Below are 57671 nucleotides of genomic sequence, written 5' to 3'. Positions count from 1 at the left end.
TGGGTGCTTCAATAATACCAATTCCTTTATTTCTAGGAGTTCCTTTTCTTACTAGGTCTGTTCCCATAATTTCATCATCAAATAATAATTCTTTTATAAGTTCGGCACAGTGTAGCATTTCAATTAAACGAGCCCAATGTGTATGCATGGTCATATTGTTTGGTTTGTTTTGCGTGTAGGCTTTAAAAATTTGTCGTTCAATTTCGGCTAAAGGAGTACTAATATGTGAACAAGTATTTATGCGCGCTAATGGACCAACTCTGTTCCATCCATTTTCTCTACCATATTTTGTCATATAAGGAAATTTGAGATATGACCAAGGTTCTACAGCTTCTTTAAAATGATAACGATATTCAATATCTTCAATATTCAGCAACTCTTTCCCTTCAAAATCTACTGAGCGTAATCTACCATCATATAATTCCAAAGCACCAGTTTCTTTATGAACTAAGCCTAAGTGATTGGATGGATATGCAGCAAAATTATCAATCCATTTGGCATTTTCTAGATGATAATTTTTCATGAAGTCGATTATTTCTTTCGACCATTCAATCATAGTATCAATGTTAGGAATTTGAATTCCATCTAAAAAATATTGACGTTCTTGGTTGGTAAATGTTTTATGAACTCCACCTGGAACGGCTAAAATTCCGTGAATTTTTTTACCTGCCAATGCTTTAATAATTTCCTGACCAAATTTTCGCATTAAAATTCCTTTTTTTGCCAATTCTCTATTTTCAGCAGCAACAGCAACAATGTTTCTATTTTCAGCAGGTGCGTTAATTCCAAATAAAATATCTGGTGATGCTAAATAGAAAAAATGTAAAGAATGTGATTGAAAAACTTGTCCGTAATGTAATAGTTTACGCAATTTTGTTGCTGTAGGCGATAGGTTTTCCGGATCAACACCAACCAATTGATCAATGGCTTTGGCTGCAGCAATATGATGACTTACAGGGCAAATTCCACAAAGGCGTTGTACTAAAACCGGTGCTTCCCAATATGGATGACCTTGAATAAATTTTTCGAAACCTCTAAACTCTACAATATGTAAAAAAGCATCTTCAACTTTACCATTTTCATCCATTTTAATGGTTACTTTTCCGTGACCTTCAACTCTGGTTACTGGCTCTATAACTATTTTCTTTTTGTTCATTTTTTTGATGTTTTAGGTTTAGTCGTATTTAAATTCTGGATATGCAATAGAGTATTCTTCTTCAAAAAGGATATGTTTTACAACATTCCAAATATGATTGGCATTTGGTGGACAGCCCGGAATGTGATAATCTATTTTTACAACTTCGTGGTTAGAATATACTTTGTTTAAAATCTTTGGAATATCTTCGTGGTTAGGTATGATTGTTGCGCCTTCTTCGCTTGTCATAGATTCTAAATAAGCTTCTCTTAAACATTCTTCTAATGGAACGGTATTTCTAATTGCAGGTAAACCTCCCCAAATTGCACATTCGCCAACCGATACTAAAATGTCACAATGTTTACGAAATTCTCTTAAAACCTCAATATTATGAGTGTTGCAGCAACCACCTTCAATTAAACCAATATCACAATGTTCTGTAAAGTTTTTAATATCGGTTATTGGTGATTTATTGAACTCTACAACTTCTAATAAATCTAACAAACCTAAATCTATATCTAACATAGACATATGACAGCCAAAACAACCAGCTAATGATGTGGTTGCAATTCTTTTTTTCTTATTTGTAGTTTTGTGCTTTTTAATTTTATCTAAAGAGAATTGTTTTCCTTCAGGACCTAAATCAAATTGTCGATTACCAAAAGGTTTGCTAAATGTTTTTCCTTTTACTAAAATAGAACCTGTTGGGCAAATTTGCATTGCGCGCTCGGCTTCTATTTCAGATAATTTTGCTTCTTGTTCATAGTCAACTGAAACTTTGGTGCTATTTCCTCTTTGTGTAAAGCTAAAAACGCTAAAACCATCGTTTGTTTTTACTTCTTCAATACAACGTTTGCATTTAATGCATCTGTTTTGGTTTACTACTATTCGTTCTGGTCGTGCATCAACTAATCTATCAACAAATAAGTGTGGATATCGGGTAAATCTTATACCTGTTTCGTATCCTAAATTTTGCATTTGACAATCACCACTTTTTTCACAAGAAGGACAAAAATGATTTCCTTCAACAAACATCATTTCTAATATAGCTTTTCTTGTATCGAGTAATTCTGTAGTATTTACTTCAATATCCATACCTTCTTGTAAACTTATTGTACAGCCTGCAACTGGACGTCCGTTTAAATTTACTGTGCAAACTCTACAACTTCCTAAAGGATTTAGGTGTTTAAAATGGCATAAAGTTGGTATAAAAATTCCGTTTTGTTTTGCCGCTTCAATTAGGTTAGTACCTTTTTCTGCTGTGCAAGTTCTTCCATCTAATTTAAAGGATATATTTTCCATTTTTAAGATTTTTTGCTAAAGTTGTGTGTCTTTTATTAAGCTATCAAATTCGTGAATGGCATCTTCCATATCAAATTCAACATTTTGACTTCCATCATTTGGGGCTATTTTTACATTAAAATATTCTTTAAACTTTTCGGTTGCCATTATTAATGCATTTGGAGATGCTTTTCCTAAGCCACATCTACTTGAAAGTTTAATAATTTTTCCCCATTGCTTAATTTCATCTAAATCTTCTTGAGTGCATAAACCTCGTTGTATTTTTTTTATTTTTTCAGTTAAAATAAAATTACCAGCTCTGCAAGGTGTGCAAACGCCACATGATTCTTCTTTAAAAAATTCTATAAAATTTCTTAATATTTGAAGTATATCTCTATTTCTGTTAAAAACCATTAAAGCGCCACCGCATAAAATATCTTCTTTGCAAATTTTTCTATTAAATTCAGTGTTGTTTATGCAATCTCCCGAAGGTCCGCTTACTTGAACAAAATAGGGTGAAGTTGCTTGACTCATTTCAATACCTAATAGCTCTTTAAAAGTTGTTCCATATTCAATTTCATAAATGCCAGGTTTTGCTACATCACCAGAAATGCTAATTAATTTAGTGCCAGGAGATTCTGGTGTTCCAATATTTAAAAAATAGTCTTCGCCAAATTCAATAATTCTGGCTGCGTAACATAAAGTTTCAACATTGTTAACAACTGTTGGTTTTTGAAGGTAGCCATATTTTGTTGCTGAATGAGAACGTACAGGAGGTTCACCTCGTCTTCCTTCCAGTGATTCTATTAATGCAGAAGCAGCACCACAAACATAAGAGCCGGCACCAATTTGGTATCGTAGTTCAAAGTCAAAACCGTCAATTCCTAAAATGTTTTTTCCTAATAAGTTTTTAGTATAAAATTCTTCTAATAATTTTTCTAAAGCTGGTAGTAGATACAAATACTCGGCTCTTAAATATATAATTCCTTCTTTTGCACCAGTTGCATATCCTGCTAAAATCATTCCTTCATAAAGTAATCCGGGTAAATATTGGAATAGTGCTTTGTCTTTAAAAGTTCCAGGTTCGCCTTCATCAGCATTACAAATAATATATTTCGTATCTGCTTCATTGTTTTTACATGACTGCCATTTGTAGCCTGCCGGGAAAAATGCTCCTCCACAACCTAATAATTTAGATTTGGTTATTTTGTCAATAATTTGTTGAGGTGAGTTTTTTAAAATAGGTTGAAGACTTTTACCCATTTCATAAGGTTTAAAAATAACTGTTTTATGAAATGGTGGAGTGTAATGAATGTTGCTTTTTGTTTTACTTGCAAAGTCTTTAACATTTTCTCCATTTTTTATTTTTTGTACAATTAATTTTACTTTTTTTGGAGTTAAATCTGTAAATGGATAAAAATTTATTAATGCAGCGGGTTCTTGATCATTTAATCCGATGCAAGAAGTTTCAAATAAAGAAAATTCTTCATTGCCATTGTCATTAAATGTACAGCCAGTTTCTTTTTCAAATGCTGTTTTTACTTCTTCAAAACCTTTTAACTCAGAAATAATGCTATTATTTAAATATATTGTGTGTTTTCCTGTTGGAGTTTTATGAAAAAAATGATAAAAAGAAACAACACTTTCAATTTCAATGGCAGAAACATTAAGAAGTTTAGAAATTTCAGAAATTGCTTCGTTTGAAATATAACCAAATTTATGTTGGTATTCCCAAAGCTTATTTAATAGGTGAGTTCTGTTCATATGAAATATAATTGTAGTTTGTGGTAACTAAAGTTACGAATTATTCATATTTAAAGTGTTGATTTTTAAGGCTGAAAGTTCTTTTTACCATTAATGAAATGGTTTGTAGTATACTTTTAAAAATAATATAATAAAACAGTGCTTTTGTTCTTTTGTATGTATATTTTAATAATTATTGTTGTATAATAAATTGTTAAAAATATAATTAAATAGGTGTTTAATTTTATTTATAATAAAAATTACATTTAAAAACCGCTTCATATTGCATTAATAATAAATTATTGTAAATTATTTGCTTGAGTGTTAATAATTAAATCGTAATCATAAACTGCATTTTGCATGTCAAATTCTACATTGCAATTATCAGTGCATGTTTCAACTTTTAAATTAAAGTAATCGTTAAACTTATCAACGGCCATCATTAACGTGTTTGCAGCATATTGCCCTAAACCACAACGGCTAGAATATTGCATAATTTTTCCCCATTGTTTAATTTCTTCTAAATCTTTTGAAGTACAAATACCACGTTTAATTTTCAATATTTTTTCGTGTAAAATTTGATTTCCGGCTCTGCAAGGCGTACAAGCTCCACAAGATTCTATTTTAAAGAATTTAGTAAAGTTTTCTAATATTTGAATAATGCTTCTAAATTTATTGAAAACCATTATTGATCCACCACAAATTAAATCTTCTTCACATATTTTTCTATGAAATTCAGAATTGTTAATGCATTCACCAGATGGACCACTTATTTGAATATAATGTGGCGCGGTGGCTTGGCTTAAATGGAGTAGTTGTTGAATAGATGTTCCCCATTCAATTTCATAAATTCCTGGTTTTGCAACATCACCAGCAATGCTAATAATTTTAGTTCCTTTGCTTTGTTTAGTTCCTATTGTATTTATAAAATTTGGACCTAATTCAATAATTCTCGATGCCATTGCAAATGTTTCAACATTATTTACAACTGTAGAATGACCTAAATATCCGTTCTCGGTTGGGAAATATTTTCTAATCCTAGGTTCGCCTCTAAATCCTTCTAAAGATTCTATTAATGCCGTTTCTGCTCCGCAAACATACGCGCCAGCACCTAATTCAATTTTTATTTTAAAATTAAATGCATCAATACCAAGTATGTTTTTCCCTAAAAAACCTTTTTCAGTAAATTCATTTATGGTGTTTTCTAATTTTTTAAGCAAGTATTTATATTCGGCTCTTAAATAAATAAATCCGTTTTTTGAACCAGTAATAAATGCAGCTATAATCATACCTTCAATAACTAAACCAGGATAATTATTTAAAAGCGCTTTGTCTTTAAAAGTGCCAGGTTCGCCTTCGTCAGCATTACAAATAATGTATTTTTTTGTGTTTTTGGATGCTTTACAAGCATTCCATTTAGCAGCTGTTGAAAAAAAGGCACCACCTCTTCCTTCTAATTTTGCTTTTTCAATATTTGCTAACAGTTTGTTTTGATTGTTAGGTTTTATTTTTTTTAATGAATTACCAATGGTATAATTTCTAAAAAAAATGGTTTTTTCTTCAGTTGGCGTGTACTGAATTTTACAAGTAGGGTTATTTGCGATGCTTTCTATAGCTTCGTAATTTCTTAACTTTTCAATAATTGATTTTACTTTTTCAGGAGTTAAATGTGTAAATGGATAAAAATTAATAAGTGCTGCAGGTTCTTGATCACTTAATCCTATACAAGATGTTTCGAATAAAGAAAATAGTGGATTGTTGTCATAACTATTAAAAGTGCAACCCGTTTCTTTTTCAAACGCAGCTTTTATATCTGCAAATCCATTAAATTCTGAAATAATACTGTTGTTTAGGTAAATAATATATTTACCAGTTGGTTTTCTGTGAAAGAAATGATAAAATGAGATGACTCCTTCAATTTCAATTTTTGATACTCTTAATTTTTGAGCAATTTCTGAAATAGCATTGTTTGGGATGTAACCATACTTGTTCTGAAACTCCCAAAGGCGAGATAATAGCCTTGTACGTTTCATAATTAAATAATTTAGTTACTTTAAATTTACAACATAAGTATTTGTTAATCAACTTAATTGACTTTTTTTATTCAAATAATTTAAAAGAAAAAGTATAAATTACTATCATTACAGTTTACTTTTTATACTAATAGCCCAATTTGTATTAATTAAAATTAAGGTTTTAACAGTTCTGTTATTTATTTTCATTTTAAATAGTTAATTACGTGTTAATAATTGAAAAAATCTAATAGGACTATATAGTATTTATTGTGTTATTTTTGTGGCTTAATTTTTTTATAACAATTAACAAACAAACACAATGAAAAAACTAATCACCCTTTTTACAATTTTAGTAACTGCTTCAATTACAGCGCAAAACTTTCAATTACATAGAGATTTTGAAAGAGGACATTTCACAAGTACTTTAGAACTTTTTAAAATGGATAAATATGGTAACACCTTTACCTTTATTGATTTTGATTATAATTCTGCAACGGGTGTAAGTGGCGCATATTATGAAATTGCAAGAGTATTAAAAACAGAAACAATGCCAGTTGGTTTACATGTTGAATACAATGCAGGTGTAGGAACTTTTAAAGCAGGAAATGCTACAGGAGGTTATACAATTGATGAAGCTTGGATTTTTGGAGTAAATTATGAAAAAGCAAATGCTAAATGGGGATTCTCAACCTATGCAGGTTATAAAGCATTTACCGGAGCTGAAAAAGCAAACTTCCAAGTTACGGGAACATGGTATTATAATATAATTGAAGACAAATTAACATTTGCGGGTTTTGCTGATTTGTGGACTCAAAATTATAAGGGTGCTGAAGATTTAACCGTGTTTTTGTCTGAACCGCAATTATGGTACCATTTAAATAAAACCTTTTCAGTGGGTGGTGAGTTAGAAATTTCATCAAATTTTGCAGGTGGAAGTAATGCTATTAAAGGAAGACCAACATTAGCAATTAAGTGGAATATTTAAAAAATAAATTATGTTAGACAAGTTTTTTAAAATTACAGAAAATAAATCGACCTTAAGAACTGAAATAATTGCTGGAATTACCACTTTTATGACAATGGTATATATTTTAGCAGTTAATCCAAGTATTTTAAGTGCTGCAGGAATGGATAAAGATGCTGTGTTTACAGCAACAGCATTATCTGCTGTAGTAGCTACATTAATTATGGCACTATATGCTAAATTACCTTTTGCTTTAGCGCCTGGAATGGGTTTAAATGCTTTTTTTGCATTTACAGTTGTATTAGGTATGGGATACTCTTGGGAATTTGCTTTAACAGCGGTTTTTTTAGAAGGTATAATATTTATTATTTTAACTGCATTTAATATACGTGAGTTAATAGTAAATTCTATTCCATTAAATTTAAAACATGCAGTTTCCGTAGGTATTGGTTTATTTATTGCTTTTATAGGATTAAAAGGTACTGGTTTAATTGTAGATAATCCAGCAACATTAGTATCGTTAGGAAACATGAAAAACCCTGAAGTGTTAGTTGGGATGGCTGGGGTTTTAATAATTGGAGTTTTACTAACAAAAAAAATTAAAGGAGCAATTTTAATTGGAATTTTAGTTTCAACCATTATAGGATTGGTAGTTGGTGTGACAGTTATTCCAGAGAATTTTACATTTGTAAGTTTACCACCTTCTGTAGAGCCTATATTCTTTAAATTTGATTTTTCTCAAGTATTCAGTTTGGATATGCTAATTGTGTTATTTACATTTTTATTTGTCGATATGTTTGATACAGTTGGAACATTAGTTGGTGTTTCATCAAAATCAGGAATGTTAGATAAAGATGGAAATGTACCAAGAGTAAAACAAGCTTTATTTGCAGATGCAATAGGAACTTTTTTTGGCGCAATTTTAGGAACATCAACAGTTACAACTTATGTAGAAAGTGCTGCGGGTGTTGCTGAAGGAGGTAAAACAGGAATGACAGCTTTAACAGTTGCTGGTATGTTTGCATTGGCATTATTTTTTGCCCCAATTTTTATGATTATTCCTGCGGCTGCTACAGCTCCAGCATTAATAATTGTTGGATTATTTATGATATCTCCAATAATGAATATTGATTTAACTGATTTTACCGAAGCTATCCCTGCATTTTTTACTATTATTATGATGCCTTTAACTTATAGTATAGCAGAGGGAATTGTATTTGGTATGTTGTCATTTGTATTGTTAAAACTATTAACAGGTAGGTATAAAGAAATTAAACCAATAATGGTTATTATAGCAATTCTATTCATTATAAAATTTTACGTATAAATAATTAGTGTTCTTTAAATAGAAAAGCCTTTTTGAAGTGTTTTCAAAAAGGCTTTTTAATGTTTTTAAAATTAATTCTAATTAGTTTTTATCTGATTTTGTAGGATTTGGTAAAACTAAATTTAAAATTACCCCAACAACAGAAGCTAATCCAATACCAGCTAAAGAGAAGTTTCCGTAGCCTAATTGTGCGCCACCAATACCAATGGTTAAAATAATAGAAACAATTACTTGATTTCTGGTTATTGAAAAATCTGTTTTATTTTCTATTAAAGTTTTAATACCAATACTAGCAATCATTCCAAAAAGTAATAACATAATGCCGCCTAAAACTGCTTGAGGAATTGTTTTTAAAATGGCACTAATTTTACCAACTAAAGAAAATACAATAGCTGTAACAGCTGCAATTCGCAAAACTCTTGGATCAGTAATTTTTGTTAATGCTACAGCTCCAGTTACTTCAGAATAAGTTGTGTTTGGAGGTCCACCTAAAAATCCAGCAAAAGCTGTCGCAATTCCATCACCTAGTAGAGTTCTATGTAATCCAGGATCTTTTACAAATTGTTTTTCTGCAACTCCACCAATAGCATACATATCTCCAATATGTTCAATAATAGGCGCTATTGCTACAGGAATCATGTATAAAATGGCTCCCCAATTAAATTCAGGTATTGTAAATTTTGGCAATGCAAACCAAGCAGCTTCATTTACAGTTGTAAAATCAACTAATCCAGTAATAATTGAAATAATGTAACCAACAATAATTCCAATAAAAATTGGAATTAATTTAATTAATCCTTTTGTAAATGTCACAATTATTATGGCTGTAGCTAAAACGGCTAAAGCAATTGGCCAGTTTGTTTTTGCCATATCAACACCAACTGTTGCAAGTGATAAACCAATAATCATAATTACAGGGCCAACAACTATTGCAGGAAATATTTTTTCAATAACTCTTAATCCCCATAGTTTAATAATAGCAGAAACAATTCCATACACTAAACCTACTGCAATTATACCGCCCAGAGTTCCTGGGTACCCATAAATTTTAGTTGCTGCAATAATTGGAGCTATAAAAGCAAAACTACTACCTAAAAAAACAGGTACTTTTCCTTTAGTGATTATGTGAAAGATTAAAGTACCAAAACCGGCAGTAAATAAAGCTACTGATGGATCAATATCAATTAATAGTGGTACTAATACGGTTGCTCCAAAAGCTACAAATAAAAATTGTACACCAATAATAATACGTTTTATTGGGTTGGAAGTGTCTGTTAAAGTTTGATTTTGAGAAGATTTCATTGGATGTTTTTTTAAATCGAGCTAATTTAGCTATATATTATAAATTAATTTTATAAAATTAATTTTAGACAGAAATTTAGAATGATTCTATGAAATAAAACTCTAAAAATTGCTTGTGTTTTTTCCATTTTAAGAATTTTTATCACTTTTTTTTGTTCAAATTTTATATTTATTATGTTTTTTTTACTCAAAAGAGGCTTTTTTTTAAATAAAAAAATATTGAAAAAAAATACTTTTTTACTTTTTTTATTTGGCATCTCGAAATCGTTGTAAATAGACTTTTTTAAGTGGTCATATTTTCTCTTTTTTTCAATTTTTAAACAGATTTAAAAATTGGTAAACCACAAATGTTACAGAAAATAATTTTTATTAAAATAATAATTAACGACATAAAATATTATTAAAATGATAAAAAAAGTGTATTTATTAGCTTATTAAATATCAAATAAGCAATATTTTTATTCATTAAAAATATTTTAAAATGGATATTTTAGTTTTTTTTATAGTAAAAATCGTCAATTTTTAAGAATACAATCTTTATCTTTATATAGGAAAAAAAGCTTAAAAACGGCTTTAAAAAAATTGAAAAACTAAATATATAATATGAAAGTTGCTGATAAAATATCCTATTTAATTGCTCAAAGAGAAAAAACTTCTCAAATGGGTGGTGAACAAAGAATTGAAAAACAACATGCGAAAGGTAAACTGACAGCCCGTGAACGAATTAACCTATTATTTGATGAAGGAAGTTTTTATGAAATAGATTCGTTAGTTAAACATCGTTCAGTAAATTTTGGAATGGAGCAAGTTGAAATAGCTTCTGATGGAGTTATTGTTGGGCACGGATTAATAAATGGAAGAACAGTTTTTGCTTTTTCACAAGATTTTACTTCAAGCGGTGGAGCATTAGGAGAAATGCACGCTACCAAAATTTGTAAAATAATGGATTTAGCTTTAAAAGCTGGAGCACCAGTTGTTGGATTAAATGACTCTGGAGGAGCTAGAGTAGAAGAAGGAGTTGATGCATTAAAAGGTTATGGTGATGTTTTCTTTAGAAATTCTAGAGCATCGGGTGTAATTCCACAAATTTCTGCAATTATGGGTCCTTGTGCTGGAGGAGCAGTTTATTCACCTGCAATGACAGATTTTATCTTTATGGTGAAAAAAACAAGTAACATGTTTATCACTAGTCCGTATGTAATTAAAACGGTAACGGGTGAAGAAACTACTTTTGAAGAATTAGGTGGTGCAATGGTTCATAATTCTAAAAGTGGAAATGCACACTTTGCTTGTGAAGATGATACAGATTGTATAGAGCAAATTAGAGAGTTATTAGATTATCTTCCTAATAATAATATGGAAATGACTCCAATATTAGAAATGGGTGATGATCCAAAACGTACTTGTGAAATGTTGGACACAATTATTCCAGACGATTCTAAAGTGCCTTATAATATGAAAGATATTATTGAAGAGGTTTTAGATGCAGGTCTATTTTACGAAGTTCATGAATATTTTGCCGAAAACTGCATCGTTGGTTTTGGTAGATTAAATAATAGATCTGTTGGTGTAATTGCTAATCAACCAATGGTTTTAGCAGGCTGTTTAGATATTGATGCTTCTGACAAAATAAGTAGATTTATTAGAACTTGTGATGCATTTAATATTCCAATTGTAACGTTTGTTGATGTTCCTGGTTATTTGCCTGGCGTTCAGCAAGAATGGAATGGAATTATTAGACACGGAGCAAAACTTTTATGGAGTTATTCTGAAGCAACAGTCCCTAAATTTACTGTAGTAGTTCGTAAAGATTATGGTGGAGCATATGTTGCAATGAGCTCTAAACATTTAGGTGCCGATATGGTTTTTGCTTGGCCAACTGCTGAAATTGCTGTAATGGGTGCTAAAGGTGCAGTAGAAGTTATATCAAAATATAAAAAAGAAATTGCACAAGCAGAAGATAAACTAGTTAAAACTCAACAAAAAATTGACGAGTATGAAACTGCTTTTGGTATACCATATTTGGCAGCTGAAAGAGGCTATATAGATGAAGTTATTTTACCAAGCGAAACAAGAGAACGTTTGATAATGGCTTTAGATGCCTTAAGTTCAAAAGTAGAAATGGTACCAGCTAAAAAACACGGAAACATCCCTCAATAAATTTAAATATTATGGAATTATTAGAAAAAAAGAAAAGAGCAGCAGCAATAGCAGTATCTCTTTATTTACAAAATGAAGATAACAACGAAAATGAAGTAGCTTGTTGTAATTGGAGTAAAATGGGAATGAATAGAAAAATGAATGATAGAGAATTTTTATTTAAACAAGGGAAAACAATAGGAGTTAGAATTTTTTAAATTTTAAAATGAATTTACTATGATATACGATAAACACGGGTCATTAATTATGACTCCAATGAATTATAGCGCAGACAGGCCAAAAGCAGAAAACCCAATTAAAATTCAAGATTTAAGTTTTCGTGATGGACATCAATCATTGTTTGCAACAAGAGGAAGAACTGAAGACATGATACCTTTTGCCGAACAAATGGATGAAGTTGGTTTTCATGCAATTGAAACTTGGGGAGGAGCTACTTTTGATACCATGCACAGATATCTTGGAGAAGATCCTTGGGAGCGTTTAAGAACATTAAAAAAATATATGCCTAAAACACCATTTTTTATGTTGTTAAGAGGACAAAATGTTGTTGGATATAGAAATTATGCAGATGATGTTGTAGAAAATTTTGTACAACGTGCTTGTGATAATGGAATGGATATTTTTAGATGTTTTGATGCATTAAATGATTATAGAAATTTTGAAACCGCTGCGAAAGTTGTAAAAAGAAATGGTAGACATTTTCAAGGTACAATTTGCTATACTTTAACAGAGCCAAGATTAGGAGGTGAAGTGTACAATATGGATTATTACCTAAATAAAGCGAAAGAATTAGTTGAATTTGGTGTAGATTCTATCTGTATTAAAGATATGGCTGGTTTAATTGCGCCTTATGATATTTACAACCTAATTGTAGAACTTAAAAAAATTACTGATATTCCATTAAACTTGCATACGCACTTTACTTCTGGTATGGGTGATTTAGCTATTTTTAAAGCAATTGAAGCCGGTGTAGATATTGTTGATACGTGTATGTCTCCTTACGCATACAGAACTTCTCATGCGGCTGTTGAGCCATTAGTAGTTTCATTATTAGGTACGAATAGAGATACTGGCTTAGATATTAAAAAATTAACAGCAATTAGCGCACAAATGGAAAAAGTTATTCCAAAATACAAGCATTTAGATAATAGTCCAAAATATGCTATTATTGATACAGATGTAATTTTACATCAAACACCAGGAGGTATGTTATCAAACCTTGTGAATCAACTAAAAGCAATGGATTCTTTAGATAAATTAGATGAAGTTTTTAGAATGTTACCGAAAGTTAGAAAAGATTTAGGTCAAATTCCTTTAGTAACTCCAACAAGTCAAATTGTAGGTGTTCAAACAGTAAATAATGTATTGTTTGATTCCTATGAAGGTGAATATTCTAGAATTACGCAAGAAGTAAAAGATTTATGTTATGGTTTATATGGTAAAACTACTTTACCTATTAATTCAGAACTTAGAAAAAAAGCTTTAAAAGATTATCCAAGAGGTGAACAACATATTGAGTGCAGACCAGGAAGTGTTTTAGAACCAGAAATGAATGCAGTTAAAGAAGGTGCAAAAGGCTTGGCAAAAGATATTGATGACGAAGTTTTATTAGCATTATATCCAGTAACAGGTAAAAAATTCTTAAAAATCAAATATGGTTTAGAGGAAATGCCTGCTGATATGAAGGCTAAAACAATGGAAGAAGTTACAAAAGAGCAAGAGTTAATTGCTAAAGCATTAAAAGGCGAATTAACTACATCAAACATAAATTCCGATACTCCAATGCAAGAAATGGAAGTTTTTGTAGATGGTGAGCGTTTTAGTGTAGCTATACCAAGTAGTAAAGCAACGGCAAGACCAATTGCACGCAAAAAGAAAGAAGGAAAAGAAAGTACAACTGATGAAAATGGTGCTGTCAAATCTCCTATACCAGGAATGGTTATTGAATATAAAAAGAACAACGGTGATGAGGTAAAAGAAGGTGATATTGTTGTGGTTTTAGAAGCTATGAAAATGATGAACAATTTTCAAGCAACTAAAGATGGAATTTTATCTGGAATTAAATTTGATTCAGGTGATTCTGTTGCTAAAAATGATGTACTATTTGTAGTAGATTAAGTAGTTTTAAATAATAGCATAGTTTTAAAAAAAAGTAGCTTTAATTAAATTAAAGCTACTTTTTTTATTTTTGGTAAAATCTTCTTTTAAAGTTCAAATTTTAAATTCAAAATTATATTTCTACCAATATTTTTAATTCCATCAGCTTTTAATCTTGATAAATGAGAAATATAAGAGGTGTTAAATAAATTATTCACATTGGCACTTATATCAAAATTGTATTTTGATAGTTTTAAAGTACCTCCAATACCAATATTTACAATATTATAAGCAGAAGATGTAGTTTCAAATTCACTAATATTGTTTTGTTTAAAATTAGATTCTAACGTTAGTGCACCAAAACCATTTTGTAACCAATTTTTACCTTTAAATTCAGTTTTTAAAGTATTAGTAAGTTTATTTGCAGGAATTAAAGGTAAGTATTCACCATTGTTTTGTTTACCAATAACAAACTCAAAACTACTGCTTAAGTGTAACCAATCTAATGGATGCGGATGCAAATGCCAACCAATTTCTCCACCATATAATTTGGCATTATCTTGCGTATATTCATAAATAAACAAGTCTTCTTCTAATTCTCCTGTTGGAGCAATAAAAATATAATTGTTAATGTGGTTATAAAAACCATTTGCAAAAATTTCAAAATGATTGGTATTATATTCTAAAGAAATATCCGACTGAAAATTTTGTTCATTTTTTAAGTCACTATTACCAATTTCAAATCTGTTAGATCCATGATGCACTCCGTTTGAAGTTAATTCAGCTAAATTAGGTGCTTTAAAACCTGAAGCAATATTAAATCTACTTATTATTTTATCAAATAAAACTGTTTTAAATCCTAGCGAAGAAGAAATATTTTTAAATGATTTATCAATAGCTTCAAAAATATGTGTTTCATTGTCATGAGTAACTAAATGTTGTTTAGTAGTTAGATTTCTAGTATCAAAACGTATACCTGCTTGAATGGTATTTTGTTTCCAATTGTACAATCCGGTAAAAAAAGTTCCAAAATCTTTTGTTGTTGCATTTGGTATTAAAATTTCTTTACCAAAATTTTCATTTTTTTGATACAAACCTTGTATGCCAACAATAGTTTCAATTTCTCCTAATTTTGGCAAATGCCATTTAGCATCATAACTATAGGTGTTTAAATTTAAAAATAATGATGGATTTAAGGTTTCATTTTCTGAATGTTCTTCATCTTCCTCATGTTCATGTTCTTCAAACTCTTTACGCACATTTAACGTATAGCCAAAAGTTGTAGAAATTTTAGACGTTGGTAAAAAGAAGATAGAATTTAAACTAACCATTTTGGTAGTTAAATCCTGATAGGGTAACATAGGTGTTTTATGATTATTTTGTACACCAATTTCTTCTGGAATACCAACTTTTGAATTGTTGAAATTAAAGCGTAATGTGCTGTTTAATTTACTATTATTGAATCCGATAGCTGTGTTAAAAGTAGTTTCGTTAAATCTGGTATTGGTTACAGTTCCTTGTTTTGGAGTTTTATAATCGCTATGTTGATTATAAGCACCATTAGCCAAAAATTTCCATAAATTATAAGATTTTTTTACACCAAAAGAAGTGCTACTTCCATCTGTATTAGAAAAGTAAGTTTGATTGTAATTAAAATCAAATTTATTTAATTCTGCAAATTTGGTTGGGTTAAAGTACAATACACCACCTAAAGCATCGGATCCATATAAAAGAGATGCAGGACCTTTAATCACTTCCACACTTTCAATACTAGATTCGTCAATGCCTAATCCGTGTTCATCACCAAATTGTTGATTTTCAAGTCGTATTCCTTGCGTGTACACTAAAACTCTGTTTCCTCTTAAACCTCTAATTACAGGTTTTCCAATGCCAACTCCTGTTGAAACTACCGATACGCCAGGTAATGTTCCAACGCCATCAATTAGCGTAGCAGCTCCTTTGTTTTTTAGTTGTTGTAGACTGGCACGTTCTACTTTTACAACATTTTCAGATTGTAATTTGTTAAATGGTGTTGAAATAATAACTTCATCCATTTTAAAAATTGCTTCATTTAAAACAAAGTTTAAAACGGTTTCTTTTTCTAGTAATTGAATATTTTTTATGATGGTTTCATAACCAAAAAATACCACTGTAATTTTAACGGTATTGCTTGGTAAATTATTTATTTGGTAAAAACCTTCTTCATTGGTTGATGTGCCTTTGTGTAATTCATCTAAATAAATTTCTGCTCCAAAAATTGGCTCATTTTGTTGATTTGTTACTTTGCCCGATATTTTATTTTGAGCATGCGCAAAAAAAGATAATCCTATTAAAAGGATTGTACTAAATATTTTCATGTTTTTATATTTTATTGATAACTAATTGTAATTCAGTTTATATCAATAAATATGGTGGAGCTCTAGGTGATTTGTGTGGTAGTTTTTCTGATGAAAGTTGATGTTCAACAGAGCTTATTTTTTCTTCATTAAAAATTACACTGGTTTTTAATTCTTTTGAAGAAAAATCAATACTATTTGTGTTGATTTTAAAATGAAAAACAGAACAGTCAATTTCATGAGTATCAAAATGTAATTTATTTTGCTCATTACAAATTAAGTGTTCATGTTTTTCAAAAGAATGTACAAACTGCACCGCAAAAGGTAGTAGTACAGTTGTAACAAGTATTATTGAAATTATATGTTTAAAAATCTTTTTTATAGTGTTCTATTTTAAAAGCACAAACATACAAAAGAAATTTTAGTCTTTTACACCTAATTTCCCTAAAATTATTTCTAGCAAACACCATTTTGTAAAACCGCGTTGGAATAAATTTGCACCCACAAAAGCCGTAAACCATAGCCAGTTCATATTTACTTTTATAGCTAAAATTAAGCTTATTAATATAAAAGCACCTGGTATAATATTCATTAGTCTTGATTTCATTTTTTTAATTTTTAGTTAGATTTTTCAACATTTAAGATAACCACATGGATTTTTGATAATGTTTTTTGTTTGGAATTAAATTCATTTGCATAGTTAAATAGTAAATCTGTTTTTTCTTCATCAGCAAATGAATAAAACATTAAACTTTCATTTTCATTCATTTCAGAGCCGAACCAATTACTTTCAACAGATTCTTCTGATAAATCTCTAAAGCCATTTATATCTGTATAGGAGAAAATGTGAATCCCTGACTTTTTAAGCATTATTTTAACTTCCTTTTCAAAAACTTTAATGGCTGTAACTATTAGTAATTTCATAATATTAGTTTTTTAATATTTTTATTTTTCCCATTTCTTTTTTTCTGTCATATAATATATTAATGGGACTACAATTAGTGTTAACAGAGTTGAAACTATTGCACCTGCCACTAATGAAATTGCTAAACCTTGAAAAATTGGGTCGAACAAAATAATAGAAGCTCCGATAACTACCGCACCTGTGGTTAATAAAATAGGTGTTGTTCTAACTGCTCCGGCATCAATAATTGCTTGTTTTAAAGGAACTCCATCATTTAATCTAATTTCAATAAAATCAATTAATAATACTGAGTTTCTCACCATAACACCAGCCAAAGCAATCATTCCAATAAATGAAGTTGCAGTAAAGAAAGCACCCAATAACCAGTGCCCTAATACAATTCCTACTAAAGAAAGCGGAATAGCAAGCATCATAACTATTGGTGTTTTAAAGTTTTGAAACCAACCTACAATTAACATATAAATAATGATAATTACTACTAAAAATGCTGCTCCTAAATCTCTAAATACTTCTAAAGTAATTTGCCATTCTCCATCCCATTTAACTGTAAAATCACTTTCGTCTGATGGTGTTTCTAGGTATAATTCATTTATTTTATATCCAGTTGGTACCTCCATTTTTTGTAATTTTTCTTTCATTCCCAAAATTGCATATACTGGACTTTCTAAGTCTCCAGCCATATCCGCTGTTACATAAACAACACGTTTTTGATCTTTTCTGTAAATATTATTTTTAAGTGAATCTACTTTAACTTTAACCAAATCGCTTATTGGAACAATATTCCCGTTGCTACCTTTAATTTTTATGTTTTGAATATCTTGTAAACTAGTTTTGTCAGCATCATTTAAACCTAAAACAATATTTACTTCATCAAAAGAATTTTCATCATATAAATAAGAGATTGGATATTCGGTTAATAAATACGTTAAGTTACCAACTATTTGTTGAGGTGCAATGCCATTTAGCATTGCTTTTTCTTTATCAACTTCTAATTTATATTCGGTTTGAGCTCCTTCAACCATCCAGTCAATATCAACAACATCGGTTGTGTTTTCTAAAATTGTTTTTACTTGTTTAGCAACCTTAATTTGCTCATCATAATCTGGTCCATAAATTTCGGCAACCAGTGTTGACAGTACAGGAGGTCCTGGTGGAACTTCTACTAATTTTACGTTTGCATTGTATTTTTTAGCTATTTTTTGAACTTGAGGACGCACTTTTTTTGCAATATCATGACTTTGTAAATCTCTATTTTCTTTTAATAATAAATTTACTTGGATATCAGCCATATTACTTCCTCCACGAACATCGTAATGACGAACTAAACCATTAAAAGTGATAGGAGCAGAGGTACCAACATAATTCTGATAATTTACAACTTCCGGAATGGTAGATAAGTACTGCGCAATTTCTTTAGTTACTGCTGCGGTTCTTTCTAAAGTAGTTCCTTCTGGCATATCAATTACTACCTGAAATTCATTTTTATTATCAAAAGGCAACATTTTTACGGCAACTGATTTTGTAAAGAACATTAATACAGAACCCGCTAATAAAACTACTGTAATGCCTAACATTACAAAACGTTTTTTCTTACTATCTAAAAATGGTTGTTCAACTTTTTTGTAAATTTTATAAATCCAACCTGTTTCTAAACCTTCTTCTTCTTTATGAGCTTGTTCATCTTTTTCTTGTAACAAGTGATATCCTAAATAAGGCGTTACAGTTAAAGCAACAAATAACGAAAGAATCATGGCAATAGACGCTCCAATTGGCATTGGACTCATGTAAGGTCCCATCATACCAGAAACAAAAGCCATTGGTAAAATTGCCGCAATTACAGTAAATGTTGCTAAAATGGTTGGATTTCCAACTTCGTTAATAGCATAAATAGCTGCTTGTTTAAATGGTAAACGCTTCATTTTAAAGTGTCTGTGCATATTTTCAGCAATAATAATACTATCATCAACCACAATACCAACCACAAAAACCAATGCAAATAATGTAATTCGGTTTAATGTGTAACCTAACAAATAATAGCTAAATAGCGTTAAAGCAAATGTTAGTGGAACTGAGAAAAATACCACTAATCCACCGCGCCATCCCATAGCAAGCATTACTAAAATTGTAACTGCTAAAATAGCAACACCTAAGTGTAATAAAAGTTCACCTACTTTGTGAGAAGCAGTTTCTCCGTAATTTCTTGTAACATCAACATGAACATCATTCGGAATTAAATTTTGTTTTAAGTGTTCTACTTTTTCCAGAATTTTTTCTGAAATTTTCATAGCATCAGCACCTTTTACTTTTGCTATTGATAGTGTTACTGCTGAATATTCACTTGGATTTGTACTGTATTTATCATTTCCTTTCCCAAATCCAAAACTCACATAACTTTTTGGAGTTCCAGGTCCATCGTGTATTGTAGCAACTTGCTTTAAATACACTGGCATTTGCTCATGAACATCAACAACTAAATTCTCTACATCATCTTTTGATGTTAAAAATTTACCAGTTGTTACTAAAAACTCTTCATCATCTTTTACAAAACTTCCCGATTGAGAGCTACTGTTATTTGCCTGAATTAGTTGCATAATACCCAAAGCATCAACGCCATTTTCAGCCATTTTATCTTTATCTAAAACTACTTTTAACTCACGGTTTCTACCGCCAATTACTTTAGTAATAGACACATCTTTCACTTTTTCAATTTCTGAAGTTACTTCTTCAGCAATTTGTCTAATTTCAAAATCGTTATAATTTTCACTCCAAAAAGTCAATCCCAACATCGGAACATCATCAATAGAACGTGTTTTTACTAAAGGTTCTGTAACTCCTGTAGGAAACATTCCTTTTGTACGCATTAGTTCATCGTATAATTTTACGTATGAGCGTTCTGTATCTTCACCAACATAAAACTGCACAATCATCATACTTTGACCATTCATAGCAATACTATGTACGTGTTGCACACCTTTAATATTCGAAATAATTTTCTCTAGCGGTTTAACAACTCTACTTTCAACCTCTGTTGGGCTCGCTCCCGGATAGCCTACCAAAACATCGGCCATAGGAACAATAATTTGTGGTTCTTCTTCTCTAGGAATTAAAAAAGAACTATAAATTCCAATAGCCATTAAAGCCACCATTAACAAAATGGTTAACTTAGAATTTATGAAAACATTGGCAACTTTACCTGATATACCTTCTTGCATAATTTTAAATTTTTGGGCGTTCCCCTTTGGGTCGGGCTATTCGTTTCAATCTTTTTTTTATCAAAAAAGGATTTTCACTGCTATCCCTAACGCTACTATTAATATTATTGAATAGTTACTTTTGCTCCGTTAAATAATTTACTGTCCGAAGAAACAATGTATTGTTCATCTGCAGATAAACCTGATAAAACTTCCACTTCATCGCCATAGTTTTTACCAATTCTTAACCATCTTAAAAGTGCTGTATTTTCATTTCCAATGGTATAAACACCTGTTAATTGTCCTTGAGTTACTAAAGCACTTTTTGGAATTAAAATTACATTGTTAGTATCTGCTTTTTTCACTATAGGAAATTGAACTGAAGTAAACATTCCAGAAAGCAATTTTTCGTCTGTTTTATCCAAAACAACTTTTACTAAATATTGTCCTCCAGTATTTTTAGTAGATGTACTAACTTCAGTAACTTTTCCTTTTAATAATTTATTGGTAGATTTTACCAAAACATTTACTTCAATACCGTTGCTAATTTTAGTAATTTCAGATTCTGGAACCATAGCAATTACTTGAAATTGTCCTGGCGTTTCCATACTAATTAATGGCATTCCTGGGTTTGCCATATCACCTTTATTTACATATTTTCCTGTTATTACTCCGCTAAAAGGTGCTGTAATATTAGAGTAAGATAATTGTGCTTTTATGCCATTTTTCATTTGTTTGGCAGCTTCTAAACGTGCTTTTGCCATTTCGTAATGTGCAGTCATATCATCCATTTCTTTTTGAGAAGCACTATTGTCGCTAAATAAAGCTTTAAATCTATTGTAGTCTTTTTCAGCATTTTTAAAAGCGGCAGTAGCTTCTGTTATTGAGGCACTTACTTGAGCTTTTTGAGCAGAAATATCAGCACTATTAATGCTAACTAATAATTGACCTTGGTTAACTTTTTGCCCAACTTTTACATGAACATTGTTTACATAACCCATCATTCTTGTACTTAAGTTAGCGTTTTGCACCGCTTCAATTTTTCCGCTGGCAGTTAAAAAAGCGCCATTTACTGATGATGGTGTATTTACTTTTACAGCAACGGCTGTTCTATTGTCTATTGCTTTTTCTTTAGAATCTCCGCAACTTGCTATTACTAATAAAGTTGCAATTGCTATTATTTTTAGTGAATTTTTCATCGATTTTTATTTTTTGTGATCTTCTATTAGTTTGATTTTATTAGTTTATTTAGTTAAAAATTCTACGTATGCTTTTGTAAAATTATAATTGAAAATAGTTTGTAGTTGTTCTAACTGTTTTTTTAAATATTGAGTTTCAGAAATTAATAAATCAGATGTTTTTTCTAATCCTTGCTCAAATCTATTTTTTCTTATTCTAAAAGCTTCTTTAGATTGCTCTAATGCTAAATTTGTTAGTTTTAACTGATTTTCGGCATCGATTAACTGACGCTTAGCTTTGTTATACTCTAACTGACTTTGGTTTTTGTATTGATCTAAACTAATTTCAGCTTTATCTAATTCAGCTTTACTTTTTTGTGCTTTTCCAATACTTTTAAATCCATCAAACACATTCCAAGAAAGTTGTGCGCCTACTAAATATCCTTTAGCATTTGTTCCAAAAAGTTGATCGTCATATAATTCATAAGTTCCAAAAGCATTCAATCTTGGTAAAAAGCTCATTTTATCAGCTTTATAGATATTGCTGTATGCTTCTGTACTTTTTTGCATAGCTTCAATATCTGCTCTGTTTTCAGATAATTGTATACTGTAAATTTCTAAATTGGAGTCTGCAATTAATTCATTGCTAGGTTTTAATGTATTTTTACTTTCTTCACCCATTAAAAACAACAAATAATCTGAAGCATTTTTAACATTACTTTTTGTTGTTAATAGTTGATTTTCTATTTCGGTTACGTGTACTTCCACAGATAAAATATCGGCTTTTTGCATATAACCTTGTTTAAAATTATTGTCTGCAATTTTTTTGCTTTCTAAAGCAGCTTCTTTTGCTTTTTCTAAAACTTCAACAGCTTTGTAAGCAACTTGTAATTGCATGTAAGCTTTGGTTACTTCCAATTTTATAGCATCTTTCGTTCTTACAGTTTGTAATTCAAAAGCATTCATTTTAGCTTTTGCAGCTTTACGCATAAAAATACCATCAGCATTAAATATTGGTTGTTGCACTTCAATTTTTGTGGTGAAGTTATTTATTTCATCAGGATCGTTTAATAAAGCTGGATTAAAATCGGCTTGTGTTAAAATTTCCTGATTTAATTTTGAACCAAATGCCATTAACGGATTGGTAGTTGTAATTGCCGAATGCGAAATGGAAATGTTTGGCAATAAAATAGCATTGGTTTGATTAAAATCAGCTTTTGCAGAGTTGTAATTTTGTTCAGCAATTTTAATCGTATGATTGTTATTGTCAACTTTTTCTAAAACTTCATTTAAAGAAATGGAAACTTCTTGTTGTGCATGAATTTTTAGTGTGTTAAAAAATAAAATTGAAATTAATAATATGTATGTGCCTCGCATAGTTTTTGCTTTTTAGTTTGATGCAAATGTATAGGAGGTGAAAAGTGTAAACCGTAATAAATATTACAGTTGTATGTAACTATTATTACTTAAAATTCCAAATTTTGAATTCAACAACTAATTGAAAAATAAGGAGTTAAATATACAATGAAGTTACAAAATAAAAATGAAATTAAACCTGTTTTTTTATACTTGTAATCTTTATTTTTTGGTCAGAACCATCTAGTAGCGTTGCAAACAATTTTGTTTGTGGAAATTGTTCAAAAATTATTTTTAAAAATACAGTTATAGGTATAGACATGATAAGTCCAGGAACCCCCCAAATGTATCCCCAAAACATTAATGAAACTAGTATGGCTATTACATTTATAGAAAACGATTTACCCATAAAAATTGGCTCTAAAATACTACCAAATACAACTTGTACTAATGTAATTGTTAGGATAAAAAATAGTAATGTACTAGTTGGGTCTAATTCAACAAAAGCAAATAATGTTAATAGTATAACAGAGACTATTGAACCAATCATTTGTACAAAATTAATAAGAAAAGCAAATAAGCCCCAAAAAATTGGGAAACTAACGTTAAAAAAGTAACAGGCAAGTCCAAATCCAATACCAGTTAATGCACTAACCAAAAATTTTACCTTTACAAATGTTATTAAATCATTTTCAATTTTCATGAAAATTTTAGCAGAAGCATACTGTTTTTTAAAAATAGTATTACTTAAAACCTTATAAAAGTTAAGAGATTCAGCGAGCCAAAGGACTACAAAAAACGCTGTCATTAATAACATTGAAATTATATTCCCAATAAAACCAATTGTAAAACCAAAATTTTTCCCCAATGCTTCTTTATTTATAAAAACGTTTAAAAGATTTCCGTCTTCCATAAATTTTAAGCCTAAAAAATCTTCTATAGTATAGGCTAAGTCGGTTAATTTTAATTGTGCTTTGGCCATAAATGCAGCTTGAGTTTGCATAATTTCTGTGCTAGCTAATTTTATAATTTCTCCACTAATTAATAAGCTTGCAACAAAAATGAATAACACTATTATAATACTTAAAGAATTTGGAATTTTCTTTTTTGAGAGCCACCTCATTAATGGCAAAAATAATAAAGCTATGAATAAAGAGGCTACTAATGGGATTAGTATGAAATGCAATATTTTAAGTAAATAAAAAATTGCAGGGATTACAATTATTAATAATAAAATATTGGTAGTCCTACGTTCGTTCATAATATGATGTGTCAGATTTTTTATAAATGTAACAAGAAAAATCCTGCAAAAAACAGGATTTTTTTAAATTATATGATTAGTTGTTTTTTTGATGCTTACTTAAATTATTCCTTTTTTCTAATTTTCATATTTAATGCTTCAACACCTAATGAAAAAGCAATGGCAAAATATAAATAGCCTTTTGGAATTGCTCCAACAGGTTGATTAAAAATTTCTACATGAGATAAATGCGCTCCTTCTGTTATTAACATAAAACCAATTAAAATTAAAAAGGAAAGTGCCAACATTTGTATAGTTGGGTGTTTGTTTACAAATTCACCAACAGGAACTGCAAAAATCATCATAATAATCATAGAAACTATTACAGCTGTTATCATAATAAGTAACGCGCCTTCAATACCATTTGTCATACCAACAGCTGTTAATACAGAGTCGAATGAAAAAACAATGTCAATCATTACAATTTGAAAAATTACTTTACCTAAAGTTGTTGAAACTTTACTTTTTGTAGTAATTGTATCTTGTTCATCAATACCTTCAACTTTATGATGAATTTCTTTGGTGCTTTTGTATAACAAAAATATTCCACCTAAAATTAAAATTACACTTTGCCCCGTAATGCCAGCTTTAAACCAAGTTAAATCGAAACTTAAAAAAGGTGCTTTCATAGAAATTAACCACGAAACACCCATTAATAAAAGAATTCTAAAAATAAGTGCTAATAATAAACCTAATCTTGTTGCTTTTTTAATTTGGTCTTTAGGTAATTTTCCTGCAGTTATAGAAATAAAAATAATGTTATCTATTCCTAAAATAATTTCTAAAAATGTTAAGGTAAGTAATGCAATCCAGGTATCTGCGTGTAAAAAAACTTCCATTTGTAAATTTATTTTTTGATGATTTCTCCTTTTTGAACAAAGTTTGAATGACCAATTACAGCTTCAAACTCATACGAATCTTTTTTTACATTGGTAATTTTAACATGAATTGGATCTTCATCAATTGCAGATTTTGGATGCAACATTTTTAAAGTGTAGTTAAAATTATTTTTCCAAGTAATAGATAGCGTATCAGTTCTATCTTCATACTTTTCAATTTGAAGGGAGTCTTTTCTAATAATAATAGTTTTTTTATAACCTTTTCCTTCCGGAATTTCAAAAGTTCCAACTTTAAAACGATTTGGGTTTGGAGCTTCTTCTTTACAACTCATACTTACTGTAAAAAGACAAATTATTAGAATTATTTTTTTCATATTTAAATTCCTGTATAGTTACTTGGTGTTATGGCTTTTAATTCTGATTTAATTTCAACTGAAACATCTAGACTTTCAATAAAATCGGCCATAGATTTTTGTGTAATTTTTTCGTTAGTTCTGGTTAACCCTTTTAACGCTTCATATGGATTTGGGTATGCTTCTCTACGCAAAATTGTTTGAATTGCTTCCGCAACTACCGCCCAATTATTTTCTAAATCTTCAGCAAACTTTGCCTCATTTATAATTAACTTATTCAACCCTTTTAACGTAGAACTAAAGCCAATAATTGTGTGAGCGAAAGGAACACCAACATTTCTTAAAACGGTTGAGTCAGTTAAATCACGTTGTAAACGAGAAATAGGTAATTTAGCAGATAAATGTTCAAAAATAGCGTTAGCAATTCCTAAATTTCCTTCTGAATTTTCAAAATCTATTGGATTTACTTTGTGTGGCATTGCTGATGAACCTACTTCACCTGCTTTAATTTTTTGTTTAAAATAATCCATGGAAACATAGGTCCAAATATCTCTATCAAAATCTATTAAAATGGTGTTAATACGTTTTAATGCGTCAAATATACCAGCTAAATGATCATAATGTTCAATTTGAGTTGTTGGAAATGAATGATGTAAACCTAAAACTTTTTCAACAAAATGTGTTCCAAAAATTTTCCAATCAATGTTTGGGTATGCTACTTTATGAGCATTAAAATTTCCTGTTGCGCCACCAAATTTTGCTGCATAAGGTATATTTTGTAATTGTTTAATTTGTTGTTCTAAACGCTCAATAAAAACAACAATTTCTTTACCTAAACGTGTTGGCGATGCTGGTTGTCCGTGAGTACGAGCAAGCATCGGAACGGCAGTCCATTCATTTGCCAAAGCAATCATTTTTTCTAATAATGCGGCCAATTCTGGATAATAAACAGTATCAAATGCATCGTTAATTGAAAGCGGAACAGATGTGTTATTGATGTCTTGTGAAGTTAATCCGAAATGGATAAACTCTTTATGTTTTTGAAGATTTAAAGCATCAAATTTTTCTTTAATAAAATATTCAACAGCTTTAACATCATGATTTGTAATTTTTTCAATGTCTTTTATTTTTTGCGCATCATTTGAAGAAAAATTGATATAAATTTTTCTTAATTCTGTAAAAAGAGTGGTGTCAAAATTTGCTAATTGAGGTAGTGGAATTTCGCATAAAGCAATAAAATATTCAATTTCTACTTTTACACGATATTTAATAAGAGCTTCTTCTGAAAAAAAAGGCGCTAAACTTTCTACTTTGTTTCTGTATCTACCGTCAATTGGTGATATGGCATTTAAACTTGTTAATGTCATTTGTTAGTTTTAAGTTGAAAAATGCAAAATTAATGAAATTAAGCTAAATTAGATAGTTTTATTTCTTGTTTATCAGTGCTAAAGTTATCTTTCCGCGTGCTTTATAAGCGGCACTTTCAGTTGTAATATTTTGTTGAATAATTAGTTTTAGTTCTTCATGAACCCAATTATAGTTTTTTCCAAATAAATATAATGTATTCATTGCATAAGCTTTTGTGGCAACTTTGTGGTTGCTAATCATCCAGTCAAAACCAGCTTCAATAATTAAATCGATATGGTTTTTTTTCAGTTGGACTTTTAATAAACTATCTTTTTTAGAAGTATATGCAATTGCCATGAAATTACATATTTTAGAAATTGGTCGTACAGCGCTGTCTTGAGTTACTATTGAAATGTTTTTAGTGAAATTATCTAAATGTGGAACAAGCCAATCTAATTTTTGTTCACAAACCAACTCTAATATCCAAGCTGCTTTTATGCCTGTTTTATTGTTTAACTCAAAAACTATTTCAAGTAAAAACTGAAAAAAATTTTTGTTTTCAATTACTAAATTGGCAACTTTTAATCTATTGTCACGCCGAGCATTTTCAATAGTATTAAGTTGATAAATTAAATAATCTTTACTCATCTTTACTGTGTTTGTCTTTTTTCTTTGATGAGAGTTTATACAATAAATACACAAAACCAGCAACAACATGTGCTATTGCAATTATCATAATGGCGTAAAACCAAAAATTTGAAATTCCCATTTTATTTTGAAATATTAATAGAATATAAGTATGTTTAAATATTAAAGATACCTATTTTAGCGTTATTAAAATAAGGTTTTAAATTTAAAAATTATGAAAAAAATTTTATTAGCCATTTTGGCTGTTGTTGTTTTAATTCAATTTATTAGACCTGAGAAAAATAATTCTCAAAATTATTCAAATGATATTTCTAAAGTTGTTGATGTACCTACTGAAGTTCAAGAAATATTGAAAACATCATGCAATGATTGTCATTCAAACAATACTGTTTACCCTTGGTATAGCGAAATTGCCCCAATTTCATGGTACTTAGCTTCTCATGTAAATGAAGGTAAAGAACACTTAAATTTTTCTGAATGGACTGTGTATAACGAAAATCAAAAAAGTCATATAATAAAAGACATTGAAGAAGAGTTAGAGGAACAAAAAATGCCTTTAAAAAGTTATTTAATTATTCATAAAGACGCTAAAATGACCGAAGACCAATACAATACGCTTTTAAATTGGGTTAAAACAATTAAATAAAATATTGAAATGAAAATTTATAAAACAATATTATTAATTTTTACCTGTATACTACTTGCTCCAATAAATTTAAATGCACAAGAGAAAATAAATCAATTAGATTCAAAAGGGAGAAAAACTGGAGTTTGGAAAAAATATCATAGTAATAATAGAATTCGATATGAAGGTCAGTTTGAAGCTGATAAAGAAATAGGAGTTTTTAAATATTATAGCATTTTAAGTTCTGAACATCCTATAATAATTAAAACTTTTTCAAAAGATAACAATATTGCTAGTGTTGTATATTATAAAGAAGATGGCACTAAAGAAAGTGAAGGGAAAATGAATGGAAAAATCCGCGTTGGAAAATGGGTTTACTATTATCCTGACGGAACTTTAATGATTGAAGAAAATTATATTGATGGTGTTTTAGAAGGATCTTACCTAAGTTATTTTAAAAACTCAAAAATAAGCGAACAACTAATTTATAAGAACGGAAAATTAGATGGAAACATAAAACGTTATGCCGACAACGGTACACTGCTAGAAGATTTACATTATATAAATGGTGTTTTAAACGGACAGGCAAATTATTACAACGTTGATGGAAAACTTATTTATACAGGTGCTTATGAAAATGATGAAAGAGTAGGCGATTGGAAATATTACAATGATGGTAAGAATTAATTAAAACTTTTTTAAATCATTTTTTTTCTTTTATTTGTGATATAAATTATTAACCAAAAAAATAAAACATTGAATATAGCTACAATATTTGAAAACAATAAAAAATGGATATCTGAAAAATTAAAATTAGATCCAGAATATTTTAAAGAATTAGGAAAAGGTCAATCGCCTCAAATTTTATACATTGGTTGTTCAGATAGTCGTGTTTCTGCAGAAGATTTAATGGGTGTTCAACCTGGTGATGTTTTTGTTCATAGAAATATAGCAAACATGGTTCCTAATACTGATTTAAATGTAATGTCCGTGATAAATTATGCCGTAAGCCATTTAGAAGTTCAACACGTAATTGTTTGTGGGCATTATTCATGCGGTGGAGTAAAAGCAGCAATGCAATCTAAAGATTTAGGAATATTAAATCCTTGGTTAAGAAATATTAGAGATGTGTATAGATTGCATAAAACTGAACTTGATTTAATTACTTGTGAAGAAAAAAAATATGATAGGTTGGTAGAATTAAACGTTCAAGAACAATGTGTTAACATTTTAAAAACATCAGATGTTCAACAAGCATTTAAAAAAAGAAATATAACAGTACACGGCTGGGTATGGGATATACACACTGGAGAATTGATAGATTTAAAAATCAATTTTAATAAAATATTAGATGAAATTATGGAAATTTATAGATTATCTTAATCCATAAAAAATAATTATTTTTTTAATAAATTTTGTGTGTTTTATTTAAAATAAAATATAATTTATTAAAAATAATAGATTTAAATAATAAAAGAGTACATTTGCAATTAATATAATATTTTAAATTTTTAATAATGAGTAAAGGAACAGTAAAATTCTTCAATGAAGCTAAAGGATTTGGATTCATAAAAGAAGATGGTTCAAACAAAGAACATTTTGTACACATTTCTGGATTAATCGATGAGATTCGCGAAGGTGATGAGGTAGAATTCGATTTACAAGACGGTAGAAAAGGATTAAACGCAGTAAACGTAAAAGTTATTTAATTATATACTTGCCTTTTAAGATGCAGAGCCTATTATTTTTATAATAGGCTTTTTTATTTTACATCAAAATTAAAATATTGGTTTTTAAATGGTTCATTTTTTAAAGTATAATGCCACCATTCTTTCGGATAATTTCTAAATTCATTACGCAACATTATTTGCAGTAATAACATTCTATTTTTTTGCTGTGTTTCGTTAATACCTTTAAAATTTATAGAAGATTCTTCACCAAAAAAATCATAAGGAGTTCCCATATCTAATTCTTTACCAGTAATATTATCAACTATAGTTACATCAACAGTACTACCACTACTATGTCTGGAGTATTTGGCAATAAACTGTCTTGTAAAAATATCGTATTTTTTTAAATTCGGATAATATTGCTGTTTCATTAAAGTATCGTTTAAATTTTTTGACCACTTCCAAAAGTAATTCACAGCTTTTTGTGGTCTATAGGCATCATAAATTTTAAGCGATAAGTTTTTCTTTAATAGTTGTTCTTGTACATTTTTTAATGCTATTGTAGCTTCCTTAGTTAGTATTGTGGTATTGGCTTTGTATCCATCAATAATACTACCCACAAAATTATTTTCAGAAAAATAGCGAAGTTCAGTCTTTATGGAAGGAATTTCATTAGTTACATACACAAAACCTTCGGGCAATTGAGCGTACGTTTTAAAACTAATTAAAATAAGCGTTAAGTATATTAAATTAAACTTCATAAAAACTTCATTTTAAGCGAATTTAAAAATAAATTTTGTTTTGGTTACTGATTCATAGAACAGATATTTAAACAATTAAAAATTAACTTTTTGTTACTAACTAGAAGTTGTAACTTTGTAGGCTAAAATTTTTAAAATGAAACGTGTAATTGTTGGACTTTCGGGAGGTGTAGATAGTAGTGTTGCTGCATATTTATTAAAGGAGCAAGGCTACGAAGTAATTGGCTTGTTTATGAAAAATTGGCACGATGAATCTGTAACTATTTCTAATGAATGTCCGTGGTTAGAAGATAGTAACGATGCTATGATTGTAGCCGAAAAGTTAGGAATTCCTTTTCAAGTGGTTGATTTAAGTGAACAATATAAAGAGCGTATTGTTGATTATATGTTTCATGAATATGAAAAAGGACGTACACCAAATCCTGATGTTTTATGTAACCGTGAAATTAAATTTGATGTTTTTTTAAAAATTGCATTGGATTTAGGCGCAGATTATGTTGCAACAGGTCATTATTGCCGCAAAGGTGAAGAAATTATTGATAAAAAACCAGTTTATAAACTTTTGGCAGGTAAAGATGGGAATAAAGATCAATCCTATTTTTTATGCCAGCTTTCTCAAGAGCAATTAGCAAAAGCATTATTTCCAATTGGAGAATTAACGAAACCAGAAGTTCGAAAAATAGCTGCAGAACAAGATTTAATTACAGCAGATAAAAAAGATTCGCAAGGATTATGTTTTATTGGAAAAGTACGATTACCTGAATTTTTACAGCAAAAGCTGCAACCTAAAGAAGGAGTAATTGTTCAAATTCCAGCAACTTCTGAAGTTTATAATCAAAAGGTTCCAGTTTTTACTTGTAAAGAAGAAGAACTTGCTTTTTATGCAAAAAAAACAAAATATTCAGTTAATCAAGGTAAAGTTGTTGCAAAGCACCAAGGTGCTCATTATTTTACAAAAGGTCAGCGAAAAGGTTTAGCAGTTGGTGGCACAAAAGAACCTTTATTTGTTATTGATACAGATGTGGTTGAAAATGTAATTTATACGGGTGAAGGTAAAAATCATCAAGGATTGTACAGAAATGTTTTATTTGTAAACAATGAAGAAATCCATTGGATAAGAACAGATTTAGCCTTGAATGATGGTGAAAGTTTACCTGTATTGGCTAGAATTAGGTATCGTCAAAAATTAGAAAATGCAACTTTATACAAGGTTAAAGATGGATTGTATGTGGAATTTGAAAATCCACAATCTGCCATAACCGAAGGACAATTTGTAGCTTGGTATATAAATGATGAGTTATTAGGTTCTGGGGTTATATCATAAAATAATTGTATTTTAGGTTTTCTAAATTCTTATATGTGAAAAGTAAACTGCTATTGTTTTTGTTAATATTTTCTGTGAGTATTATGAATGCTCAAGATGAAGATGCTTGGGTGTATTTTAATGATAAACCCAGTAAAAATACATTTTTAAATGCTCCTTTAACAATGCTAACTCAAAGAGCATTAGATAGACGAAGCAGATATAATATTCCTTTAGATTTTAAAGATGTTCCTATTGAAGCTTCATATATAGATTTGGTTGAAAGTGCTTCAGGAATATCAGTTTTAGCAAAATCTAAATGGTTAAATGCTTTACACGTAAAAGGAACTTATGAAGCAATTGATGCTTTAAATGCTTTACAGGTTAATGGAACAAATATAGTAGCTTCTATTGAATTTGCTGATAAAAATATACTTTCAGATAGGAAAAACTCAAATCAGAATGTAAAAAGCAAGTCACAAAATAAATTAAAAATAGCCACTAATTTTAATTATGGGCAAGCCGCAAACCAAATTCAAATGTTGAAGGGAGAAATATTGCATCATAATAATTTTACTGGTGCAGGAATGCAAATTGCAGTAATTGATGCAGGTTTTCCAAATGTAGATACTTTTAGTGCTTTTCAAAGACTGAGAGATAACAATCAAATATTAGGAGGTTATGATTTTGTAAATAGAAACGCAAATTTTTATACGGGATATTATCATGGTATGGCAGTACTTTCTACAATTGCATGCTATATTTATTCTGATGATGGTATAGCAACAAACGATTTTGTAGGTACAGCTCCCGATGCTAGCTTTTATTTATTTATTACAGAAGATTATTATAATGAAACACCTTTAGAAGAAAGTTTATGGGTAGAAGCTGCTGAAGAAGCCGATAGATTAGGGGTTGATGTTATTAACACATCTTTAGGATATTATGAATTTGATGATATAAATTATAACTATACATACAATAATATGGATGGGCAAACCACATTCATTACAAGAGGTGCTGAAATAGCATTTTCTAGAGGTATGTTATTAGTAAATTCAGCAGGAAATGAAGGAAATAATTCTTGGCACTATATAATTGCACCAGCTGATGCACCATCAGTTTTAAGTATTGGGGCTGTTGATAAAGATAAATTTATTGCAAATTTCAGTTCTTATGGGCCAACGTATGATGGAAGAGTTAAGCCAGATGTATGTGCAGAAGGTGCCGGAGTGTATATAATTAATGCATCTGGATCAATAGCAACTTCTAACGGAACATCATTTTCAGGTCCAATAATGGCCGGTATGGTTACTTGTTTATGGCAAGCATTTCCTAATAAAACAAATGCAGAAATTACGCAAATTGTAAAAGAAAGTGCTCATTTATATTCTAATCCAACCAACCATGAAGGATATGGAATACCAAATTTTGAAACAATTTACAATACGTTATCAGTTGAAGAGGCAATACTTGATAATGAATATTTTAAATTTTACCCAAATCCGGTTAACGATTATTTAAATTTTTATTTTCCTACAGATATTAACGAAATTGAGGTTACAATTTATTCTTTATTAGGCAAGAAGTTAATAGAAAAAAATGTATTTAAAAATCTGCCTAAATTAGAAATTTCTCAATTACCAAAAGGGTTGTATATAATTAAAACTTCATTCGGAACAAATAATAAAATTTCAAAATTCTTTAAAGATTAAATGAAAAATAGAATTACAGAATTATTTCATATAGAATATCCATTAATTCAAGCAGGTATGGTTTGGAATAGTGGGTGGAAATTAGCATCAGCGGTTAGTAATGCTGGTGGATTGGGAATAATTGGGGCAGGATCTATGTATCCAGAAGTGTTAAAAGAACATATTCAAAAATGTAAAAAAGCTACTAATAAACCTTTTGGTGTTAACGTACCTATGTTGTATCCAAATATTGAAGAGATTTTAAAAATTATTGTTGAGCAAGGTGTTAAAATAGTATTTACTTCCGCAGGAAATCCAAAAACTTGGACGCCTTTTTTAAAAGAAAATGGTATTACCGTTGTGCACGTTGTAAGCAGTGTAAAGTTTGCTGTTAAATCTCAGGAAGCAGGCGTTGATGCAGTTGTTGCAGAAGGTTTTGAAGCTGGTGGTCATAACGGAAGAGAAGAAACAACTACGTTTACGTTAATTCCTATGGTGAAAGAAAAATTGACTATTCCCTTAATTGCTGCTGGAGGAATTGCTACTGGAAGAGGTATGTTAGCCGCAATGGTTTTGGGAGCAGATGGAGTTCAAATTGGAAGCAGATTTGTAACCAGTACAGAATCTTCCGCACATATTAATTTTAAAGAAGAGGTTGTAAAGGCGCAGGATGGCGATACACATTTAACATTAAAAGAATTAGCGCCTACAAGGTTAATTAAAAATAAATTTTATACAGAACTTCAAGAACTATATCAACAAAAAGCAAGTGTTGAGCAATTAAAAAGTAAATTGGGCAGAGGCAGAGCTAAGTTAGGTATGTTTGAAGGCGATTTAGAAAATGGAGAATTAGAAATAGGTCAAATAGCCGGACTAATTCATGAAATTAAACCAGCTGCTGAAATTGTTCAAGAAATTATGAATGAATACCAGGAAGTTAAAAAATCTTTCTGTTAATTTTATAGAAAAAACTTCCTAAATTATTTTTTAGGAAGTTCTTTTTTATCTTGTTTTGGAGGCATCGGCCCACGTAAATGAATGATTAATCCATTCAAAAAATTACGTAAAATTTGATCGCCACATTCCATATATTTTTCGTGATCTTCGCTTCTAAATATAGCTCCAAGTTCACTTTTAGAGACATTAAAATCTACCAATTTACATATATCAACTATATCGGTATCACGAAGTTTATGCGCTACACGCAATTTTTTTAAAATATCATTATTTGATAATCCCATTTATATATTTTTTCTAAATTTATTATTTTGTAAAAATTAACCGAATAGCCACAATAAGCATTAAAACTCCAAATATACGTTTTAACATACGTTGATCAATTTGAAGCGCAATTTTAGAACCTATAAATCCACCAATAAAAAATAGCAGCGATACTATTACTGCAACGCGCCAATCTATATTTCCACCAGCACCAGCCGTGTGATAATTGTATACTGCAAAAAAAGTAACAGGCGGCAGCATTACCGCTAAACTTAATCCTTGTGCGTTGTGCTGCGTTAAGCCTAAGAAGAATACAAATAATGGAACCATTATAATTCCTCCACCAACTCCTACAAGTCCGCTTAAAATTCCTGCCATTAATCCAATTATGATTAATGTAATTATGGTTGTTAACGTCATTTTCACAATTACTATGTTATAAATCTTTAGGTATTTTAATTTCGTATAATTTTTTTGAAGCATTATTTAAATTATTTTCTCGTAACCAAGGGTTATGTAGTTTTAATACCATATAATTAATACCAAGATCTTTAGAAAAACGCGCAATATTTGTAATTGCACTATCTACCTTTATTATTTTTACTTCAGGTTCTGTGTATAAATCTTCTTTATCAAAAATAAAACCGTATTTCTCTGGATTTGATAATATTTCTTTAACTGCAACTATCCTTGGAACATATCTTTTTGTTTCATCAGAAACTAATAAATCATAATAATCATCTACCAATTGTTCTTCTAATTTTTTTGAAATTCCGTACATTCCTGCATTGTAAGATGCTGCCGCAAGTGTCCAGTTACCAAACCTGTTTTTCGCTTTTTTTAAATAGTCACAAGCTACTTCTGTAGATTTTTCTATATGATAGCGTTCATCAACATTAGCGTTTACTTCTAAATTATTTTCTTTTGCGGTTGCTGACATAATTTGCCAAAATCCAGTTGCTCCAGCAGGCGAAGTAATATTTTGTAAACCACTTTCAATAACTGCTAAATATTTAAAATCATCAGGAATACCATTTTTCTTTAAAATTGGCTCTATTATAGGGAAATATTTGTTAGCTCTTTTTATTAAAAGCAACCCATTAGATTGCCAATAGGTATTTACAAGTAGTTCTTTATCAATACGTTCGTAAATGTCAGGTTTGTTTAATGGTACTTTTTCACCGGCAAATTCTAAATAGTCAGGAATTTTTAATGCCTTAATTTGATAGGTTTCACTAGTGTTTTTATCGCTATTTAAAACATTTTTTATACTATCTGTTTTAGTGCCAAAAATAAACATGGAAGAAACAGAAATAATAGCGATTAATCCTAAAATTTTTATTGATTTATCCATAGTAGTAGTTTTTAATTGCTGTGAAATTACAAATAAAATTCACGCTTTAATTTGTAAACATTCAATTTAACAATTAATTAAGTGAATCAATAATTATTTCACTTATTTTTTTTGCTTTTTGTAAAATCATAATGTGCGTTCCTTTATTTATGGTAATACAATTTTTTATATGTTTTATTGGAAAAATTTCATCATCAATACCGTGAATGTGAATTAAATTTTCTATTGGTTTTTTTTGATTCCAGTGCAATACATTATAAATAGCCCACTTTAGGTAGGTTTCATCTCTTACAGATAAATATTCTTTATAAATTTTCACACGTTTTTTGGCATAATCACCAAAAGCATATTTAAAGAAACCTTCAATATTTTTTATTGCGTGTGCAGGAAATAATTTATAAATTTTTGTTTTTTGTATTATTTTTAATCTTTTTGGAAGTTCTTTATTTGATTTTATGCTCGATATAAGTATTACCTTTTTTGGATGTAAATGTTTACTCATTTCTTGCACAATAATTCCTCCAAATGAAACTCCTACTAAAACAGGATTTTTTTCTTTTACCAATTGTGCCATTCTTAAAGCATACGCTTCAAGAGGCTCATTTTCAGATATTGGCAATAACCATTCAAAAAAATGCAGTTCAAATTTATCTTCTGGAAACTGTAAATATTCAAATATTTTTGAACTAGCCGCTAAACCAGGAACAAAATAAATATGTGTTTTTGAGTTTTCCACTATGTATGGAGTATTCCTTGAATAATTGGTTTTAAACCACTAAAGAAAAATTCTACAGCAATTACCATTACAATTAATCCCATTAAACGCATCATTACTTTATTACCTGTAGATCCTAGTTTTTCGGTAATTTTACTAGCACCAACTAACACTAAATAGGTAATTAATAGCACCACACCAATTATAATAATTAATGTTATTTTTTGAGGAATATCTTTTGCATCTTCCATTAAAATAATGGCATTTGTGATGGCTCCAGGCCCACAAATCATAGGAATTGCCAAAGGTGTAATAGAAATATCTTCAACATACGCATCAATTTTATCTTCATCATCAGTATGTTTAAAGTGTCCTAATCTGGCTTGCAACATATCCCAACCCATCATAAAAAATATTAAACCACCAACTACTCTAAAGCTATTTACTGAAATTCCGAAGAATTTAAATAGCACTTGACCAGAAAAAGCAAAAGCTACTACTGTAAAAAAAGCTACGATAGTTGCTTTTTTTGCTGTTTGTTTTCTGTGTTGCTTGCTTAATGAAGCCGTCATTGACATAAAAATAGGCATAGTACCTAATGGGTTTATGATGGTAAAAAATGCCGTAAAAGCTAGTAAAGCAAATGAATATATTTCGGTCACAATAAATAGTATTAATTAAAAATAGGTTCTTTTATCCAATCAAATCGAACACTGCCATCTTCATCAATTTTGGATAATTTTACGGTGTGTAAAGTGTTTACCAATTCCGGATTCCAAGGCGTTTTTACTTTTACATAATTTTCAGTAAATCCGTGAATAAAGCCTTCTTTGTTTTCACTTTCAAAAAGCACTACACATTCATTTCCAAGTTGACTTTCATAAAAAGCTCTTCTTTTTTTAACCGATAAACCTCGTAACATTTTACTACGTTTATTTCTTGTTTTTAACGGAACAATGCCATCCATTTCAACAGCTTCTGTATTTGGGCGTTCAGAGTAAGTGAACACATGCAAATATGAAATATCTAATTGATTTAAATAGTTGTACGTTTCTAAAAATAACTCATCAGTTTCACCAGGAAAACCAACAATTACATCCACACCAATACACGCATTTGGCATTGTTTTTTTAATGGCTTCTACTCTGTTATCGTAGGTTTCACGTAAATATCTACGCTTCATTAGTTTTAATAAGGTATCACTTCCACTTTGTAACGGAATGTGAAAATGTGGAACAAAACTGTTTGAATTTGCTACAAATTCAATAGTTTCATTGGTTAATAAATTTGGTTCTATGGATGAAATTCGCAATCTGTGAATTCCTTCAACGGTATCGAGGGCTTGCACCAATTCTAAAAACGTATGTTCGTGTTTTTTGTTTCCAAATTCACCTTTTCCGTAATCACCAATATTTACGCCAGTAAGCACAATTTCTTTAATACCTTTTTCTGAAATTTCTTTGGCATTTTTTAACACATTTTGCAATTCATCACTTCTAGAAATTCCTCTAGCCAGCGGAATAGTGCAATACGTACATTTGTAATCACAACCATCTTGCACTTTTAAAAATGCGCGAGTTCTATCGCCAATAGAGTAGGAGCCCACATAAAAATCGGCTTCTTCAATTTCGCAGGAATGAACTTCGCCCATTTCATTTTTACTAAGATCATTTATATAATCTGTAACTTTAAATTTTTCCGTTGCACCCAACACTAAATCTACGCCATCAACAGCGGCTAATTCTTCAGGTTTTAATTGTGCATAACAACCTATGGCAATTAAAAATGCATTTTCATTTTGTTTTAGCGCATTTTTAACAATAGTTTTAAATCGTTTATCGGCATTATCTGTTACCGAGCAAGTGTTAATTACATATATATCAGCAACTTCATCAAACTCAACACGGTCAAAACCTTCATTTTGAAAGCTTCTGGCAATGGTAGATGTTTCCGAAAAATTTAACTTACAACCTAAAGTGTAAAATGCGACTTTTTTTTGTGCGCTCATTCTTGTACATTTATCGGATGCAAAAGTACAGAATTTTATTTTTATAATTATGATTGCTTCAACACCAAAGCCACCTTATTATGCTGTCATATTTTCTACCATTAGAACAACGGTTGATGATGGATATTTGGAAACAGCTCACAGAATGGAAGAACTAGCCAAGTTACAACCGGGATATTTGGGAATTGAATCAGCGAGAGATGGTTTAGGAATAACCGTGAGTTATTGGGAAAGTTTAGAAACAATTTTAAATTGGAAAAATAATGTAGAGCATACAGTTGCCAGAGAAAAAGGGAGAGCATTGTGGTATAAAAAATACCAACTTAGAATTTGTAAAGTAGAACACGAATATGGTTTTGAAAAATAAGTATTGGCTGATTGTAATTGGCTGTTTTTTAGTTGTTTCGTGTAAAAATAAAACTTCAAAATATAACGATAATCAGGTTTTTAGGTTTAATGAACACGCTAATATTACAACGTTAGATCCGGCTTTTGCCAAAGATTTGCGTACCATTTGGGCAACAAATCAATTGTTTAATGGATTGGTACAATTAGATGATCGTTTAGAGGTTCAACCAGATATTGCTACATCTTGGGAAATTTCTGAAGATGGAAAAACATATGCCTTTAACTTAAGAAAAGATGTGAAATTTCATAAGCATATACTTTTTGGTAAAGATTCAACCAGAACAGTTATTGCCAATGATTTTGTGTATAGCTTTAATAGGTTAATAGATTCTGATATAGCAGCTTCAGGAAAGTGGGTGTTAGATTTTGTTGATACGTTTGAAGCTAAAAATGATAGCACTTTTGTTATAAACTTAAAGCAATCTTTTCCGCCTTTTTTAAGTTTATTAAGTATGAAATATTGCTCGGTAGTTCCAAAAGAAGCAGTAGATTATTTTGGAAGTACTTTTAGAGCAAATCCAATTGGTACTGGTCCGTTTCAGTTTAAATTGTGGGTGGAAAATACCAAATTGGTTTTTAGAAAAAATATCGAGTATTTTGAAAAAGATGAAAAAGGAAATAGATTACCTTATTTAGAAGCTGTTGCCATTACTTTTTTACCAGATAAACAAAGTGAATTTTTACAGTTTATTCAAGGGAATTTAGATTTTATGAGCAGTATTGATGCTTCTTATAAAGATGATTTATTAACTACGGATGCAAAATTAAAACAGGCTCATAAAGAAAAGATTAATATGGTTTCAGGTCCTTATTTAAATACTGAATATTTGGGAATTTATTTAGATGCCGCAGAAAAAGAAGTGAATTCCATAAAAATTAGAAAAGCACTAAATTATGGATTTGACCGTGTGAAAATGATTCAATATTTAAGAAATGGCATTGGAACTCCAGCAGTTAATGGCTTTATTCCTAAAGGTTTACCTTCTTTTAATAATATGAAAGGCTATACCTATCAGCCAGAAAAAGCTAAACAATTGGTGCAAGAATATATACAAGAAACAGGAAATACCAATCCTTCTATCACCATAAGTACTAATAGTCAGTATTTAGATTTATGTGAATATATTCAGCGAGAAGTTGGTAAAACAGGTTTAGAAGTTAAAATTGATGTATTGCCGCCTTCAACATTGCGACAAACAAAAGTAAATGGTAAATTAAGTATTTTTAGAGGAAGTTGGGTAGCTGATTATCCTGATGCGGAAAATTATTTATTTATATTTCATAGTAAAAACTTTTCACCAAACGGACCAAATTACACGCATTATAGTTCTAAACAGTTTGATAGAATGTATGAGGAGTCTATACAGATTACTGATAATTTAAAACGAAGAGCATTGTATCAAAAAATGGATAGTTTGGTTATGGAATCATCAGTTATTGTTCCTTTGTACTATGATGAGGTGGTACGTTTTACCCAAAAAAATGTTAGTGGTTTAGGAATAAATCCAACCAATTTATTGACTTTAAAACGAGTGAAAAAAGCTAAAATTAAATAGGTTTTATTTCAACTTTAAATGAATTACTTCCATTTGAAATATTGAATAAATTGGCATTTAACATGTTGCCTTCCTGATAAGGATACGCTGTAATAGGTTCTATACAAAGCATTGTAGGTACTTCTGTCCAAAACATAAATCCTTTAAAGCCAGTGGTTTTAATAGAAATATTTACGCCGTTTTGTTTTATTAAAGTAACTTCATTGCAATTTAAAATTGGATATGCAGTGCTGCCTCCAGCCATAATTTTTTGAAGGCTTACTTCCTGATTTTCTGTTTTACAAATTTCAGAGAAATTGCCATAAAGTTTAAAAGCTGGGTGATAACCCAACATAAATGGCATTCCAATTTCAGCCTCAATTTCAAAAGTAATTTTTAAGGATGTGTTGGTTAGTTCAAAACTTTTTTTGAAAGTAAAATCATACGGCCAAAAAACCAATTCTTTAGGTGATTTATCAGGGAATTTCGAGTTTTTAACAGCACTATTTGCGTTGTATTTTTTTTGATACACAGCAGTAGTAGCACTGCTGTGTATCAACATATAGTTTAATTCTCTCAACACGCCGTGCTGATCTTGAATACAATTACCTATTGGAGTTGAAACTTCAAAATTATTAGTATCGGTTGGACCAATAATTGGAAACATTTCTGTATCAGAATTTCGCCAACCTGCTGTTCCTTTTTGGTGAATTAACTCTTCATTATTAATTAAATAACTCACCAATTCGCCCTTATTAATTTTTACTATGGCTAATTTATTGTCACTAATTAATGTAATGGTTTCCATTTAAACTTATTTATTATTTTCAACAATATAGTTCATCATTTTTTCAATTAAATGAACTCTATCTACACCGCGCACATTGTGTTCGTGCATTGGGTATGTGAAAAAATCTATTTGCACTTTTTGTTTTACTGCTTCCTGTAGCAAAGTCATACTATGTTGTGGTACCACCGTTGGATCCACGCTTCCGTGAATTAATAATAATTTACCGTCTAAATTTTTAATATAGTTATGCACTTTTGCTTTTTCATAACCTTCAGGATTCTCTTGAGGTGTATCCATATAACGTTCTCCGTACATTACTTCGTAATATTTCCAATCAGTTACAGGTCCACCCGCAACTGCAGTTGTAAATATTCCTGGGTTACGCAACATTAAACTAGTAGTCATAAATCCACCAAAACTCCAGCCATTTACTGCAATTCTATTGCTATCTACATAATTTAAAGATTTTAAATAGTCTACCCCTGTTAATTGATCTTCCATTTCTACATTTCCTAAATTTCTATGGATAATGCTTTCAAAAGCAAAACCTCTGTTAGCAGAACCTCTATTGTCTAAGGTAAATACAATATAGTTTTCATTGGTAGCAAACACATCCATCCATAAATTTGCACCACCTAACCAAGAGTTGGTTACCATTTGTGCGTGTGGACCTCCATACACATAAATTAATACCGGATATTTTTTAGTGGCATCAAAATTTGCAGGTTTAATAACTCTGGTATATAAATCGGTGCCATCGTTTGCTTTTAACGTTACAAATTCTGTAGTTCCAATATTGTAATCTGCTAAAGGATTTTCAGCTATTAAAATTGAAGTTGCTTTCTTTTTGTTAATATCTGTAATTGCTGTAATATTAGGAGTTGTTAAATTACTGTAATTATCAATTAAATAGTTTCCGTTTGTGCTTAATTGTGTGTAATGTGTTCCGTTTTGAACAGTTATTTTAGCATATTTTCCAGATTTTAAATTCACTTTAAATGCGTGAGATTCTCTTGCATCTTCACCAGTTCCTGTAATAAAAACATTTTTGCCACTTTCATCAAAACCTAAAATACCAGTTACAACCCAATTAAATTTTGTAAGTTGTTTTACTAATTTTCCATCGGTTGTGTATTCGTATAAATTCATAAAACCATCACGCTCACTAAACCATAAAAAGTTGGTAGTGCTTTTTGGTAAAAACACAGCATCAAACTCAGGTTCAGTCCACTTGCTGTTAGATTCTTCAAACAAGGTGTTTACTTTTTTACCAGTTTCAACACTATAACGATTATACCAAACGTGGTTTTGTTCACGATTAATTTCGGCAACCAACACGTATTTTTCATCTGGAGTCCAAGTTAAATTTGTTAAATAATGTTCATCAGTAGTATCAATATCTAAATAACTTGTTTTTTGTGTTTTTAAATTAAAAATACCAATTTTTGCTATTTCACTTCCTTGTCCTGCCATTGGATATTTAATATTCATTAAAGTAGCAGGATATGTGTTGATATCAACTAACGGATAATCTGTTACGTTGGTTTCATCTTTTTGATAAAAGGCTAAGTAATTTCCTTCCGGACTCCAAAAAGTTCCTTTTACAATTCCAAATTCACTTCTGTGAATTGCTTGTCCGGAAACAATGTTTTTATCAGAAATTTCAGTTACTGCAATTTTAGCATTAGTAGTTGTTGCAATAAATAAATTGTTATCTAATGTATATGCAACAGCTTTTGCATGGGCATTATATTCGCTATTTTGGGCATTTTCATCAAAAGCAATGGTGTTTTCTTTTGAGTTTGTTTTGTAGTTATAAACCTCAATAGCATTTCTATTAGAAAAAGTTAAATTAGTAGCAGTAATTTCTTGAATATAAGGAAGCCTTCTTAATTCTGGATATGTTTTTTGAATGGTTTCAAATGAAATTTTTTGAATCACATTATTAGATTTTGCATCAGAAAAAAGCAAATTGTTATCTTTTTGATATATATAGGTGTTGCTGTTTGAAACCCATTGTAAATTGTATAAAGATGTTGGGTACAAGCCTTTGTAATATCCTAAAACAGCATCTTCAATAGATATATTTTTTTGTTGAGAAAAACCTAAAAAGAAGGTGAAAATAAATAGGAGTGTAGTGAATTTTTTCATTATAAAAAGTATTTATTTAAGCGTGTAAAGTAAAATTTTTAAAGTGTATTTTAGCTGATGTTTATCAGTTTGTATTAAAATTGATACGAGCCATAATTGGATAATGGTCGGAATATTTTACGTCAAAGGTTTTAAAATTATTTACAGTAATATCTTTATCGGTTAATATAAAATCTATCCTTAAAGGAAATTCAAAATCATAGGTTTTTCCAAAACCTTCTCCAGCCATTTCAAAAGCATCATTTTTATCTCTTTTCAATTGTTTGTATACATATGAAAAGGCGGTATTATTAAAATCGCCACAAATAATTGTTTTATAAACAGTTTGTTTTTGATGCTGAATAATTAACGCTACTTGATTGGCTTGTTTTTTAAAAGAGTTTTCTAATCGAATGCGTAACTTTTCTGAAATTTCTTGATTGAAATGTTCGTTTTTAGGATTAATTTTAAGCGATTCTAAATGTACGTTATATATTCTAAAAGTATCTTTATCTTTAACAATATCTGCAAAAACAGTATTATTTCCAGAGTTAGAAAAGTTAAGTGATTCTGAATTTATAATTTTATATTTCGAAAAAATAGCGTGACCAAACTGCCCGTTTTTTTCACTTCTTTTAATGTATTTGTAAGGGAAATTAAATCCTAACGTAGCTTTCGGATTAAACTCTTGCAAACATAAAATATCAGGTTGTTGTTCGTTTATAAAATCGTAAATTTTTTGATCAATACCCACTTCATCAATCCAGCTGTATAAGTTAAACATTCTAACATTATAGTTCATGATTTTTATATCATCTGTAAGCAGTACTTTCTTTTTAGAAAAACTATATAATTTGGTAACGTACTGTATGCCAATTAATAACACAATAGATGAAATTAAAAATTGCTTTTTAAAACGCAAAACCCAATAAATAATAAAAAGGATGTTTAATAGCAATAAAAAAGGAATTGATAAACCAATAAATGAAACTAAAGAAATAGTGATTGGAGAAATAAAATAACTTAAAAAAGCTACCAAAGAAATTGCTGCCACAATTGAATTTGCAACAAATAGAACTTTATCTATAAATGGTAATTTTTTCATTAATTATTTTTTGCCAGCTCTAAATAAAAAGTCTTTTTCTTCTTGTGATAAACTTTCGTAACCCGATTTGCTAATTTTATCTAAAATATCGTCTATTTTACGTTGTTTTGTTTTAGAAACTTCGCCAGTTTTAGTGCTGCTTTTAGCTTTATAAACGGTTTTTAAGGGCGATGTATTTTTTTTAGGTTTAAATATATTAGAAAAAAAGTTAATAATTGTCTCAAACCATTTACCAATATCGTTGCCTTTTTCTAATTGTGTTGAATATATAAATCCAAAAACGGCACCACTTAAATGCGCAATAGCGCTTCCGTTATCAATGGTTGCCAATTGTAAAATGCTTAAAACTACCCAAATGGCCGCCAACACCCATAATTCTACACTACCAATAAAACGTAATTGCAAGGCATATCTTGGGATTTTAGTTGCAATAGCTACAAAAATTGTAGTAACTGCAGCAGAGGCACCACCCAACGGAGCACCAGCTTTAGCTGTAAAGTAGTAATTAGTTAAAAATGAAATAGCACCCACAATAATTCCTAAAAAATAAAAATTTAAGAACTGTTTTTTAGTGTAAAAATCTAAAAATAAATTACCTATATAATATAAAACTAATAAGTTAGATAATACATGAAAAAAGCGTTCGTGTATAAATGCGTAGGAAATTAATGTCCAAGGTTTGGTTAAAAAACTATCTAAGCTTGTAGGTAAAGCAAACCATTGCACCATAAATGATGTAAACAAAACAGTCATTAAAAATAAAAACACGTTGATGTATATTATTTTTTCAACTGCGTTTGCTTGTTTGTAAGCGTATTTTATGTCGTTTATAAAACTCACTAATTCCAGCGATTAAATTGATTTTTTTTCCAATACCAAGCAATTATAAAACCTATAAGCGCACCACCAATGTGCGCAAAATGTGCTACATTTCCAACAGAATATTTTGTCATTCCAAAAAACAAATCACCTAAAATTATAATTGGTATAAAATATTTTGCAGCAACAGGAACTGGGAAAAATATTAGTGCCAATTTAGCATTAGGAAAAGCCATTCCAAAAGCAACTAAAACACCATAAATAGCTCCTGAAGCACCAACGGCTGGAGTATGGTAAGTTGCATAAAATTGATTTAAACTTTCCGACGAAATATGCTCTAAAATTTGATTGCTATAGCTTCCAGTATTTAAAATATTTTGAATATCAGCACTAGATAAGCCAATATTTACTAATTGTTCATAAACGCCATTAAACTGATAATAATTTACCAAAGTGTAAATTGCACCTGCTCCTAAACCTGCTGAAAAGTAAAAAAATAAAAATTTATTTCTTCCCCACATTTGCTCTAATGGTGTACCAAATGCCCATAATCCATACATATTAAATAAAATATGTGCAAAACCACCGTGCATAAACATGTGCGTTAAAAATTGCCAAAACCCAAACTTCGGGTTTTCAGGAAAATAAAGTGCAAATAAGCTCTCTAACCCTAAATTTGGTAATAATTGTGGCGCAATAAAAAATATAACATTAATTATTACTAAATGTTTTATAACTTCTGTAATTCTTCCCATAATTCTACTAAATTAACAAGTGCTAATTGTTAAATTTTTTATCAATTTCGTCAATATTTACTGTAATAAACGTTTTTTTTCCAAATGGTGATGCACTTGGTTCTTTACACAAAAATAATTTATTTACAATATCTTCTTGCTCTTTTGTATCTAATTTTGTGCCAGTTTTTATGGCTAAACTTTTTGCCAAACTTTTTGCCATTATGTCAAGCTGACTAAAGCTGGTGTCTGGGATATCATTATTAATATCTTCCAAAAGTTGTTCAATAATAATTGAAATTTGGCTTTCAATAATAGTAACCGGAATACCAGATATCACAACTGAATCTTCTAAAATTTTGTCGAATAAAAACCCAATACTTTCTAAATCTTCTTTAATTTCTTTTATAGATGTAATATCCGTTTTATTAAATGACAATTCCAAAGGAAACAATAATTGCTGACTCATTGCTTCTTTAACGGTAATATTTTCTAAAAATTCTTCGTATAAAATTCGTTGGTGTGCTAATTGCTGATTGATATATACAATACCAGATTTTATAGTGCTAACAATATATTTGTTATGTATTTGGTAGGTTTTATTATGTTGCTTTTCTTCCGTAAATAAACTGGAATGAATACTTTCCGACTCTACTTCAATATCTCTAGTATCTATGCCTGTATATAAACTTTCCCAATCGGCTGTTTTTTCTCTTTTATAAGGAAAATTAATGGAGTTTTGCTGCTCTGTTTTAAACGGATTAAAATTTCTATCAACAGTTATGGTTGGTTTTGGGGCACTTTTTTCCTTAAAATTATAAGGTGTGTCCATAGATGCGTCTCTGTCAAAATCTAAAACAGGCGCAACATTATATTGCCCTAAACTATGTTTAATTGTTGATCGTAAAATGGCATACAATGTTTTTTCATCATCAAACTTAATTTCAGTTTTTGTTGGATGAATATTTATATCAATACTATTTGTAGGAACATTTAAATACAGAAAATATGTTGGATAAACACCACTAGGCATTAATCCATCAAAAGCACTGGAAACTGCGTGATTTAAATACGAATTTTTAATAAATCGATCATTCACAAAAAAGAATTGTTCGTCTCTTTTTTTCTTCGCAAACTCAGGTTTAGTAACAAAACCAATAATTTCAACTACGTCTGTGGATTCGTTTATTGGCACTAATTTTTCATTGGTTTTTTTACCAAATATAGCAACAATACGCTGACGTAAATTACCAGCATTTAAATTGTAAATTTCACTTTCGTTATGATAAAATTGAAATGAAATATTGGGGTGCGCTAACGCAACACGCTGAAATTCATTGACAATATGACGTGTTTCAATGGTGTTAGATTTTAAAAAATTTCTACGAGCAGGAATGTTGTAAAATAAGTTTTTTACAGCAATTGATGTTCCAATAGGTGTTGAAACTGTTTCTTGAGAAACAACAGTACTCCCTTCAATTTTTATTGAAGTTCCCAAAGTTTGGTTTTCCTGTTTAGTTTTTAAAACTACGTGTGCAATGGCAGCAATACTTGCTAAAGCTTCACCTCTAAAACCTTTGGTGTGTAAATTAAATAAGTCTTCAGCTTTTTTTATTTTGGATGTGGCATGTCGTTCAAAACTCAACCTTGCATCGGTTGTGCTCATTCCTTTTCCATTATCTATTACTTGAATAAGTGCTTTTCCAGCGTCTTTAATAATTAGTTTTATGTTTGTAGCTTCTGCATCAATGGCGTTTTCTAGCAATTCTTTAACTACCGATGCTGGTCGCTGAACAACTTCACCAGCAGCAATCTGATTTGCTACGTGATCGGGTAATAGCTGAATAATATCTGCCATTAAAATAATTTGTGTAATTCAAAAATATACGCAACAATTCCTACTAAAATGGCAATTATAATAGCCAATCTTAAATTGGTAGATTTGTCTGTAGCACTTCTTTTATTTTTAACCCAGTTATTTTTTAAATTATTTTTGGTAAGCCTAATAGTTGGAGTATCTTCATCACTATTTTTATGTTGTTTGTATTTATCCTCTAACTGTTGTAAACGTTCTTTACGCTCGTCATAATAACGAGGTTTATAGTCAAATACATAATGTTCTCTAGGTTTAAATAATTTACCAAACATAAAATACGAAGTTATACAGTATATTACAAAAATACTGAATTATAAATTTGTGGTCAAGTTTTTTAAATGTGAAGCGTGTTAAAACTGTCTTAAAGCAGCCATTTTTATTGCTGCAATTGCACACTCAACACCTTTGTTTCCGTGTTTTCCACCAGATCTGTCTAAAGATTGTTGTTTGGTGTTGTCAGTTAAAACACAAAATATGGTAGGAATATCATATTTAATATTCAAATCTTTAATGCCTTGCGTAACACCTTCACACACAAAATCGAAATGTTTTGTTTCTCCTTGAATTACGTTGCCAATTGCAATTACGGCATCTAGTTTTTGAGTTTCAATCATTTTTTTACAGCCGTAAATAAGCTCAAAACTTCCTGGAACATCCCATTTTATAATGTTTTCTGAAAGTGCACCGTTATCAAGCAACGCTTCTTTTGCTCCTAAAAAAAGGTTGTCAGTTATTTCTGAATTCCATTCTGAAACAACAATCCCAAATCGAAAGTTCTTCGCATTTGGGATTGTTGCTTTATCGTAAATAGATAAATTTGTTGTTGCCATTATAGCTTATTTTTCTGATGCAAATGTAGCTTTTTTAATATAAATATCTATATTTTTAGCTTCATCTGAAAGCGGATAATCGTTTTTAATTCTATTAAAAATATCTAAAGCCTTTGAATTTTTTCCAATTTCTAAAGCAGTATTTCCTGCTTTAAATAAGAATAAAGGACTTGAGAAATTATTATCTTTTAAATCAGCAGCTTTTAAATAGTAATCTAATGCATCTTCTGGTTGATTAATATCTGCAAAAGCATCACCAATAGCACCTTTTGCAATTGGTCCTAATAATTCATCATCTGAAGAAAAGTCTTCTAAATAATCAATTGCTTCTTTATATTTTTTTAATTTTAAATATGATAAACCTGCGTAGTAATTTGCTAAGTTTCCTGCTTTTGTCCCGCTATATTCATTAGCTACATCAACAAAACCATATTTTCCATCAGCACCATTTAAAGCTAATGTATATAGCGAATCTGCAGCAACGCTGTTTGCCATTGCATCTTCAAAATATGCTTTTGGAAATGCTAATTCATCTGCAGCTTCTTTTTCTTTTGGTCCATCAACATATTTATGGTACGCTAAATATCCTAATATACCAACTACAATTGCAGCCAATGCTATTAATATAATTTTTTGGTTTTTAATAACCCATTGTTCAGATTTTGAAGCAGTTTCATCTAAAGTGTTAAATACTTCAGCTGTTGTAGATTTCTCATCTATGTTTTCTTGAGATTTCTTTACCTTACTTCCTGTCTTTTTATATGTTGCCATTATTTGTAAAATTTGTAGGCGCAAAAATAGAGTTTTTAATTGGAAAGTAAAAATGCAAATGTGCTTAAATTTTCATTTATTTTCAATAATTTTAAACTTTCAAAAAAAATAGATGTATTTACAAAAAATTTCGTTAGTAAATTTTAAAAATTTCGAATCTCAATCATTTGATTTTGAGGGGAAAATAAATTGTTTTGTGGGTAATAATGGTGTTGGTAAAACAAATGTTTTAGATGCAATTTATTACTTGTCTTTTGCAAAAAGTTACTTTAATTCAGTTGCAACTCAAAATATTAAACATAATGAAGACTTTTTTATGATAGAAGGTTTGTACGAAATTGGCAATAAAGTAGAAACATTTGTATGCAGTTTAAAAAAAGGCAATAAAAAGGTTATAAAAAGAAATGGTAAAATTTACGAGAAGTTCTCTGAACATATTGGATATTTGCCATTGGTAATTATTTCGCCGGCTGATAGAGATTTAATAACCGAAGGAAGTGAAACCAGGCGAAAATTTGTGGATAATGTTATTTCACAATCAGATCCTATTTATTTACAAAATTTAATAAAATACAGCAAGGTCTTGGCACAGCGCAACTCCTTATTAAAGTATTTTGCGGCAAACAGAACTTTTGATGCTTTAAATTTAAATGTGTATAATGAGCAATTAGAAATCTATGGTTCGTTAATTTTTGAGAAGAGAAAACAGTTTTTAGATGAATTTATTCCTATTTTTAAAAAACGATATGAAATAATTTCAAGTAGTAAAGAAACTGTTGATTTGGTATATAAATCTCAATTACACGATGATAGTTTTGCGGAACTATTTCAGCAAAATTTAGAAAAAGATAGAATGTTGCAGTTTACAAGCGCTGGAATTCATAAAGATGATTTAACTTTTGAAATTGAAGAATATCCAATTAAAAAATTTGGATCACAAGGACAGCAAAAATCGTATTTAATTGCATTAAAATTAGCGCAGTTCGATTTTATTAGAGGACAATCTAATGTAAAGCCAATTTTATTGTTAGATGATATTTTTGATAAATTAGATGATGCACGTGTAACACAATTAATAAGTTTGGTAAATAATGATGAATTTGGACAATTATTTATTAGTGATACCCATAAAGATAGAACAGAAGCTGTGGTTAAGAAAACAAAACAATCGTATAAAATATTTGAGTTATAATGGCAAAAAGACAAAATGAATTTCATTCGTTACAAGATTTAATGAAAGATGTTATTAAAGAAAATAATTTAACGAAAGGAATGCATCAAATTTCAGTTGCAGATGCTTGGGCAAAATTAATGGGCAACGGTGTTGTATCTTATACTCAAAATGTTGAGTTGCAAAATAAAACATTAATAGTAAAGTTAAAATCGTCCGTATTACGTGAAGAATTGAGTTACGGAAAAGAAAAAATTGTAAAAATGATGAACGAAGAATTAGGAGAAAATTTAATAACAAAAATAATTTTAAGCTAAAAAAATCCGCTGAAAAGCGGATTTTTTATTGTTATATGAATGCTAAAAAACTTCTCGTCCAGCAAAATGATAACTTCCTTCAATTACAGCATTTTCATCGCTATCTGATCCGTGAATAGCATTTTCTGAAATTGAATCAGCAAATAATTTTCTAATAGTACCTTCGGCAGCTTCTGCAGGATTTGTTGCACCAATTAAGGCTCTAAAATCTTCTACAGCATTTTCTTTTTCTAAAATTGCTACTACAATTGGTCCACGAACCATAAATTCAACCAATTCATCAAAAAAAGGCTTTTCTTTATGAATGGCATAAAAATCTCTAGCATCAGCTCTAGATAAGCGTACCATTTTCATAGCAATAATTTTAAAACCAGCAGCAGTTATTTTTTCAATAATTGGACCTACATAACCCTTTTCAAGCGTGTCAGGTTTAAGCATTGTAAACGTTTTGTTTGTTATCATTTTATAATTCTTATGATTTTTAATTTTGGACAAATATAAACTTTTATCTTAAAATTGCTATTTAGTAAACTAAAATTATGAGTATCAGCATATTTAAAGTTTTAAATAATAAGCTAATTTTGTACTTTTAATTATGCATTAATAATTGTTTATGCTATTATTAGGTTTGTAAACAATTATGTATATTCGCACCTTATGAAAAGAAGTGAAATAAAGGAAATAAAAGAGTTACTCTCTGTTCCTCAAAATGTTGTGATAGTACCGCATAAAAACCCTGATGGAGACGCTATGGGAGCTAGTTTGGCTATGTATCATTTTTTAAATTTAAAAAATCATAATGTTACTGTTGTATCACCAAATGATTATCCAGATTTTTTAAAATGGTTACCAGGCTCTAAAAATGCCTATAAATTTGATATGCAAAATAGGCAATCTAAAAATGCTATTGATACTGCAAATATTATTTTTTTATTAGATTTTAATGCGTTGCATAGAGTAGGAGATGATATGCAAAACACTTTAGAACAGTTTGTTGGTACTTTTATTATGATTGATCATCACCAACAGCCAGATACTATTGCAAAGTATTTATATTCGGATGTTTCAATATGTTCTACGTGTCAAATGGTGTACCAGTTTATTGATAAGTTAGATGAACTAGATGTAATTAATGAAGATATTGCAACTTGCTTGTATACTGGAATTATGACGGACACAGGTTCGTTTAGATTTCCATCAACTACAAGTACAACACACAGAATTATTGCAGATTTAATTGATAGAGGAGCTAAAAATGCAAAAGCCCACAATAATGTATATGATACAAATTCGTATGGAAGATTACAATTATTAGGTAGGGCATTAAGTAATATGGTAGTTATTGAAAGTTTAAAAACAGCCTATATACCATTAACACAAGCAGATTTAGACGAATTTAATTATCAAAAAGGAGATACCGAAGGAGTTGTAAATTATGCTTTATCATTAAAGGGCATTATATTTGCTGCTATTTTTATTGAAGATGTTGATCAGAAAATTATAAAAATATCATTTAGATCAAAAGGAACGTTTTCAGTAAATAAATTTGCACGTGAACACTTTAATGGAGGTGGTCATGACAATGCTGCGGGCGGCAAAGAAATGATTTCTTTAGATGCAACTATCTCAAAATTTTTAAGAATAATTCCATCATATAAAAATGAGTTATTAAATTCATATGAAGAATAATATTTGTTTCACTCTTATAGCATTTTTTTTACTTTCTTGCTCAAATCCAATACCTCGAAAGCCAATAAGTAAAAAAACAGGCACATTAATGGAAGAATCTGTTTCATTAAATAAAGTGTTAATTAAAAAGGAAGAAACTGCATTATTACAATTAATAGCGTTAGATTCTTTAAGTACTTACAATGCGTCTTCAAATGGATTTTGGTACAAAATTAATTCAAAAAGCAATCACACATATTTTCCAAAAGAAGAAGATAAAGTAATTTATACCTATGAAGTTTTTGATATCAATCATTCTAAAATTTATGGAAAAGATGAGATTGGTATTCGAAATTATGTTGTAGATAAACAAGAGATTATAGAAGGTTTAAGAGATGGATTAAAAATGATGAATGAAGGTGATAATTTTACGTTTTTATTTCCTTCATATAAAATGTATGGTTACTTGGGTGATCATCATAAAATTGATATTAATCAACCGTTAATATATAAAGTTCAATTAATTAAAATAAATAAACAAAATGAAAGTAATTAAATTATTATTTGTATGTGGTACTATAATTTCATTAGTATCTTGTAATGGTCAAGGTGTTACCAAAAAAGCCTTAGAAACAGAGTTAGATTCAGTGAGTTATGCTTTAGGTTTAGATATGGGAACTAAAGTAAAAGCAAATTTTGAAGACATAAATAAAGAACTTTTTGTTCAAGGATTCCATAATGGAGTTGATTCTACAGACATGAAAATTAATCCTGAAGTAATTAATGTGGTATTAAATAAATTTTTCCAAAAAAGACAAGAAGAAGCAATGAAAAAGCAACAAGAAGAAGCTACTAAAAAAGTTGAAGCTGAATTTGCTGATGTAAAAGCTGAAGGAGAAAAATTTATGGAAACAAATAAAACTGCTGAAGGTGTACAAACTACAGATAGCGGTTTGCAATATATTGTATTAAATGAAGGGTCAGGAGAAAAACCAACAGAAACTTCAAGAGTAAAAGTACATTACCATGGTACATTAATTGATGGAACTGTTTTTGATAGCTCAGTTGAAAGAGGCGAACCAGCTGAATTTGGTGTGAACCAAGTAATTAAAGGTTGGACAGAAGGTTTACAGTTAATGTCAGTAGGTTCAAAATACAAATTTTTCATTCCTCAAGATTTAGCATACGGAGCATTTCCTCGTCAAGGTGGAGCTATAAAACCTTTTATGCCTTTAATTTTTGAAGTTGAATTATTAGAAATTGTAAAATAATAAAAAAAATATTAGTTTTATAAAAAGTAACTTAACTATGAGAATACATCAAATTTTAATTTTAGCAATATCTTTTATGATATTTTCTTGTAAGCCAGCCAAATATACAGATTTGGCAGATGGATTATATGCAAATATGGAAACAAATAAAGGCGCCATATTGTTAAAATTGGAATTTGATAAAACACCTATTACGGTAGCAAATTTCGTTTCTTTAGCTGAAGGAACTAATAAATATGTTGTAGATTCTTTAAAGGGTAGGCCTTATTATAATGGATTAATTTTCCATAGAGTTCTTAATAATTTTATGATTCAAGGAGGTGATCCTCTTGGAACAGGTTTAGGAGATCCTGGCTATAAATTTATAGATGAATTTCCAAAAGATAGTTTAGGTAATTTATTGTTAAAACATGATAAAGCGGGTATCTTGTCTATGGCAAATTCTGGACCTAACGCTAATGGAAGTCAGTTTTTTATAACTCATAAAGATACTCCTTGGCTTGATGGAAAACATACTGTTTTTGGAAATGTACTTAAAGGGCAAGATGTGGTTGATTCAATTGTACAATATGATACTATTTATAAAGTTCAAATTATAAGAGTTGGAAAAGCTGCAAAAAGATTTAATGCTGTAAAGGAATTTGCAAATTTTTATGAAGAGCATGCTAAAGAAGTAAAAAAGAAAGAAGCTCGTATTCAAAAAGTAGTAACTGAAACAGTTACTAAATTTAGCAAATATAAAGAAAAAGCTGTTGAACTTCATTCAGGTTTAAAAGTTGCAATTTTTGAAACTGTAAATGGAGAAAAGCCTAAAGTAGGTCAAAAGGTTAAAGTAAATTATGCAGGATACTTTTCAGATGGTAGATTATTTGATACCAGTTATAAAGATATTGCAATTGCTTATGAAATTTTTGATCAAGAACGCGATAATCAAAATGGTTACACACCATTTTCAACCATTTATGGACCTGATGCTCGTTTAATTCCAGGCTTTAAAGAAGGTTTACAAGAATTAAAAGTTGGTGATAAAGCTTTACTATATATTCCTTCGCATTTGGGTTATGGAGCTCAAGGTGCTGGTGGTGTTATTCCACCAAATACCGATTTAATTTTTGAAGTTGAATTGGTAGAAATTGAATAAAACTAATTATTAAATAATACATAAAAATAATACCAATGATAGATTCATTAATTGAAAAAGACATTGCATTATTTTTATACCTAAATAATTTAGGAACCATACACTGGGATAGCTTTTGGCTTATTTTAACAAATAAGTTTACTGCTATCCCATTATATTTAGTGTTACTTTATATTACTTACAAGCAATTCGGCTTAAAAAAAACGATGGTTTTAGTGTTATTTATAGCAACATTAATACTTGTATCAGACCAAACAAGTAACTTATTTAAAACTAGTTTTAAACGTTTAAGACCTTGCCATACTGATGAAATTGCTAATTTATGTCGGTTAGTAGGAAATAGATGTGGAGGGTTGTACTCTTATTTTTCAGCTCACGCAGCAAATTCTATGGCAATTGTTGTATTTTTTAGTTTAGCCCTAAAATTTAAAAGTAAATTTATTGTTTACTTATTATTTATTTGGGCTATTTTAGTAGGTTATAGCAGAATTTATATTGGTGTACACTTTCCGTTAGATATTTTAACAGGAATGTTTTTTGGAATAGTTTATGGACTGTTGTTTTATAAATTATTTACAGCCTTTTCTAATAAATTTATTGCTTAGTATAAATACCTTTATTTAACGGGCTCATAAAAATCAATAGAAATATTACACTAAAAGAAAGCTCGTAAATTTCCCATTTTCTATTAGAACTTATAAAAACTAATAAAGCAGTGCCAACCAAAAAAGCGATGGTATAATGCCATTTTACAATTGGAACCGCAAATATGTTTGCTAAATTTTTTACCCATTCAAATTTTCTATATAAAAAAGGAGTTACTATTAAATATAGTACCAAAACAACCGTTAGTAGCTGACTGAAAATAATTTTATTCACCTTTTTTCCATCAACAACCATGTTGTGCAAATTGGTTTCACCTTGGGCATTATTTTGTAAAAAATATTCTGATGATTGTACATCAAAAATACGTTGTCCCCAAGAAATTTCTTCTCCTGCACCAAAGAAAAATAAAACTGACATTGCTAAAATCCCAACTTTCCAAAGTGTTTTTTTATACTTGTACAATTTAAAAAAACGATACAATAATAGCATACTTGAAATAAATAAAAAGATGGCAGAACCATTTTCTACAAAACCGTCTTCAACAGTGTAAACTTCATCAAAATACGTTAAATCGGTATTGGCAAAATAGATGCCTAATCCAAATATGATAATTAAAAAAGAATAAGCTATTTTATCTAAAGTTGTTAAATTTTTCATTGGTTAAAAGTACTATTTTTTTGATATTAAATAAAATTGTCTGATTAATCTTTCTTTCATTTTAGAACCTTCATTTAAATTATAGGTTTCTTTTAATTCTAAATTATATTGAGCGCTTAATTTAGAAGTAATTTTAGGAACATCTTCATTCATAATTAAAAGACCAAAGTTTGTTTCGTTTGGTAAAAAAAGTTGTTCGTTCTTGTAAATATTTTTTAATATACCATTATAATCCCATAATAATTCTGGCGTAATTTCACCAATTGAATAGGTTCTAATGGAATTTGTGCCTTCAATTAAATGCAATGAATTTATAGATTTATATGCTAAATTTTTATTCAAACTTTGTGAAATTGGCAATCCTAAACCTAAAGCCGAAATCATAAATAAAACTACCAAATAAAATACAACCTTAATATTTTTATTTCTTAAATATTTTATAATATTTATACCAATTAAAACGCAAACTATGGTTAATGTTATAAAATTAAATAGATGATTTTTTATATCAGTTTTAAGTATAATTATTAGTACAATTGGTAAAGAAAATGCAATAAAACTAATCAATCCAAAATTAAAATATACAGGAAAAGTCTCTTTTTTTGATGTTGATTTTTTAAAATTTTGAATTATATAATTAATATAAATTCCAATATTAATTGCCAATGGAATTAACACAGGCATTAAATATCTTGGTTTTTTTTCAGGAATTATGGATAATAAGATAATTGCAATAAGTACCCACCAAAATGAAAATTTATATATTTTTTTGTTTTCAATTCTTTTTATCATAAACGGATAAAGGATGCTTATTAGCGCAGGAATTGTCCAGATGCCAGATTGAGTAAAAAAGCTCCAGTAATAATAAAAAGGTTTTACATTGTAACTTGCCCAGTTTCTGGTTTCTTTTGATGCTATTTCTAAAAATGCTATAGGATCAGCCAATCTTACATATACAAACCACCATCCTCCAATTAGTATGGAAAGGATTAAT

General features: G+C 29.6%; 58 protein-coding genes (2 of these 58 cut by a window edge). 21 read left to right on the top strand and 37 right to left on the bottom strand.

Annotation, left to right across the window (positions count from 1 at the left end):
* The 4 genes from BM335_RS14350 to BM335_RS14335 form a co-directional block, all read right to left on the bottom strand.
* Positions 1-1156, bottom strand: partial view of a Ni/Fe hydrogenase subunit alpha gene (locus BM335_RS14350; RefSeq protein ID WP_090229898.1) — the 5' portion only. The gene continues 296 nt to the left of window position 1, outside the view; only the first 1156 of its 1452 coding nucleotides appear in the window; it begins with the start codon at positions 1154-1156; its stop codon lies off the left edge, out of view.
* Between the two features lie 18 nt (positions 1157-1174).
* A complete protein-coding gene (locus BM335_RS14345) occupies positions 1175-2437 on the bottom strand; it encodes an NADH-quinone oxidoreductase subunit B family protein (protein ID WP_090229895.1) in 1263 nt (420 codons plus the stop codon).
* 15 nt (positions 2438-2452) lie between these two features.
* A complete protein-coding gene (locus BM335_RS14340; protein ID WP_090229891.1) occupies positions 2453-4180 on the bottom strand; it encodes an NAD(P)H-dependent oxidoreductase subunit E in 1728 nt (575 codons plus the stop codon).
* Positions 4181-4458: 278 nt separating this feature from the next.
* On the bottom strand, positions 4459-6192 hold the full coding sequence (locus tag BM335_RS14335) for an NAD(P)H-dependent oxidoreductase subunit E (RefSeq protein WP_090229887.1): 1734 nt from the start codon (positions 6190-6192) through the stop codon (positions 4459-4461).
* A 301-nt stretch (positions 6193-6493) separates the two neighbouring features.
* On the opposite strand from BM335_RS14335, the gene BM335_RS14330 reads away from it, so the two are divergent.
* Positions 6494-7159 carry a DUF5020 family protein gene (locus tag BM335_RS14330; RefSeq protein ID WP_090229884.1) on the top strand — a complete coding sequence of 222 codons (666 nt, stop codon included), beginning with the start codon at positions 6494-6496 and terminating at the stop codon, positions 7157-7159.
* 10 nt (positions 7160-7169) lie between these two features.
* Positions 7170-8465, top strand: coding sequence for an NCS2 family permease (locus tag BM335_RS14325; protein ID WP_090229879.1), 1296 nt, complete (start codon positions 7170-7172; stop codon positions 8463-8465).
* An 81-nt stretch (positions 8466-8546) separates the two neighbouring features.
* Here the strand turns inward: BM335_RS14325 and BM335_RS14320 are convergent, their stop codons facing one another.
* Positions 8547-9767 (bottom strand): uracil-xanthine permease family protein, encoded by a 1221-nt coding sequence (locus BM335_RS14320; protein ID WP_090229876.1) that lies wholly within the window; start codon positions 9765-9767, stop codon positions 8547-8549.
* A gap of 603 nt (positions 9768-10370) precedes the next feature.
* On the opposite strand from BM335_RS14320, the gene BM335_RS14310 reads away from it, so the two are divergent.
* The 3 genes from BM335_RS14310 to BM335_RS14300 are packed head-to-tail and all read left to right on the top strand — an operon-like array spanning position 10371 to position 14045.
* On the top strand, positions 10371-11927 hold the full coding sequence (locus tag BM335_RS14310; RefSeq protein ID WP_090229868.1) for an acyl-CoA carboxylase subunit beta: 1557 nt from the start codon (positions 10371-10373) through the stop codon (positions 11925-11927).
* A gap of 11 nt (positions 11928-11938) precedes the next feature.
* Entirely contained in the window at positions 11939-12124 is a 186-nt protein-coding gene (locus tag BM335_RS14305) for a hypothetical protein (RefSeq protein ID WP_090229864.1), read from the top strand.
* A 19-nt stretch (positions 12125-12143) separates the two neighbouring features.
* Complete coding sequence (locus tag BM335_RS14300; protein ID WP_090229860.1) at positions 12144-14045, top strand: pyruvate carboxylase subunit B; 1902 nt, start codon at positions 12144-12146, stop codon at positions 14043-14045.
* Positions 14046-14131: 86 nt separating this feature from the next.
* Here BM335_RS14300 and BM335_RS14295 read toward each other — a convergent pair whose 3' ends face one another.
* From BM335_RS14295 to BM335_RS15960, 13 genes are all read right to left on the bottom strand, one after another.
* Complete coding sequence (locus BM335_RS14295) at positions 14132-16381, bottom strand: TonB-dependent receptor (protein ID WP_090229854.1); 2250 nt, start codon at positions 16379-16381, stop codon at positions 14132-14134.
* Positions 16382-16418: 37 nt separating this feature from the next.
* Entirely contained in the window at positions 16419-16676 is a 258-nt protein-coding gene (locus BM335_RS14290; RefSeq protein ID WP_090229850.1) for a hypothetical protein, read from the bottom strand.
* 105 nt (positions 16677-16781) lie between these two features.
* Positions 16782-16967: a YgaP family membrane protein gene (locus BM335_RS14285; RefSeq protein ID WP_090229846.1), complete on the bottom strand. Its 186-nt coding sequence runs from the start codon at positions 16965-16967 to the stop codon at positions 16782-16784.
* An 11-nt stretch (positions 16968-16978) separates the two neighbouring features.
* Positions 16979-17284: a hypothetical protein gene (locus BM335_RS14280; RefSeq protein ID WP_090229842.1), complete on the bottom strand. Its 306-nt coding sequence runs from the start codon at positions 17282-17284 to the stop codon at positions 16979-16981.
* A 21-nt stretch (positions 17285-17305) separates the two neighbouring features.
* A complete protein-coding gene (locus BM335_RS14275) occupies positions 17306-20497 on the bottom strand; it encodes an efflux RND transporter permease subunit (RefSeq protein ID WP_090229838.1) in 3192 nt (1063 codons plus the stop codon).
* A gap of 104 nt (positions 20498-20601) precedes the next feature.
* Positions 20602-21675, bottom strand: a complete 1074-nt coding sequence (locus tag BM335_RS14270; protein ID WP_090229835.1) for an efflux RND transporter periplasmic adaptor subunit — start codon at positions 21673-21675, stop codon at positions 20602-20604.
* 45 nt (positions 21676-21720) lie between these two features.
* Positions 21721-23031, bottom strand: coding sequence for a TolC family protein (locus tag BM335_RS14265; RefSeq protein WP_090229831.1), 1311 nt, complete (start codon positions 23029-23031; stop codon positions 21721-21723).
* 172 nt (positions 23032-23203) lie between these two features.
* Complete coding sequence (locus BM335_RS14260; protein ID WP_090229826.1) at positions 23204-24271, bottom strand: AI-2E family transporter; 1068 nt, start codon at positions 24269-24271, stop codon at positions 23204-23206.
* A 104-nt stretch (positions 24272-24375) separates the two neighbouring features.
* Entirely contained in the window at positions 24376-25149 is a 774-nt protein-coding gene (locus BM335_RS14255) for a TerC family protein (RefSeq protein WP_090229822.1), read from the bottom strand.
* Positions 25150-25157: 8 nt separating this feature from the next.
* On the bottom strand, positions 25158-25523 hold the full coding sequence (locus BM335_RS14250; protein WP_245780682.1) for a hypothetical protein: 366 nt from the start codon (positions 25521-25523) through the stop codon (positions 25158-25160).
* Between the two features lie 2 nt (positions 25524-25525).
* Positions 25526-26869: an adenylosuccinate lyase gene (purB, locus tag BM335_RS14245; RefSeq protein WP_090229812.1), complete on the bottom strand. Its 1344-nt coding sequence runs from the start codon at positions 26867-26869 to the stop codon at positions 25526-25528.
* A 58-nt stretch (positions 26870-26927) separates the two neighbouring features.
* Positions 26928-27497: a hypothetical protein gene (locus BM335_RS14240; RefSeq protein WP_090229809.1), complete on the bottom strand. Its 570-nt coding sequence runs from the start codon at positions 27495-27497 to the stop codon at positions 26928-26930.
* On the bottom strand, positions 27490-27618 hold the full coding sequence (locus BM335_RS15960; RefSeq protein WP_262493871.1) for a hypothetical protein: 129 nt from the start codon (positions 27616-27618) through the stop codon (positions 27490-27492). Before BM335_RS15960 ends, BM335_RS14240 begins: the two co-directional genes overlap by 8 nt.
* A 93-nt stretch (positions 27619-27711) precedes the next feature.
* Between BM335_RS15960 and BM335_RS14235 the strand changes: the two genes are divergently transcribed.
* The 4 genes from BM335_RS14235 to BM335_RS14220 all read left to right on the top strand — a co-directional run bounded on the left by BM335_RS14235 (position 27712) and on the right by BM335_RS14220 (position 29831).
* Positions 27712-28143 (top strand): heme-binding domain-containing protein, encoded by a 432-nt coding sequence (locus tag BM335_RS14235; RefSeq protein WP_090229805.1) that lies wholly within the window; start codon positions 27712-27714, stop codon positions 28141-28143.
* A gap of 9 nt (positions 28144-28152) precedes the next feature.
* Complete coding sequence (locus BM335_RS14230) at positions 28153-28809, top strand: toxin-antitoxin system YwqK family antitoxin (protein ID WP_090229801.1); 657 nt, start codon at positions 28153-28155, stop codon at positions 28807-28809.
* Positions 28810-28878: 69 nt separating this feature from the next.
* Positions 28879-29505, top strand: coding sequence for a carbonic anhydrase (locus BM335_RS14225; RefSeq protein ID WP_090229797.1), 627 nt, complete (start codon positions 28879-28881; stop codon positions 29503-29505).
* Positions 29506-29639: 134 nt separating this feature from the next.
* Positions 29640-29831: a cold-shock protein gene (locus tag BM335_RS14220; protein WP_090229794.1), complete on the top strand. Its 192-nt coding sequence runs from the start codon at positions 29640-29642 to the stop codon at positions 29829-29831.
* Positions 29832-29884: 53 nt separating this feature from the next.
* Here the strand turns inward: BM335_RS14220 and BM335_RS14215 are convergent, their stop codons facing one another.
* Positions 29885-30553 carry a M15 family metallopeptidase gene (locus BM335_RS14215; RefSeq protein WP_090229791.1) on the bottom strand — a complete coding sequence of 223 codons (669 nt, stop codon included), beginning with the start codon at positions 30551-30553 and terminating at the stop codon, positions 29885-29887.
* A gap of 136 nt (positions 30554-30689) precedes the next feature.
* Here BM335_RS14215 and mnmA point away from each other — a divergent pair, with 136 nt between their 5' ends.
* From mnmA to BM335_RS14200, 3 genes are read left to right on the top strand one after another with little or no spacing between them, the layout of a single operon-like run.
* On the top strand, positions 30690-31877 hold the full coding sequence (gene mnmA / locus BM335_RS14210; RefSeq protein WP_090229787.1) for a tRNA 2-thiouridine(34) synthase MnmA: 1188 nt from the start codon (positions 30690-30692) through the stop codon (positions 31875-31877).
* Positions 31878-31912: 35 nt separating this feature from the next.
* A complete protein-coding gene (locus BM335_RS14205) occupies positions 31913-33571 on the top strand; it encodes a S8 family serine peptidase (protein WP_245780681.1) in 1659 nt (552 codons plus the stop codon).
* Positions 33572-34507 carry an NAD(P)H-dependent flavin oxidoreductase gene (locus tag BM335_RS14200; RefSeq protein WP_090229779.1) on the top strand — a complete coding sequence of 312 codons (936 nt, stop codon included), beginning with the start codon at positions 33572-33574 and terminating at the stop codon, positions 34505-34507.
* 23 nt (positions 34508-34530) lie between these two features.
* Here the strand turns inward: BM335_RS14200 and BM335_RS14195 are convergent, their stop codons facing one another.
* The 6 genes from BM335_RS14195 to mtaB all read right to left on the bottom strand — a co-directional run bounded on the left by BM335_RS14195 (position 34531) and on the right by mtaB (position 38848).
* On the bottom strand, positions 34531-34791 hold the full coding sequence (locus tag BM335_RS14195) for a DUF1456 family protein (RefSeq protein WP_090229771.1): 261 nt from the start codon (positions 34789-34791) through the stop codon (positions 34531-34533).
* Positions 34792-34813: 22 nt separating this feature from the next.
* Positions 34814-35191, bottom strand: coding sequence for a sulfite exporter TauE/SafE family protein (locus BM335_RS14190; protein ID WP_090229992.1), 378 nt, complete (start codon positions 35189-35191; stop codon positions 34814-34816).
* Between the two features lie 16 nt (positions 35192-35207).
* Positions 35208-36125 (bottom strand): lytic transglycosylase domain-containing protein, encoded by a 918-nt coding sequence (locus BM335_RS14185; RefSeq protein WP_090229766.1) that lies wholly within the window; start codon positions 36123-36125, stop codon positions 35208-35210.
* A 73-nt stretch (positions 36126-36198) separates the two neighbouring features.
* The gene (locus BM335_RS14180) at positions 36199-36861 is read right to left on the bottom strand and encodes an alpha/beta hydrolase family protein (protein WP_090229761.1); all 663 of its coding nucleotides are present in this window, start codon (positions 36859-36861) and stop codon (positions 36199-36201) included.
* Positions 36861-37502, bottom strand: coding sequence for a MarC family protein (locus BM335_RS14175; RefSeq protein ID WP_090229756.1), 642 nt, complete (start codon positions 37500-37502; stop codon positions 36861-36863). Before BM335_RS14175 ends, BM335_RS14180 begins: the two co-directional genes overlap by 1 nt.
* An 11-nt stretch (positions 37503-37513) precedes the next feature.
* Positions 37514-38848, bottom strand: coding sequence for a tRNA (N(6)-L-threonylcarbamoyladenosine(37)-C(2))-methylthiotransferase MtaB (gene mtaB / locus BM335_RS14170; protein WP_090229752.1), 1335 nt, complete (start codon positions 38846-38848; stop codon positions 37514-37516).
* 49 nt (positions 38849-38897) lie between these two features.
* On the opposite strand from mtaB, the gene BM335_RS14165 reads away from it, so the two are divergent.
* Complete coding sequence (locus BM335_RS14165) at positions 38898-39215, top strand: antibiotic biosynthesis monooxygenase family protein (protein WP_090229748.1); 318 nt, start codon at positions 38898-38900, stop codon at positions 39213-39215.
* Complete coding sequence (locus tag BM335_RS14160; protein ID WP_090229745.1) at positions 39199-40812, top strand: ABC transporter substrate-binding protein; 1614 nt, start codon at positions 39199-39201, stop codon at positions 40810-40812. The genes BM335_RS14165 and BM335_RS14160 overlap by 17 nt, the downstream gene beginning before the upstream one ends.
* Here BM335_RS14160 and BM335_RS14155 read toward each other — a convergent pair.
* From BM335_RS14155 to BM335_RS14115, 9 genes are all read right to left on the bottom strand, one after another.
* The gene (locus BM335_RS14155; protein WP_090229740.1) at positions 40805-41599 is read right to left on the bottom strand and encodes an aldose epimerase family protein; all 795 of its coding nucleotides are present in this window, start codon (positions 41597-41599) and stop codon (positions 40805-40807) included. The genes BM335_RS14160 and BM335_RS14155 overlap by 8 nt on opposite strands.
* Before the next feature lie 6 nt (positions 41600-41605).
* Complete coding sequence (locus BM335_RS14150) at positions 41606-43732, bottom strand: S9 family peptidase (protein WP_090229737.1); 2127 nt, start codon at positions 43730-43732, stop codon at positions 41606-41608.
* A 64-nt stretch (positions 43733-43796) separates the two neighbouring features.
* Positions 43797-44816, bottom strand: coding sequence for an endonuclease/exonuclease/phosphatase family protein (locus tag BM335_RS14145; RefSeq protein WP_090229733.1), 1020 nt, complete (start codon positions 44814-44816; stop codon positions 43797-43799).
* 3 nt (positions 44817-44819) lie between these two features.
* On the bottom strand, positions 44820-45656 hold the full coding sequence (locus BM335_RS14140) for a rhomboid family intramembrane serine protease (RefSeq protein WP_090229728.1): 837 nt from the start codon (positions 45654-45656) through the stop codon (positions 44820-44822).
* On the bottom strand, positions 45656-46390 hold the full coding sequence (locus BM335_RS14135; protein WP_090229724.1) for a rhomboid family intramembrane serine protease: 735 nt from the start codon (positions 46388-46390) through the stop codon (positions 45656-45658). The genes BM335_RS14140 and BM335_RS14135 overlap by 1 nt, the downstream gene beginning before the upstream one ends.
* A 22-nt stretch (positions 46391-46412) precedes the next feature.
* Positions 46413-48227: a DNA mismatch repair endonuclease MutL gene (mutL, locus tag BM335_RS14130; protein ID WP_090229721.1), complete on the bottom strand. Its 1815-nt coding sequence runs from the start codon at positions 48225-48227 to the stop codon at positions 46413-46415.
* Positions 48227-48517 (bottom strand): hypothetical protein, encoded by a 291-nt coding sequence (locus tag BM335_RS14125; protein WP_090229718.1) that lies wholly within the window; start codon positions 48515-48517, stop codon positions 48227-48229. The genes mutL and BM335_RS14125 overlap by 1 nt, the downstream gene beginning before the upstream one ends.
* Positions 48518-48595: 78 nt before the next feature.
* Positions 48596-49075, bottom strand: coding sequence for a 6,7-dimethyl-8-ribityllumazine synthase (gene ribH / locus BM335_RS14120; RefSeq protein ID WP_090229713.1), 480 nt, complete (start codon positions 49073-49075; stop codon positions 48596-48598).
* A gap of 6 nt (positions 49076-49081) precedes the next feature.
* Entirely contained in the window at positions 49082-49846 is a 765-nt protein-coding gene (locus tag BM335_RS14115; protein ID WP_090229709.1) for a tetratricopeptide repeat protein, read from the bottom strand.
* 112 nt (positions 49847-49958) lie between these two features.
* Between BM335_RS14115 and recF the strand changes: the two genes are divergently transcribed.
* On the top strand, positions 49959-51038 hold the full coding sequence (recF, locus tag BM335_RS14110; protein ID WP_090229705.1) for a DNA replication/repair protein RecF: 1080 nt from the start codon (positions 49959-49961) through the stop codon (positions 51036-51038).
* The gene (locus BM335_RS14105) at positions 51038-51334 is read left to right on the top strand and encodes a DciA family protein (protein ID WP_090229702.1); all 297 of its coding nucleotides are present in this window, start codon (positions 51038-51040) and stop codon (positions 51332-51334) included. The genes recF and BM335_RS14105 overlap by 1 nt, the downstream gene beginning before the upstream one ends.
* Before the next feature lie 42 nt (positions 51335-51376).
* Here the strand turns inward: BM335_RS14105 and BM335_RS14100 are convergent, their stop codons facing one another.
* The gene (locus BM335_RS14100) at positions 51377-51796 is read right to left on the bottom strand and encodes a nucleoside-diphosphate kinase (protein WP_090229699.1); all 420 of its coding nucleotides are present in this window, start codon (positions 51794-51796) and stop codon (positions 51377-51379) included.
* 195 nt (positions 51797-51991) lie between these two features.
* Here BM335_RS14100 and BM335_RS14095 point away from each other — a divergent pair, with 195 nt between their 5' ends.
* Genes BM335_RS14095 through BM335_RS14075 form a run of 5 tightly spaced genes read left to right on the top strand, consistent with a single transcriptional unit; the run spans position 51992 to position 56019 of the window.
* Complete coding sequence (locus BM335_RS14095) at positions 51992-53023, top strand: DHH family phosphoesterase (protein ID WP_090229695.1); 1032 nt, start codon at positions 51992-51994, stop codon at positions 53021-53023.
* Positions 53013-53558: a gliding motility-associated peptidyl-prolyl isomerase GldI gene (gldI, locus tag BM335_RS14090; protein ID WP_090229690.1), complete on the top strand. Its 546-nt coding sequence runs from the start codon at positions 53013-53015 to the stop codon at positions 53556-53558. The genes BM335_RS14095 and gldI overlap by 11 nt, the downstream gene beginning before the upstream one ends.
* Positions 53545-54273 carry a BamJ family beta-barrel-assembly machinery protein gene (locus BM335_RS14085; protein ID WP_090229686.1) on the top strand — a complete coding sequence of 243 codons (729 nt, stop codon included), beginning with the start codon at positions 53545-53547 and terminating at the stop codon, positions 54271-54273. The genes gldI and BM335_RS14085 overlap by 14 nt, the downstream gene beginning before the upstream one ends.
* 37 nt (positions 54274-54310) lie before the next feature.
* Positions 54311-55414: a peptidylprolyl isomerase gene (locus tag BM335_RS14080; protein WP_090229682.1), complete on the top strand. Its 1104-nt coding sequence runs from the start codon at positions 54311-54313 to the stop codon at positions 55412-55414.
* A 35-nt stretch (positions 55415-55449) separates the two neighbouring features.
* Complete coding sequence (locus BM335_RS14075) at positions 55450-56019, top strand: phosphatase PAP2 family protein (RefSeq protein ID WP_090229678.1); 570 nt, start codon at positions 55450-55452, stop codon at positions 56017-56019.
* On the opposite strand, the gene BM335_RS14070 is transcribed toward BM335_RS14075, so the two are convergent.
* Both BM335_RS14070 and BM335_RS14065 read right to left on the bottom strand, forming a co-directional pair.
* Positions 56009-56677, bottom strand: a complete 669-nt coding sequence (locus BM335_RS14070; RefSeq protein WP_090229674.1) for a hypothetical protein — start codon at positions 56675-56677, stop codon at positions 56009-56011. The two genes, BM335_RS14075 and BM335_RS14070, sit on opposite strands and share 11 nt — an antisense overlap.
* 12 nt (positions 56678-56689) lie before the next feature.
* Positions 56690-57671: the 3' portion of an ArnT family glycosyltransferase gene (locus BM335_RS14065; protein ID WP_090229665.1), read on the bottom strand. It continues 647 nt past the right edge of the window; the window shows 982 of its 1629 coding nt (coding positions 648-1629); the start codon falls outside the window, past its right edge; it ends in the stop codon at positions 56690-56692.

Source organism: Lutibacter maritimus, from assembly GCF_900116115.1.
Classification (GTDB): domain Bacteria; phylum Bacteroidota; class Bacteroidia; order Flavobacteriales; family Flavobacteriaceae; genus Lutibacter; species Lutibacter maritimus.
The sequence above is the reverse complement of the archived record's forward strand: the minus strand, read 5'-3'. Positions and strand labels throughout refer to the sequence as shown.

What these genes read in the sequence shown, in the direction of transcription:
- BM335_RS14345 (WP_090229895.1), bottom strand. Translation starts at nt 2,437, where the DNA reads ATGGAAAATATATCCTTTAAATTAGATGGAAGAACTTGCACAGCAGAA.
- BM335_RS14340 (WP_090229891.1), bottom strand. Translation starts at nt 4,180, where the DNA reads ATGAACAGAACTCACCTATTAAATAAGCTTTGGGAATACCAACATAAA.
- BM335_RS14335 (WP_090229887.1), bottom strand. Translation starts at nt 6,192, where the DNA reads ATGAAACGTACAAGGCTATTATCTCGCCTTTGGGAGTTTCAGAACAAG.
- BM335_RS14330 (WP_090229884.1), top strand. Translation starts at nt 6,494, where the DNA reads ATGAAAAAACTAATCACCCTTTTTACAATTTTAGTAACTGCTTCAATT.
- BM335_RS14325 (WP_090229879.1), top strand. Translation starts at nt 7,170, where the DNA reads ATGTTAGACAAGTTTTTTAAAATTACAGAAAATAAATCGACCTTAAGA.
- BM335_RS14320 (WP_090229876.1), bottom strand. Translation starts at nt 9,767, where the DNA reads ATGAAATCTTCTCAAAATCAAACTTTAACAGACACTTCCAACCCAATA.
- BM335_RS14310 (WP_090229868.1), top strand. Translation starts at nt 10,371, where the DNA reads ATGAAAGTTGCTGATAAAATATCCTATTTAATTGCTCAAAGAGAAAAA.
- BM335_RS14305 (WP_090229864.1), top strand. Translation starts at nt 11,939, where the DNA reads ATGGAATTATTAGAAAAAAAGAAAAGAGCAGCAGCAATAGCAGTATCT.
- BM335_RS14300 (WP_090229860.1), top strand. Translation starts at nt 12,144, where the DNA reads ATGATATACGATAAACACGGGTCATTAATTATGACTCCAATGAATTAT.
- BM335_RS14295 (WP_090229854.1), bottom strand. Translation starts at nt 16,381, where the DNA reads ATGAAAATATTTAGTACAATCCTTTTAATAGGATTATCTTTTTTTGCG.
- BM335_RS14285 (WP_090229846.1), bottom strand. Translation starts at nt 16,967, where the DNA reads ATGAAATCAAGACTAATGAATATTATACCAGGTGCTTTTATATTAATA.
- BM335_RS14280 (WP_090229842.1), bottom strand. Translation starts at nt 17,284, where the DNA reads ATGAAATTACTAATAGTTACAGCCATTAAAGTTTTTGAAAAGGAAGTT.
- BM335_RS14275 (WP_090229838.1), bottom strand. Translation starts at nt 20,497, where the DNA reads ATGCAAGAAGGTATATCAGGTAAAGTTGCCAATGTTTTCATAAATTCT.
- BM335_RS14270 (WP_090229835.1), bottom strand. Translation starts at nt 21,675, where the DNA reads ATGAAAAATTCACTAAAAATAATAGCAATTGCAACTTTATTAGTAATA.
- BM335_RS14265 (WP_090229831.1), bottom strand. Translation starts at nt 23,031, where the DNA reads ATGCGAGGCACATACATATTATTAATTTCAATTTTATTTTTTAACACA.
- BM335_RS14260 (WP_090229826.1), bottom strand. Translation starts at nt 24,271, where the DNA reads ATGAACGAACGTAGGACTACCAATATTTTATTATTAATAATTGTAATC.
- BM335_RS14255 (WP_090229822.1), bottom strand. Translation starts at nt 25,149, where the DNA reads ATGGAAGTTTTTTTACACGCAGATACCTGGATTGCATTACTTACCTTA.
- BM335_RS14250 (WP_245780682.1), bottom strand. Translation starts at nt 25,523, where the DNA reads ATGAAAAAAATAATTCTAATAATTTGTCTTTTTACAGTAAGTATGAGT.
- purB (WP_090229812.1), bottom strand. Translation starts at nt 26,869, where the DNA reads ATGACATTAACAAGTTTAAATGCCATATCACCAATTGACGGTAGATAC.
- BM335_RS14240 (WP_090229809.1), bottom strand. Translation starts at nt 27,497, where the DNA reads ATGAGTAAAGATTATTTAATTTATCAACTTAATACTATTGAAAATGCT.
- BM335_RS15960 (WP_262493871.1), bottom strand. Translation starts at nt 27,618, where the DNA reads ATGGGAATTTCAAATTTTTGGTTTTACGCCATTATGATAATTGCAATA.
- BM335_RS14235 (WP_090229805.1), top strand. Translation starts at nt 27,712, where the DNA reads ATGAAAAAAATTTTATTAGCCATTTTGGCTGTTGTTGTTTTAATTCAA.
- BM335_RS14230 (WP_090229801.1), top strand. Translation starts at nt 28,153, where the DNA reads ATGAAAATTTATAAAACAATATTATTAATTTTTACCTGTATACTACTT.
- BM335_RS14220 (WP_090229794.1), top strand. Translation starts at nt 29,640, where the DNA reads ATGAGTAAAGGAACAGTAAAATTCTTCAATGAAGCTAAAGGATTTGGA.
- BM335_RS14215 (WP_090229791.1), bottom strand. Translation starts at nt 30,553, where the DNA reads ATGAAGTTTAATTTAATATACTTAACGCTTATTTTAATTAGTTTTAAA.
- mnmA (WP_090229787.1), top strand. Translation starts at nt 30,690, where the DNA reads ATGAAACGTGTAATTGTTGGACTTTCGGGAGGTGTAGATAGTAGTGTT.
- BM335_RS14200 (WP_090229779.1), top strand. Translation starts at nt 33,572, where the DNA reads ATGAAAAATAGAATTACAGAATTATTTCATATAGAATATCCATTAATT.
- BM335_RS14195 (WP_090229771.1), bottom strand. Translation starts at nt 34,791, where the DNA reads ATGGGATTATCAAATAATGATATTTTAAAAAAATTGCGTGTAGCGCAT.
- BM335_RS14190 (WP_090229992.1), bottom strand. Translation starts at nt 35,191, where the DNA reads ATGACGTTAACAACCATAATTACATTAATCATAATTGGATTAATGGCA.
- BM335_RS14185 (WP_090229766.1), bottom strand. Translation starts at nt 36,125, where the DNA reads ATGGATAAATCAATAAAAATTTTAGGATTAATCGCTATTATTTCTGTT.
- mtaB (WP_090229752.1), bottom strand. Translation starts at nt 38,848, where the DNA reads ATGAGCGCACAAAAAAAAGTCGCATTTTACACTTTAGGTTGTAAGTTA.
- BM335_RS14165 (WP_090229748.1), top strand. Translation starts at nt 38,898, where the DNA reads ATGATTGCTTCAACACCAAAGCCACCTTATTATGCTGTCATATTTTCT.
- BM335_RS14160 (WP_090229745.1), top strand. Translation starts at nt 39,199, where the DNA reads ATGGTTTTGAAAAATAAGTATTGGCTGATTGTAATTGGCTGTTTTTTA.
- BM335_RS14155 (WP_090229740.1), bottom strand. Translation starts at nt 41,599, where the DNA reads ATGGAAACCATTACATTAATTAGTGACAATAAATTAGCCATAGTAAAA.
- BM335_RS14150 (WP_090229737.1), bottom strand. Translation starts at nt 43,732, where the DNA reads ATGAAAAAATTCACTACACTCCTATTTATTTTCACCTTCTTTTTAGGT.
- BM335_RS14145 (WP_090229733.1), bottom strand. Translation starts at nt 44,816, where the DNA reads ATGAAAAAATTACCATTTATAGATAAAGTTCTATTTGTTGCAAATTCA.
- BM335_RS14135 (WP_090229724.1), bottom strand. Translation starts at nt 46,390, where the DNA reads ATGGGAAGAATTACAGAAGTTATAAAACATTTAGTAATAATTAATGTT.
- mutL (WP_090229721.1), bottom strand. Translation starts at nt 48,227, where the DNA reads ATGGCAGATATTATTCAGCTATTACCCGATCACGTAGCAAATCAGATT.
- BM335_RS14125 (WP_090229718.1), bottom strand. Translation starts at nt 48,517, where the DNA reads ATGTTTGGTAAATTATTTAAACCTAGAGAACATTATGTATTTGACTAT.
- ribH (WP_090229713.1), bottom strand. Translation starts at nt 49,075, where the DNA reads ATGGCAACAACAAATTTATCTATTTACGATAAAGCAACAATCCCAAAT.
- BM335_RS14115 (WP_090229709.1), bottom strand. Translation starts at nt 49,846, where the DNA reads ATGGCAACATATAAAAAGACAGGAAGTAAGGTAAAGAAATCTCAAGAA.
- recF (WP_090229705.1), top strand. Translation starts at nt 49,959, where the DNA reads ATGTATTTACAAAAAATTTCGTTAGTAAATTTTAAAAATTTCGAATCT.
- BM335_RS14105 (WP_090229702.1), top strand. Translation starts at nt 51,038, where the DNA reads ATGGCAAAAAGACAAAATGAATTTCATTCGTTACAAGATTTAATGAAA.
- BM335_RS14100 (WP_090229699.1), bottom strand. Translation starts at nt 51,796, where the DNA reads ATGATAACAAACAAAACGTTTACAATGCTTAAACCTGACACGCTTGAA.
- BM335_RS14095 (WP_090229695.1), top strand. Translation starts at nt 51,992, where the DNA reads ATGAAAAGAAGTGAAATAAAGGAAATAAAAGAGTTACTCTCTGTTCCT.
- gldI (WP_090229690.1), top strand. Translation starts at nt 53,013, where the DNA reads ATGAAGAATAATATTTGTTTCACTCTTATAGCATTTTTTTTACTTTCT.
- BM335_RS14085 (WP_090229686.1), top strand. Translation starts at nt 53,545, where the DNA reads ATGAAAGTAATTAAATTATTATTTGTATGTGGTACTATAATTTCATTA.
- BM335_RS14080 (WP_090229682.1), top strand. Translation starts at nt 54,311, where the DNA reads ATGAGAATACATCAAATTTTAATTTTAGCAATATCTTTTATGATATTT.
- BM335_RS14075 (WP_090229678.1), top strand. Translation starts at nt 55,450, where the DNA reads ATGATAGATTCATTAATTGAAAAAGACATTGCATTATTTTTATACCTA.
- BM335_RS14070 (WP_090229674.1), bottom strand. Translation starts at nt 56,677, where the DNA reads ATGAAAAATTTAACAACTTTAGATAAAATAGCTTATTCTTTTTTAATT.